This is a genomic window from Arenibacter amylolyticus (assembly GCF_002150785.1).
In the GTDB taxonomy this organism is placed as follows: Bacteria; Bacteroidota; Bacteroidia; order Flavobacteriales; family Flavobacteriaceae; genus Arenibacter; species Arenibacter amylolyticus.
The window spans coordinates 1-43,769 of sequence record NZ_MTAZ01000047.1; the positions used below are offsets into that span (position 1 = coordinate 1).

33 protein-coding genes and 1 pseudogene are annotated in these 43,769 nt (G+C 40.4%); 16 read left to right on the forward strand and 18 right to left on the reverse strand.

Features of this window, described 5'->3' with window-relative positions; translation table 11 throughout:
- Positions 1-252 precede the first annotated feature (252 nt).
- The 6 genes from BV214_RS14200 to BV214_RS14225 form a co-directional block, all read right to left on the reverse strand.
- A complete protein-coding gene (locus BV214_RS14200) occupies positions 253-2,649 on the reverse strand; it encodes a penicillin acylase family protein (protein ID WP_086478175.1) in 2,397 nt (798 codons plus the stop codon).
- Between the two features lie 148 nt (positions 2,650-2,797).
- Complete coding sequence (locus tag BV214_RS14205) at positions 2,798-4,780, reverse strand: protein-disulfide reductase DsbD family protein (RefSeq protein ID WP_086478176.1); 1,983 nt, start codon at positions 4,778-4,780, stop codon at positions 2,798-2,800.
- Positions 4,777-6,084, reverse strand: a complete 1,308-nt coding sequence (gene tilS / locus BV214_RS14210; RefSeq protein WP_086478177.1) for a tRNA lysidine(34) synthetase TilS — start codon at positions 6,082-6,084, stop codon at positions 4,777-4,779. Before tilS ends, BV214_RS14205 begins: the two co-directional genes overlap by 4 nt.
- 59 nt (positions 6,085-6,143) lie before the next feature.
- Positions 6,144-7,013, reverse strand: coding sequence for an alpha/beta hydrolase (locus BV214_RS14215; RefSeq protein ID WP_086478178.1), 870 nt, complete (start codon positions 7,011-7,013; stop codon positions 6,144-6,146).
- 44 nt (positions 7,014-7,057) lie between these two features.
- Positions 7,058-8,383 (reverse strand): anthranilate synthase component I family protein, encoded by a 1,326-nt coding sequence (locus tag BV214_RS14220; protein WP_086478179.1) that lies wholly within the window; start codon positions 8,381-8,383, stop codon positions 7,058-7,060.
- Between the two features lie 6 nt (positions 8,384-8,389).
- Entirely contained in the window at positions 8,390-8,923 is a 534-nt protein-coding gene (locus BV214_RS14225; protein ID WP_086478180.1) for an NADPH-dependent FMN reductase, read from the reverse strand.
- A 128-nt stretch (positions 8,924-9,051) separates the two neighbouring features.
- Here BV214_RS14225 and BV214_RS14230 point away from each other — a divergent pair, with 128 nt between their 5' ends.
- Together BV214_RS14230 and BV214_RS14235 are read left to right on the forward strand one after the other, a co-directional pair.
- On the forward strand, positions 9,052-10,251 hold the full coding sequence (locus BV214_RS14230; RefSeq protein ID WP_086478181.1) for a heparan-alpha-glucosaminide N-acetyltransferase domain-containing protein: 1,200 nt from the start codon (positions 9,052-9,054) through the stop codon (positions 10,249-10,251).
- A gap of 56 nt (positions 10,252-10,307) precedes the next feature.
- The gene (locus BV214_RS14235; protein WP_086478182.1) at positions 10,308-10,547 is read left to right on the forward strand and encodes a CDGSH iron-sulfur domain-containing protein; all 240 of its coding nucleotides are present in this window, start codon (positions 10,308-10,310) and stop codon (positions 10,545-10,547) included.
- 967 nt (positions 10,548-11,514) lie between these two features.
- Here the strand turns inward: BV214_RS14235 and BV214_RS14240 are convergent.
- From BV214_RS14240 to BV214_RS14250, 3 genes and pseudogenes are all read right to left on the reverse strand, one after another.
- Positions 11,515-12,480, reverse strand: a pseudogene (locus BV214_RS14240) (IS481 family transposase); the annotation flags it as partial.
- 369 nt (positions 12,481-12,849) lie between these two features.
- The gene (gene lpdA, locus BV214_RS14245) at positions 12,850-14,256 is read right to left on the reverse strand and encodes a dihydrolipoyl dehydrogenase (protein WP_086478183.1); all 1,407 of its coding nucleotides are present in this window, start codon (positions 14,254-14,256) and stop codon (positions 12,850-12,852) included.
- A 117-nt stretch (positions 14,257-14,373) separates the two neighbouring features.
- Positions 14,374-14,832 (reverse strand): Lrp/AsnC family transcriptional regulator, encoded by a 459-nt coding sequence (locus tag BV214_RS14250; protein ID WP_086478184.1) that lies wholly within the window; start codon positions 14,830-14,832, stop codon positions 14,374-14,376.
- Between the two features lie 156 nt (positions 14,833-14,988).
- On the opposite strand from BV214_RS14250, the gene BV214_RS14255 reads away from it, so the two are divergent.
- The 11 genes from BV214_RS14255 (at position 14,989) to ribB (ending at position 26,516) form a co-directional block, all read left to right on the forward strand.
- Positions 14,989-16,188, forward strand: coding sequence for an aminotransferase class I/II-fold pyridoxal phosphate-dependent enzyme (locus BV214_RS14255; protein ID WP_086478185.1), 1,200 nt, complete (start codon positions 14,989-14,991; stop codon positions 16,186-16,188).
- Between the two features lie 205 nt (positions 16,189-16,393).
- Positions 16,394-17,896, forward strand: a complete 1,503-nt coding sequence (gene nhaC, locus BV214_RS14260) for a Na+/H+ antiporter NhaC (RefSeq protein WP_086478186.1) — start codon at positions 16,394-16,396, stop codon at positions 17,894-17,896.
- Between the two features lie 417 nt (positions 17,897-18,313).
- On the forward strand, positions 18,314-18,958 hold the full coding sequence (locus BV214_RS14265) for a peroxiredoxin (RefSeq protein WP_086478187.1): 645 nt from the start codon (positions 18,314-18,316) through the stop codon (positions 18,956-18,958).
- A 78-nt stretch (positions 18,959-19,036) separates the two neighbouring features.
- On the forward strand, positions 19,037-19,351 hold the full coding sequence (locus BV214_RS14270; RefSeq protein ID WP_086478188.1) for a thioredoxin family protein: 315 nt from the start codon (positions 19,037-19,039) through the stop codon (positions 19,349-19,351).
- Positions 19,332-19,589 (forward strand): DUF6952 family protein, encoded by a 258-nt coding sequence (locus BV214_RS14275; protein ID WP_086478189.1) that lies wholly within the window; start codon positions 19,332-19,334, stop codon positions 19,587-19,589. The genes BV214_RS14270 and BV214_RS14275 overlap by 20 nt, the downstream gene beginning before the upstream one ends.
- 193 nt (positions 19,590-19,782) lie before the next feature.
- Positions 19,783-20,289: a thiol peroxidase gene (gene tpx / locus BV214_RS14280; RefSeq protein WP_086478190.1), complete on the forward strand. Its 507-nt coding sequence runs from the start codon at positions 19,783-19,785 to the stop codon at positions 20,287-20,289.
- Positions 20,282-20,647 carry a diacylglycerol kinase gene (locus BV214_RS14285; protein ID WP_086478191.1) on the forward strand — a complete coding sequence of 122 codons (366 nt, stop codon included), beginning with the start codon at positions 20,282-20,284 and terminating at the stop codon, positions 20,645-20,647. The genes tpx and BV214_RS14285 overlap by 8 nt, the downstream gene beginning before the upstream one ends.
- Before the next feature lie 175 nt (positions 20,648-20,822).
- Complete coding sequence (locus BV214_RS14290) at positions 20,823-23,213, forward strand: FtsK/SpoIIIE family DNA translocase (protein ID WP_086478192.1); 2,391 nt, start codon at positions 20,823-20,825, stop codon at positions 23,211-23,213.
- A gap of 31 nt (positions 23,214-23,244) precedes the next feature.
- A complete protein-coding gene (locus BV214_RS14295; protein ID WP_086478193.1) occupies positions 23,245-23,889 on the forward strand; it encodes a LolA family protein in 645 nt (214 codons plus the stop codon).
- 73 nt (positions 23,890-23,962) lie between these two features.
- Positions 23,963-25,384, forward strand: coding sequence for an LptF/LptG family permease (locus BV214_RS14300; RefSeq protein WP_245806804.1), 1,422 nt, complete (start codon positions 23,963-23,965; stop codon positions 25,382-25,384).
- Complete coding sequence (ribB, locus tag BV214_RS14305) at positions 25,374-26,516, forward strand: 3,4-dihydroxy-2-butanone-4-phosphate synthase (RefSeq protein WP_086478195.1); 1,143 nt, start codon at positions 25,374-25,376, stop codon at positions 26,514-26,516. Before BV214_RS14300 ends, ribB begins: the two co-directional genes overlap by 11 nt.
- Before the next feature lie 111 nt (positions 26,517-26,627).
- Here ribB and BV214_RS14310 read toward each other — a convergent pair whose 3' ends face one another.
- Positions 26,628-27,797, reverse strand: a complete 1,170-nt coding sequence (locus BV214_RS14310) for an AGE family epimerase/isomerase (protein WP_086478196.1) — start codon at positions 27,795-27,797, stop codon at positions 26,628-26,630.
- Between the two features lie 171 nt (positions 27,798-27,968).
- On the opposite strand from BV214_RS14310, the gene BV214_RS14315 reads away from it, so the two are divergent.
- Entirely contained in the window at positions 27,969-28,688 is a 720-nt protein-coding gene (locus BV214_RS14315; RefSeq protein ID WP_086478197.1) for a FadR/GntR family transcriptional regulator, read from the forward strand.
- Between the two features lie 73 nt (positions 28,689-28,761).
- Here BV214_RS14315 and BV214_RS14320 read toward each other — a convergent pair whose 3' ends face one another.
- From BV214_RS14320 to BV214_RS14350, 7 genes are all read right to left on the reverse strand, one after another.
- On the reverse strand, positions 28,762-29,898 hold the full coding sequence (locus tag BV214_RS14320) for a sialidase family protein (RefSeq protein WP_086478198.1): 1,137 nt from the start codon (positions 29,896-29,898) through the stop codon (positions 28,762-28,764).
- A 123-nt stretch (positions 29,899-30,021) separates the two neighbouring features.
- The gene (locus BV214_RS14325) at positions 30,022-30,795 is read right to left on the reverse strand and encodes a creatininase family protein (RefSeq protein ID WP_086478199.1); all 774 of its coding nucleotides are present in this window, start codon (positions 30,793-30,795) and stop codon (positions 30,022-30,024) included.
- A gap of 45 nt (positions 30,796-30,840) precedes the next feature.
- On the reverse strand, positions 30,841-32,418 hold the full coding sequence (locus tag BV214_RS14330; RefSeq protein ID WP_176328524.1) for a sialidase family protein: 1,578 nt from the start codon (positions 32,416-32,418) through the stop codon (positions 30,841-30,843).
- Positions 32,419-32,469: 51 nt separating this feature from the next.
- Positions 32,470-33,123 (reverse strand): SGNH/GDSL hydrolase family protein, encoded by a 654-nt coding sequence (locus BV214_RS14335; RefSeq protein WP_086478200.1) that lies wholly within the window; start codon positions 33,121-33,123, stop codon positions 32,470-32,472.
- Positions 33,124-33,135: 12 nt separating this feature from the next.
- The gene (locus tag BV214_RS14340) at positions 33,136-35,187 is read right to left on the reverse strand and encodes a family 20 glycosylhydrolase (protein ID WP_086478201.1); all 2,052 of its coding nucleotides are present in this window, start codon (positions 35,185-35,187) and stop codon (positions 33,136-33,138) included.
- Between the two features lie 42 nt (positions 35,188-35,229).
- Complete coding sequence (locus BV214_RS14345; protein WP_176328525.1) at positions 35,230-37,257, reverse strand: GDSL-type esterase/lipase family protein; 2,028 nt, start codon at positions 37,255-37,257, stop codon at positions 35,230-35,232.
- A gap of 113 nt (positions 37,258-37,370) precedes the next feature.
- Complete coding sequence (locus BV214_RS14350) at positions 37,371-38,273, reverse strand: dihydrodipicolinate synthase family protein (protein ID WP_086478203.1); 903 nt, start codon at positions 38,271-38,273, stop codon at positions 37,371-37,373.
- 337 nt (positions 38,274-38,610) lie between these two features.
- Between BV214_RS14350 and BV214_RS14355 the strand changes: the two genes are divergently transcribed.
- Together BV214_RS14355 and BV214_RS14360 are read left to right on the forward strand one after the other, a co-directional pair.
- Positions 38,611-41,874 carry a SusC/RagA family TonB-linked outer membrane protein gene (locus BV214_RS14355; RefSeq protein WP_086478204.1) on the forward strand — a complete coding sequence of 1,088 codons (3,264 nt, stop codon included), beginning with the start codon at positions 38,611-38,613 and terminating at the stop codon, positions 41,872-41,874.
- Between the two features lie 11 nt (positions 41,875-41,885).
- Entirely contained in the window at positions 41,886-43,391 is a 1,506-nt protein-coding gene (locus BV214_RS14360) for a RagB/SusD family nutrient uptake outer membrane protein (RefSeq protein WP_086478205.1), read from the forward strand.
- A 126-nt stretch (positions 43,392-43,517) separates the two neighbouring features.
- Here the strand turns inward: BV214_RS14360 and BV214_RS16835 are convergent, their stop codons facing one another.
- On the reverse strand, positions 43,518-43,688 hold the full coding sequence (locus BV214_RS16835) for a hypothetical protein (RefSeq protein WP_176328526.1): 171 nt from the start codon (positions 43,686-43,688) through the stop codon (positions 43,518-43,520).
- Between the last annotated feature and the right edge of the window lie 81 nt (positions 43,689-43,769).

Here is a 43,769-nt window from a genome sequence, read left to right on the forward strand (position 1 = left end):
ATTACTCTTAGGTAAAATAGACCAACTACTGTAATATTAGGCGAATCCAAGGTGTAAGAGACTCTAAGATGTTGGACTAAAGTCCAGATTATCCGTTGCCTAATTACCACCTGGCAGTTCATATTTATAAATCAAGGAGCAGCAGACTTGATTTTTAGGAAGCTTCATTAATGGATTTATTATTCGTTTCACTATAATTAGGTGAACCAGATCAACTTCTATCATTTTCAAATCAGCCCATTTTCAAATAAGCTAATTAACAGGCCTTAGGGTAAGGAGGGATTTCCTGAAGGTAATAATCTCTTCCCTGTTCATCATCATCTTCCTATATTCCCCTTTATTGAACATTTCTGCCTGATCTTTATAGTGTTTACTAAACGGATTCCCGGATTGTCCGGTGGGCAAAATACTGGTACTGTTTTCCACATCGGAAAAATCTATCACCCTCCTTGTGGAAGGTCCGGAGGTCACAGGATATCTCCCCGTTTCGTTGTACTGGAAAGCCATATTATTAATCACCTCCCTTGTGGCGCTCATCGGGAAGGGACCCACGTTTAGAAAACGTCTCAGCGCTTTCACCTTCCCTATGGGGTGCTCGTGCTCCAAGGTATGCACCTTTCCCCAGGTCCATTTTCGTGGATCGTTCCCTAAATCGGCTTTCAATGAATTAATGGCCATCTTAAAGGCATGGTTTACCCTGTTGGTTTTAGTCTCCACTGTATCAGATGTATGAACATCATCGAACCATATGGATTTTTCCTTTTTCGCCATGGGTGCAATCATCCGTTTACTTAAGTGGGTACTTAGCAATTGCTGAAACATTTCTGGCCCCAATTCATCCTCAAAAGTATTTTTAAGGAAGGCGTAAATCCACCGGTGATAAATGGTAGGGGCAATACTATCTATCCCGCTGCCCCCTTGCCAGGCGTTAATTTTATCCAGTTTTTTTATTTCGGTAGCGTCCAGCTGGGAAACATCCATATATTTAGATAAAGCGGCAACTATTTCTGTATTTACGTCAGACACCTCATCTAGTAGCATCTCCTCTACCTCCTCCCTATTCCATTCGTCTTTAGACTCTAGCAATTCTACAATCCGCTTTGCCCTATTTTCGGGCAAGTAGTACCCGGGATATAGTATACCCGCGATGGAATCGGGCTGGTTATTGGCCGAATACACATAATTCCAAGGCGGATTTATGGCCTTTGGATTTTCTGAAAAATCCAAGTATTCCAGTGGTTCGTGCTTTCCACTACTCCCATCCAGAATCAATTTTGTATGGGTATTCTCTGGCATTTTATAGAGTTGCGCCGAGGCAAACCAAGCAATATTACCCGCTGCGTCCCCGTACATAAGGTTAAGGCCGGGAGCATGAATATTGGGGAGTGCCGCTTGGAACTCGGATAAATTTTGAGCTTGGGTAATTCCATAAAGGGCATCCATCACCTTATTTTCCATCTTGGTATAAATCCAGGACATCGCTATGGGGCGTTCCCCACCTACCACATCTATAATTCCGTTTAGAATTGGACCGTGATCTGTTTTTTTATAGGTGAACGGTACGTCTTCTCCGTTTTTCACTTCGATAGTCTTACTCACTACTTCAAATTCTTTCCATCCGTTTGGCGTCTTATAGAGCGTTGAATCGTCTTCCTTTACCTCCTCGTAATAAAAATCGATATCATCATTCTCGAACATCGTCATACCATAGGCCAACTTTCTATCATGACCCAGCAATGGGAAGGGCACACCGGCCAAATGATAGCCATATTTTTCATAATTAGGGGTAGTCACATGTGCCTCGAACCATACGGAAGGCTGAGCAAAACCGATATGTGGATCATTGGCAAAAATAACCTGACCGTTCTTTGTTTTTTGCGGGGCTAGTACCCAACTATTACTACCTTCAAATTGAGGCAAAGGCAATGGTTGTAGCACTTTATGAACCATGCTCGCTATTTGATTCCCTAAAGTATCCTTGGGAATGGGGTTGTAGTTTTTTATCAAGGTGTAAGTGGAATCTACATCCATCTCCAGGTCTATTAAATACTCGGGCCCCAGCTTATTTTTAATATTGGTCAATAGGGGATCTGTCTTATGCGCCATGGCAAAACTAAAGGCCATATACCCCATAGTATTATACACATCCTTTAGGGTAAAGGGTCTTTTTTCTATTCCGGTAAGATAGAACTCTATGGGGGTTGGCCCCACCTCCATAAAATGGTTGACTCCTTCCAAATAAGCTTGAGAGAGCTTTACCATGGGCGAATTAACATCCAATTGTGCCACAGTTTTCTCTGAGGCCTCATTGATCCCCAATGCTAGAAAAAACTTATCGGTATCCACTAATTCCTCGCCGAAGATTGCAGAAAGTTTTCCTGCCCCTATCCTTCGCAATAATTCCATTTGCCAGAGTCGGTCTTGGGCATGCACATACCCTAAACTCCTATAGGCGTCCTCTAGGTGCTCTGCATAGATATGGGGGATCCCATAGTCGTCATAATAAACTTCTACCTGTTCTTTTAAATTTGGCAACGCTTGCTCCCCGGAGTAAGTGGGAGAAAGTAAATATTTTGCCACAAAGGCTAAGATGGCCAGTACAATGATTAAGCTTACAATAGCCCAAAGCAGTTTTTTAAGTATCCTCACCAGTATAGTTTAATAGCTAAAGGTAAATTAAATATGGTGAAAAAAAAAGACACTCCTAAGAGTGCCTTTAAGCGATGTAGCTTTATTCGATAATAGGCAAAAGTTAGGGTTGTACTACTTAAAACAACCCTCGACTCCCCTACTATTTTTATTTGACCATGCTTAGATTTCGGAAATTTGAAACTCCCTTCTTAAGCCATTCCTTATAGGTATCCCTATCGGTATATTGCTTGGCAGAATTTAATATTTCCAAATCTGGTGAGAGCAGTACGTAATAGGGCTGTGATGCCGCATTAAAATTAATCGTTTGGAAGGTACCCCATTTTTCACCTACGGTAGTGATTTCCTTTACCCGCCCCGATTCATATTTGTAATGGAACTGTTCTTCCGTCGGCAACTTCTTTCGATCATCAATATATAAGGATATCAATACATACTCATCTTTCAAAATAGGATAGATATCTGGCTCACTCCAAACGTGCTCCTCCATCTTTCGACAGTTAACACAAGCCCAGCCCGTAAAGTCTAACAAAATAGGTTTGTTTACCTCTTTGGCATAGGCCACTCCCTCGTCAAAATCTTTAAAACAATCTATACCCAATGGGCAATCGCTTTCCTGGGCTACCACACTATAAAAATCTGGCGGTGGAAAGCCACTCAACAATTTTAAATTGGTAACCTTGGTAACTCCCAATATCAGGTAAACAGAGAAAGCAGCAGCTAGTAGTCCGGTAATTTTTCTTCCTGTAGACAACTTTTGCTTAGGCCCTTCATGTGGGAAACGCAATATCCCAAATAGATATAAGGTTAACAGTACAAACAATAGGATCCAGATCCCTAAAAAGATTTCCCTTTTAAAGATTCCCCAGTTCCCCACCAAGTCTGCATTAGACAAGAATTTAAAGGCAAGGGCCAATTCTAAAAAGCCCAGGGTTACTTTTACGGTAGTCATCCATCCACCAGATTTAGGCATAGAATTTAACCATGCTGGGAACAGGGCAAATAAACCAAACGGCAAGGCCAGGGCAAAACCAAATCCGACCATACCAATGGTAAGGTTGGTAGCCACATCCCCGTCTGCCAAAGCAGTACTTCCTAATAATCCGCCTAAAATAGGCCCCGTACAGGAGAAAGAAACAATAGCCAGCGTTATTGCCATAAAGAATATCCCGATTCCCCCGCCCACTTTAGAAGAGGCCGCATCCATCTTATTGGCCCAGGAGCTAGGTAAGGTTAGTTCATAGTATCCAAAAAAGGAAAAGGCAAAGAATATAAATATGATAAAGAAGGCAATGTTTAACCAGATATTAGTAGCAATGGTGTTCAAGATCTGGGAATCTACCGAATCGAAAAGGTGAAACGGAAGGCTTAATAAAAAGTAGATCAGTACAATAAAAAAGCTATACAACAAGGCATTGGCAATGCCTCGGGATTTATGACCCGATTGTTTGGTAAAGAAAGAAACCGTAAGAGGTATCATAGGGAATACACAGGGAGTGAGTAACGCAATAAACCCTCCTAAGAATCCTAGTCCAAAAATGACCCATATTCCGGTCTTTTCGTCCACGTGATCCCTATCCCCTTCTACTAAAAGAGGTTTATTCTTTAGGTCTACAACTAATGCTGCACTTAGTTCCTTGCTTCGTTCGTCTATCTCTTTTTCTACTACAACAGCTTTTTCCCCCGTTAGTGAAATGTAGAAAACCTCATCTTTAGGGATACAAACCTCGTTACATATTTGATAGAATAGACCTACTTCTACCTGCGTAACCGTTGGGTCTAGGAGCTTAATTTTTTGAGTAAAAATGGCCTCATTCCTAAAAAAGGTCTCTTCTACCTCAAAAATTTCGGAATATTCCGTAATGGTAGCACTTTCTGTAGCCTCCCCTATCAATTCATAGTCTTCCCCTGCTTTTACAAAGGTAAACTCACTAGGAAGGGAGCCATTTTCATTGGTATATTGGGAAAATATATACCATCCCTCATAGATATCGGCCTTAATAATTAAATTGTATTCCGTATCCGATATCTTTTCTGCTTTGTAGCTCCATGCAGTAGGATTTTCGTTTGTTTGGGCTTGGCCCCAAAACATCCCGAATATTAATATAAGTACTCCAGTTAATTTCCTCATTGTTCCAAACTAATCTTTACAATATTTTTTGTTGTTTCCGTAATTTTAAATCGATCATCGGCACGTTTTCCTATGATCCATACCACATGATTCCCGGAACACAGTAACCATTGGCTTTCCTTGGAGAAGCTATCCAGTTTTTCATCTTTGAAAAATTTGGACACTTTTTTTTTGCCCCTCATTCCTAAGGGGTAAAAATAGTCCCCTTTTTCCCTTTTCCGAATAATTAAGGGATACTTTAACTTTTCTTTGTCTACATAAAGGATATTTTGGGAAAACTTTTCCATTTGATCAATTTCCTCGATTTTCATGGGAATTGGTTCATTAATTATCGCCTGCCCTTCGGATATTCGATAAACAGTTTCCACCTCAGGGGTGATTCTACGTAACATTAAATATTCCCTATCCTTCAGTAATCTATGGGTGGGAGAATGTACCTCTTTCCCACTATTGGCCGTTAACAGCCCATAAATATCGTCCCATTGGGTAAACCCATACTCCTTAAAGAAATGGAAGAGATAGCTCTTGGTAGGCTGTAAGTTTAACAATGCAGTCGTTGACACTTTCTCTTGGTTTTCCTCCTTAATAAAGAGTTGTTTTCTCAAGTTTTGTATATAATCCTGATTTATTTTTAAGGTATCCAATAAATGCTCTTGGGTCCTTAAAAAATTTTCTAAAAATGTTGGATGCAATTCCTTTAATCTAGGTACAATAGTGTGCCTAATATTATTTCTTAAATACTTAACATCCTCATTACTGGCATCTTCCCGCCATGCCAACTTATTTTCTTTGGCATAGGTGACCACCTCCTCCCTGGAAAATTTGAGTAAGGGTCTAGAAATAGATGCTGTCTTGGCAGGTATACCGGTTAATCCTTCAATTCCCGTACCTCGTGACAGGTTAATGAGAAAGGTCTCCAAATTATCATCGGCATGATGGGCGGTGACCAAGGTTTTTATGGCATGGTCCTGCTTTAATTCCTTAAACCAATTATATCGCAGTTCTCTGGCTGCAATCTGAATGGTAAGTTTGTGTTGTGTTGCGTATTCCCTTGTCTGAAAATGGGTAACATACAAGGTTTTGTCCAAATCCTTTGCCAATTGCCTTACAAAGGCTTCATCCTTGTTACTCTCCTCCTCTCGCAAATGAAAATTACAATGTGCCAGAGCAAAATCCAATTTGGAGGCAGCACATAAATGTGCCAAAACCACGCTGTCTACCCCTCCACTAATCGCCAGTAAAAATACCTCCTTACCTAGGTGGGGGAAGTTTTCCTCTATATGATTTATAAATCGATTTAACACGGCACTAAAATAAGGAAGAATAATGGATTAAAGTCATGCAAAAATGATGGTTTGTCCCCTTAATTCTTACCCTTCCCGTTAGAATCTTTGGGGAGGATGGATTTATAATCGCTTTTCTTCATCCAATTGGATATTATTTGAAGTACCTCCTTGCTACAAAGATCCTTGTGCAATTCGTGATACCCACCTTCCATTAATTGTAAGGTGGTTACAGCAGCGTTTTCATGAAAACCCTGAGTTCCCTTATAATCAATTATACGGTCTCCAGTCCCATGTAGCAAGAGAGTGGGCGTTTTTAAGTGAGCGGCATGGTCAATTGCCCATTGGCCGGCTGCCATCACCGGAAAGGAAAACATAGGGCTTACCCTATCATGAATATATGGGTCTTGCTTATACTGTTCCACTTCTTCGGGAATCCTGGAGATACCGGAGGGATCCAGACCTGCAGAAAGGGTAACATGCGGCAACAACCTCAGCATGGCTTTGCCTAAAGTCATTTTCCATGTAGGGGGTTGAAAGGCTAATTTTAAATAAGGGCTGCTAGCCACCACCCCTTTAAGCTTTACTTTAGATCGCAGGGCATAATTAAGCACCAGGTTTCCTCCCATACTATGGCCGTATAAGAAAATGGGCGTATCGGGGACTAGGGCTTTACCTTTAGCTACTACTGCGTCTAATAACCCCATAAGGGCTCCATAGCTAGGGCAATCCCCTCTTTTTCCTCCCGACTGGCCGTGACCAAAATTATCGTAACTAATTACCGCCATGTTTATATCTAGAAGGGTGGGCACCACCTCGGGGAAATAGCGTCCGGAATGCTCTCCAAAACCGTGTACTAATACCACCAAACCCTTAACTATTGGCGGTGGCACGTACCAGCAGTATATTGTGGTATCCTTATACTTTAACGGAAGGGTTATAGTTTCCATATATCCATTTATCTACTATACTGGTTTGTGATTCACCTAGAAACCTAGCGTTGATCTTCCCTATGGTTATGCACATCTTCCAAAACTTGCTGCATGGCCTTTGCCTTTAGCAGGCATTCCTCATACTCCCTTTCCGGGGAGGCTTTTGCAGTGATGGCACTCCCTACCGAGAAAGAGGCATAGGATTTATTTTTATTATAAAGAATACTCCTGATAACAACATTAAAGTCGAAGTCGCCCTCCGGACTAATATACCCCACACTTCCAGAGTACAGTCCCCTTTTAGTAGCTTCTAAAGCCTCTATTATTTTCATGGCCGAAACTTTTGGCGCCCCGGTCATACTACCCATGGGAAAAGTTTCTTTAATAATATCTATCGGGTTTTTATTGGGAGCCACCTTAGACGTTATAGTAGAGATCATCTGATGCACCTGATCAAAAGAATATACTTTACACAATTCCTCTACCTGCACGGTGCCTTTCAGCGCGCTCTTGGAAAGATCGTTCCGTACTAGATCTACAATCATAATATTTTCTGCCCTTTCTTTAGGATCAGCGGCCAAGGTTGCAGCCAATTCAGAATCCTCCGCAACATCATATGCTCTTTTAGCGGTACCTTTAATAGGTTGTGAAATCACCTTCGTTCCCTGTTTTTTAAGATATCGTTCCGGTGATGCAGACAATAGATAGTGGTGATTTAATTTTAAAAAAGTGGCAAATGGAGCCCTCGAAATAGCATTTAACCCAAAATAGGTTGCTACAGGGTCTATTTCCAATCCCTCTGCATAAAATTCTTGGCAAAAATTAGCCTCGTAGATATCCCCTCTATGAATATGGTTCAGCATGGTTTTTACGTTGGCATAATAATCCTCCTTGGCGATTCTGTGTTTAATGGAAACCGCTGTTTGGGGAAGCCTATTTTGCGAATAAGTGGTACTGGAACTATTAAGGTCTTTAAAATCCTCCTCAATCTCTTCATCCACCATATTTAAATAGTGAAAGCTTACTAGGTTACCTTTAAGAAAAATGATTTTTTTAGGTTGAAAGAAAAATAGGTCTGGAAATTCTAAGCCGTCGTAATTGGAGGACGATAATCGTTCTACATCATTTTTAAGGTCGTAGGACAAATAACCAAAGATCCAATCTTTAGTGCTAGACTGAAAGGTTTTTAAATCCTCAAAGGCATTTTCATAATCGGTCACCATGGAGGTGAGTCCATCCACTGCAAGGATGGCATCAAAGGAATGGTATTCCCCATGATGTCCATTGCTATCTTGCCAGACCACCTCATCAAACTGCTGGGCCCATTGTAGCAAATTGGTTTTAAACCGATTTATATCCTCAACCGTAAACGATGCCTTTTTTCGCAAAAGATTTTAAATTTTAGAAAGGAATTTTCCCAAAGCAGTCTGATGCGCTTGTTTGAGCTCCACGTCTGTAATTCCCTCAGTTGGGGTAAAGGTATAATTAAATGAGGGCAAAGAAAAGGTAGCTACTACTTCTCCCCCAAATCTTGTGAATAGCTTTTGCGTTGCTTCCAGTGAATTTAGAGCTCCTCCCCTCCCTTTGGAAGTTGCCATTAATAGCACTTTTTTATCCTTTAAAAAACTTCTATCTACCCTGGAGAGCCAGTCTAATACATTCTTAAAAAAAGCGGAGGGATACCCATTGTGTTCATTCACGGAGACAATAAGGCCTTCAACTTGACTTATTTCCGTTAACAACTCCTTTATAATTGGAGCATATCCTTCTTCTTTCTCTAAATCCTCACTAAAGACGGGAAGACTTATTTGCGACATGTTTAAGGTGCGCACTTCCTTATCGGTTATCAGGGAAGCAGTATGCTCCACCAATTTGAAATTGATGGACTTGGTGGAATTACTTCCGGCAAATGCTAGTAGTTTCGACATCCTTTTTTTTAATTATTACAACGAAAATACCGCAAAATGGATTGAATTGCGAGCAAATTATCTAATTTTACACCTTCAATCACCAACCCTACTGGTATACAGTCACATACAACTATCATTCACAATTAATGGGGAATTCCAATTTAAGACTATATTTTATAGACGCTATAAGAGCCTGGGCAATCTTAATGATGCTGCAAGGGCATTTTGTAGATGGCTTGTTAGATACTGCCTATAGGGACAATACCAATACTTATTATTCCATTTGGAGGTATTTCAGAGGGATTACCGCGCCAGTTTTCTTTACGGTATCTGGGTTTATATTTACCTACTTACTTATAAAGGCAGATAACGTTGGCTTAAGCAACCCGCGCGTTAAGAAGGGGGTGAAACGAGGGCTACAGCTGATTATAATTGGCTACCTACTAAGATTAAACATATTTGGCCTCTTAAACGGACAGATTTACGACTCTTTTTACTTAGTGGACGTACTTCATTGTATAGGGGTTTCTATTTTGGGGATTATTGGGATCTATCTGTTAACAACCAAAAGGAGCAGGTATTTTTTTCCAGCCCTACTTTTAATCTTTACCCTAGTACTGTTTGTAATGGAACCCTATTACAAACAATACCCACATCATTATATGCCTAGCTTCTTGGCCAATTACCTTACCAAAGCCCATGGTTCTGTATTTACCATTATTCCTTGGTTTGGATATGCAAGTATTGGAGCATTCCTTTCAGTTTGGTTTCATCGATTTAGAAATAGCACTTACTTATACCCTGTAGCCATCCTCAGCTTTTTAGGGATAGGGACATTACTTATTTATTTTTCCTCACCCTTCTTTTTATCCCTATCCAACCTAACAGGAATGGCTTTGTTTTCTAAGATTTACCTTAACAATTATCTATTCATTAGATTGGGTGATGTTTTTATAGTGTTTGCCGTTTTTATGTTTTTCAGAAGGTTTCTGACGCACAATACCTTATTGAATATTGGTAAAAGCACCCTCTCCATATACGTTATTCACTTTATAATCCTATATGGAAGTTTTACCGGTTTGGGCCTATACCGCTATTTCCATCACTCCTTAGCCCCTTCTATTGTGATTCCGTCAGCAGTTGCCTTTATGATCGTGACCACCATACTATCCTTAAAATATGAAGCCAACAAGGCACAGATTAAAATTCATTTTGCCACGGGCGTTAAGGCAGTGTCTAACAAACTAGCCGTATGGCTGGGAATGGAAAGTTTCCCTGGCTTAGGAATCATTTGGTCTAAATCTAAAACAAGTCTGCTACGCTTATTTAGAATGGTAAAGAATTAGTATACCAATACCCCTTATTATGATGGTTTGACTTATGTTCGCGGAAAATATTAATTATGAGCGAACCTATTAAAAAATACTCTCCTGTGGCAATAGCCATGGAGGTAGATAAAAGATATTCTTGGTGTACTTGTGGTCACAGTATTAATCAGCCATTATGCGATGGGTCCCACAGGGCAAAAAAAGCCACCCCTCCCCTAGCATATGTTGCTACGGAAGAGAAAACCGCCTATTTCTGTACTTGTAAACTCACTAAGAACCCTCCTTTTTGTGATGGATCACATAAGGAGATTTAGTATTGAGTACAGAGTAGTGAGCTACTTCAATTACACACTACGCTAGAAATAAAGGAAAGTCCTGTTGGTATTAAGCCTCGGGACTTTTTTTAATTTTATACCTTCCTCATCTATTTATTATTGACGAGCTTGTTCGTTATTTTTTTGCTGGGCGTTCCCCTATCGGGTCGCTCTTTCCGCTATAACTTTTTTGTTTGGTATTTTTATTTCATATCATCCGCTTTCCCTATACAAGCGGTGTTCAAAATACCTACAAGGTTAGGCAAACCTTGCAGGATCAAACGCTAATTGGTCAAAAAAGGTTGCCGCTGCAATAGCTAACGCGAATTAATGTGACAATTTGGAAATGTGTTAGTTTGAAAATGAAGTGATTGATGGAATAAGGTGAATGAGAGTGATTTGGACCTGATTTAATAATACTAAACTAATAGCGGAGTCCAAGCTACGTTTAAAGGATTCAATCGCCAGTGAACGGCAATCAATTAGTTCAGTGAATAGCAATCGGTAATCAGTTTTGCAGTGAACAATTTTCTAGTATTTAGATTTGAGTAGTGAGTAGTGAGATTTGGTGGCTCATAGGTGTAGTGAAATAACGCAAAACTATATTTCTAGCTTTATGAAGCATTATTTGATAATTTCCAACCGCGCCAATTATCAAGTTTGCAACTAATTGCAAAAGCTTAAACAAAAGCTCCTCCCTTTTTGAAAGGAAGGTGGTTTGCCTGAATGTGCAAAGCGGAGGGATATTTTTATAGTAGTAAGTTGTAATAGCTACGATTTCGTCTGACAGTTAATAGTTTTTTTAGGCATTTTGACTCTTGGAATAATTTTGGTTTAGGGGCTCGTTTGGAGCCCCTTGACCATTCCAGTCGTCGGACAGGTTTTTCCTGACAGGTTGATCCCCACCAGAGCCTGTTTCCGCTTTACCTGCCTCTAATAAAGGTACAATTTTATCGGATTGTAAATCCAACATTTTTTCATCAGCCAAATATTTGCTGTCCAGTAGGGTCTGCATCGGTGTTCTTCCAAAACAGTGCTTTCCTGTGTGGGTTCTTTCATTATTGTAATACTACAACCAGCCATCCAGATCTACCTGTATTTCTTCAATGGAAGAATAGATTTTCTTTCTAAATGCTACTGCGTAAAACTCATCTTGGATGGTCCTGTGGAACCGCTCACAGATTCCGTTGGTCTGTGGGCTTTTGGCCTTGGTCCTTGTATGGTCGATATCTTCAATGGCCATGTAAAGTTGGTATTCATGGTGTTCTCTGTTGCCACAGTATTCGGTCCCTCTATCTGTTAATATCCTTAGTAGTCTCAGGTCCTGTTCTTCATAGAAAGGTAGTACCCGGTCATTTAGCATATCCGCAGCCACCAGTGCGTTTTTGCGGTCGTAGAGTTTAGCATGGGCCACCTTGCAATACGTATCAATAAAGGTTTGTTGGTAGATTCTTCCAACCCCTTTGATGGTTCCCACATAATAGGTGTCCTGGGCTCCCAGGTAGCCAGGATGGTGCGTTTCTATCTCCCCATGTGCTTTCTTCTCTTCCTTGGCCTTTTCTAGAGCAGTAAGCTGGGATTCTGTAAGGACCAATCCATCTTGCGCCATTCTGGTTTCCAAATATTTCAGTCTCTTTCTAAAAGTCTCCAGATCGTTGCGAAGCCAAACACATCGCACACCCGCTGGTGAAATGAAGATACCTTTCTTTTTAAGCTCGTTGGAAGCACGGAGTTGTCCATAGGCAGGAAATTCAAAAGCGATTTGCACTACAGCTTTTTCCACTTCTTCCTCAATTCGATTCTTGAGGTTTGGCTTCCTTCTATTGAGTTCCCGAAGTGCTAACTCACCTCCTTGGTCATAGAGCTCTTTGAAACGATAAAAGCTATCTCTGCTATAACCAAAAAGTTTACAAGCCTGGGATACGTTGCCCAATTGTTCTGCTAACTATAATAAACCTACCTTAGATTTAATTACCTTTGTTTCTGTATTCATTCTGACAGTTTTAAGGATTAATATTTGTTGTTTTCACTCTTTAAATATAATTCTTAACTGTCAGATTTTATCGTGGTTACTTCAACTTTTAAACTTGTTCATTTGCAAGTACCGTCTTGGAGCCAGAAACCACCCGCTAAACGTTTGCAGAACCGAATGCCATACCTTTTCCCGTATGTAGTCACATGTTTCCATGAAATATCTGGAAAGCGCTACCTTGAACCTGAAACATTAAACCTTGAACATAAAAAAAACTTGTTGGAGTTCCAACAAGTCTTTTTTATGTGTTAGCTATAATTAAAATGCTGTTTAGATATGCAAAGCGCGATCTTCGGTTGCTGCTAGCGCTGCTTCCTTAATTGCCTCGGCATAGGTAGGGTGCGCGTGACTCATTCTTGAGATATCTTCGGCTGATGCCCTAAATTCCATGGCTGTAACACCTTCAGCAATCAAATCGGCCGCACGAGCCCCAATCATATGTATACCAAGTACTTCATCGGTTTCCTTATCGGCAAGAATTTTTACAAATCCGTCCAAATCCATACTAGCACGGGAACGTCCCAATGCTCTCATTGGAAACTGCCCCACTTTGTACTGAGTTCCTTCCTCCTTCAATTGCTCTTCGGTTTTACCAACAGCCGCTACTTCTGGCCATGTATAAACCACCCCGGGAATAAGGTTATAATCTATATGAGGCTTTTGTCCCGCCAATAATTCGGCTACCATAGTTCCTTCCTCCTCCGCTTTATGCGCCAACATAGCACCACGAACTACATCGCCAATTGCGTATATGTTAGGAACATTGGTTTGTAAATGATCATTAACAGCTATGGTGCCGTTTTTCTCTAATTGTACTCCTGCAGCTTCTAGTTTTAGACCTTCGGTAAAAGGTCTTCTACCTACCGCAACTAAACAATAGTCTCCTTTCAGTTCTACTTCGGCTCCTTTTTTATCATCAGCCTTAATAACTACCTCGTTGCCATTGTTCTCCACGGATTTTACTTTGTGCGATAGCAAGAATTTCACCTTCTGCTTCCGCATCACTTTTGTTAACTCCTTGGATAAGGCTGCATCCATTCCTGGAATGATACGATCCATAAATTCTACTACGGTCACATCTGCACCCAATCGCTTGTATACCTGACCCAGTTCCAATCCGATAGCTCCTCCTCCGATGATTACTAAATGTTTTGGAATTTCTTTCAGTTTCAATGCTTCCGTAGAGGTAATTACACGCTCTTTATCTAGCTTTATAAAAGGAAGACTCGATGGTTTGGAACCAGTAGCTATAATTACATTCTTTACCTCAATGGTTTCTGTTTCCCCATCGGCCTTTGCAATATTAATATGCGTAGCATCCTTAAAACTTCCCAAGCCTTCGTATACAGTAATCTTATTCTTGTCCATCAAGAATTTTACCCCATCACAGGTTTGGTCCACTACAGATTGTTTTCTGGAAATCATCTTTTCCAAATCTACCTTTATTTCACCCGGAATGTCAATACCGTGTGTTTCAAAATGCTTCACTGCATCCTCATAATGATGCGAAGAATCCAACAAAGCTTTGGATGGTATACAACCAACGTTCAGGCAGGTGCCCCCTAAGGTGGAATACTTCTCTATAATTGCGGTTTTCATTCCTAATTGGGCACATCTAATAGCAGCGACATATCCTCCAGGACCGGAGCCAATAATGGCTACATCGTATTGGGTCATATTATTAATGTATTGATAAAGATTAGTTTTAACTTAATTGAAACAAAAATACAAATGTTTTGTGGTTGCACAACCAAGCAAGTTTGCGAAATTAAGATGGTTTTATTTTTTTAGGGCTTAGAGGGGAATTTCCGTGTTGTTTTTCACCTCCTTAATAACAAAGGCGCTTTGGGTACTACCTATATGGTTTAGGGCCGTAAGCTTAGTCACCATAAAGTCGCGATACGCTTCCATATCCCCCACATATATTTTAAGGATATAATCGTAATCGCCACTAATATGATGGCACTCCACCACCTCGTCCAATTGAAGCACTTCCCGCTCAAACTGGGCTATATGATCTTTTGTATGTTGTGTTAGCTTTACGTGGCACAGCACTACAAACGATCTATTCACCTTCTTCTTATCTACCAGGGCTACGTACTTGGTAATCACCCCCGTTTTCTCTAAACGCCTTATACGTTCATAGGTTGCGGTAACTGAAAGCCCCAACAACAAGCCGTACTCTTTAGTGGTTCGCTTGCTATTCTGTTGCAGCAGTCTCAATAACTTTAAATCTGTTGCGTCCAATTTCATGCTGATATATTTTCGGTATTAAAAACCCCAATAAAGGATTGGTAGAAATAAAATCTAAATACAACGTTCATTTAGTTTTATATACTGCAAATTAGCTATTTCATTGATTACATCACTATAAACACATAAATTTATAGATAAATAAAAAGATATATCATGAAGTATAAAGGTGCCGATCATTTACAAGACTTACAATATTTTGGAGAATTTGGTGGAGTTAATCCCTCCATTTCCGATTCTTCCACCTATACATTTTTGTCAGCCAAAACCATGTTCGATACTTTTGAAGGGAACACGGAGGGTTGCTATCTGTATAGCAGACACTCTTCCCCATCCAATTTATATTTAGGAGAAGCTTTAGCAGCCCTGGAAGGTACGGAAACTGCTAATGTAACAGGCAGTGGCATGGGGGCCATCACAGCTGTTATCTTACAATTGTGCAACGCGGGAGACCATATTGTTAGCAGTAGAACAATCTATGGAGGCACCTATGCTTTCATGAAGAACTTTTTGAAGAAATTTGATATCCGCATTTCATTTGTGGACACCACGGATACAAAGGCGGTAACCAAGGCTATTACGCAAAAAACAAAAATGATTTACTGTGAGTCGGTCAGTAATCCCCTGCTAGAGGTAACGGACATTGAAGCGATGTCTCGCATTGCAAAAAAGCACGGTATTCCGTTGGTGGTAGATAACACCTTTTCTCCCCTATCTATTACTCCTGCAAAATTAGGGGCCGATATTGTAATTCATAGCCTCACTAAATTTATTAATGGAACAAGCGACTGTGTTGCTGGAGCCGTTTGTGGTACTAAAGATTTCTGTCTTAGTCTAAAAGATGTAAATTCTGGTGCGGGAATGCTTTTAGGGAGTACGTTAGATAGTTTACGGGCGGCATCTATCTTAAAAAATATGCGAACCCTACATATTAGAATGAAAAAACACAGTGAAAATGCACTGTATTTGGCCCAGAAATTTGAAGAGGACGGACTCAAGGTAGGTTATCCCGGATTGGCATCGCACAAAGACCATAAGACCATGATTCAACAATACAATGCAGCATACGGCTATGGAGGCTTATTAACCCTTGATGTTGGTTCTTTGGAAAAGGCAAACGCACTTATGGAGCTAATGCAAGAGAAAAACCTTGGCTATTTAGCAGTAAGCCTCGGATTTTACAAAACCCTCTTTAGTGCACCAGGCTCTTCTACCTCTTCCGAGATTCCGATGGAAGAACAATTGGAAATGGGACTTTCCAATGGACTGATTCGCTTCTCTATAGGGCTGGATGATAATATTGAGCGTACTTATACCACCATGAAAAGTTGTATTAAGGAGTTGGGTATCCTTTAAACAATTTGTTTGTCTCACCAATAATTACTAGCCACTGGTAAAAAATTATACCATTTCAATTATATGCATAAGAGGTGTTTACCTTAACAATGATATAAAGGGGCATTGTCTAGAAATGGGGGTGCCCAAATTGGAACCTATTTCATTTAGGCTTGCAGAACATTGGGCAAAATCGTAATATTACCCAGGAACTAAGAACAGATAGATGCAAAACCAAAGCCCTACCCCCAGCCAAACTGAAAATGAACATATTACAGAAAACAAGGAATTAAATATTTGGGAAGCTCTCATACCTGTATTTGCACTGGTAGGAATGCTATCCTATAATGTCTTTGTTTTTGGAGACGATGCGCTGGGTGGCTCTAACCAATTTATCCTTCTTATGGGAGGTGCTGTTGCGGCGATTGTAGGGGTGTTAAATAAGGTCCCCTACGGTAAAATGATTGCCGAGGTGGCAGATAATGTGAAATCTACCACGGGTGCCTTACTCATCCTACTTATGGTAGGGGCGCTTTCTGGTACTTGGCTTATCAGTGGAATTATCCCCACCATGATCTATTATGGACTTCAAATTTTAAATCCCACTATTTTTCTAGCTGCCTGTGTTATAATCTGTGCGGTGATTTCCGTGGCCACTGGAAGCTCATGGACCACTTCGGCTACGGTGGGTATTGCTCTGGTAGGTATTGGCACCACCCTGGGAATTCCCTTAGGGATGACTGGAGGCGCCATCTTGTCTGGAGCGTATTTTGGGGATAAAATGTCGCCTTTAAGTGACACCACCAACTTAGCACCTGCCATGGCTGGTAGCGAACTATTTAGCCACATTAAGTATATGGCTCTTACCACAGTTCCTACTATAATTGTTACTATATTGGTATTTGTCATCCTAGGCTTCACCTTGGATACCAGTGGTACGGCAGACACCCAAGGGATAATGAATTCTATAGAGCAAACCTTTAACATTAATGGATGGCTATTTTTGGTGCCGATAGCGGTAGTAGTTCTTATTCTTAAAAAGGCTCCTCCCCTTATGGCTTTGTTAGTAGGTACCTTATTAGGAGCAGTATTCGCCTTAATTTTCCAACCCAATATTGTTATGGAGCTCACTGGAGCCTCATCGCTTACTATAGAATCCGGATATCGGGGAGTAATGAACGCTATCACTATACAGACTAATATTGCCACCGAAAATGCGGTCCTGAGCGATCTATTTTCTTCCAAGGGAATGACAGGAATGCTGGGGACAATCTGGTTAATTATATGCGCCATGGTTTTTGGAGGGGTTATGGATGGCATTGGTGCCCTGGCAAGAATTAGTAGTGCCCTTTTAAGTTTAGCAAAATCCACCTTTAGTTTATTTGCCAGTACGGTTGCCAGTTGTTTGGCATTGAACCTTACCGCCTCGGATCAGTATCTATCCATTGTGGTTGCCGGTAAGATGTTTACAAAAGCGTATCGAGAAAAAGGCTTAGCTCCAGAAAACCTTAGTCGTACCTTGGAAGATTCTGGAACAGTTACCTCTGTGCTTATACCGTGGAATACCTGTGGTGCCTACCATTCCGGAGTATTGGGAATAGGCGTGGCAGAATATTTCGTCTATGCCATATTTAATTGGTTGAGTCCGTTTATGACGTTAATTTTTGCTGCCTTTAATATTAAGATAAAACAGCTGGCCAACAATACGATGGAGTTCGCTAAAAGTTAATGGTCTATCTTTCCAAGGGCAATTACCTCTTTGGTGCGTAATTCACATTGGGAATACTTTTTACAGCATCAGCTATGTTATACATTTAGCCTATAAATGAGCTCCCTTCTAGTTAAATAATCGCTACGGCTTAATATTAAATAAATAGGTGTTTACCATTGAGCCACACTAGCATTAAAACACTAAGGAACATTCATTAAATTCCTGTTCATTACAACCGTACCGATATAGCGGGTTTAGGAGGAAGACAGGTCCTAAAACCCCATATAAACCTCACAAAACCATGATTGACCCCCGTAGTAATAGTGAGCCATCTATTAAAGCTATAACCTTATAAATTTTTTAGATCCAAATTTCTTCCAAAGCTTGATATAAGCTGTAATTTTGTATCAGAAATCAACAATAAAAATTAAACATATGACTTTTGTAGGAAGAAAATTTCCAGATCTTAGTGTAAACGCAATGAATGAAATGGGCGATACTTTTAAACTGAACGTTTTAGAAGAAGCCAAAAAAAACAATAAGAAAGTACTCCTGTTTTGGTACCCAAAGGATTTCACCTTTGTATGTCCAACAGAATTACACGCTTTCCAAAATGCTTTGAGCGAGTTTGAAAGTAGAAATACCATAGTAATCGGTGCTTCTTGTGACACTGCAGAAGTTCACTTCGCTTGGTTAAGCACTTCCAAAGAAAATGGAGGAATTGAAGGTGTTACTTACCCAATATTGGCAGATAGCAACAGAAACCTTGCTTCTACCCTAGGTATCTTAGACATCACCAATGAGCAGTACAACGAAGAGACTGGTGTAGTAACCGTTGAAGGTGACAACGTAACTTACCGTGCCACTTACTTAATTGATGAGGAAGGTACTGTATTCCACGAAGGAATTAACCATATGCCTTTAGGAAGAAACGTAAACGAATACCTTCGTTTAATTGACGCTTATACCCACGTTCAGCAAAAAGGAGAAGTTTGTCCTGCAAACTGGGAAGAAGGCAAAGAAGCAATGACTGCTGATAGAGACGGAGTAGCTAGTTACTTGGCCACTCATTCTAACTAAGAGCTATCAATAAGTATCAGGAGTCCATTAAAGTAATGGACTCCTCTTCTTTAAGTACGAATTTAAAAATTTAGAGATATGATATTAGAATTAGAAAATGATAATCTTAAGGAGATTATCGATCAGAATAAAAAGGTAGTTGTACAGTATTCTGCCACATGGTGTGGTAACTGTAGAATTATGAAGCCTAAGTTTAAAAAAGAAGCTTCCGAAAATGAAGGGATCACCTTTGTACTTGCGGATGCTGAAAAGTTTCCTGAGTCCAGAAAATTGGCCAAGGTAGATAACCTACCTACGTTTGCAGTTTTTGAGAATGGGGAGATCAAGAATCAGGTACAGACTAACAAGCACGATGTGCTAAAAGATTTGATTAGTGAAATTACCAGTAATTAAGCAACTTACCGAGTTCATCGCCGAAAATGACGAGGACTATGTTTTGGAAACCATAGAAACCTTAGAGTCTATCTCGGAGGTATCTTCCTTAAAGGACGAAGAACTGGATGTTATAGGAGAATTGATCTCAAATCTATATGGAGCGTTGGAAGTCAACAAGTCCATTCAAGAAGGCAAATCCCAAAAAGATGCCCTCAATGAGTTTATGCAAAGGGTTTTGGGATCTATTGACCAGTAAGTACTCTAGGCGTACCGGTCTAACAAATAAAATACAAAGCCGTTTATAAATAGGAAATCCTTTTATAAACGGCTTTTTTGATTAAAACACCCCAATTCTTCGCATAAACTGTAGCAACCTACTTTTTTATCCATGATTGCTTACATTTACGCTATATATTTTTTATTTTCACGGCAAATTAAAACTAAGAATCATGGCTACTGTAACACTTAAGGGAAATCCCATCAATACAATAGGAACTTTGCCTGCCACAGGCAGCAATGCTCCGGCATTTACTTTAACTAAAGGAGATCTTTCCTCCGCCACCTTATCCGACTACAAAGGAAAAAAGGTAGTATTAAACATTTTTCCCAGCATAGATACCGGAACCTGCGCTCAATCTGTACGTCAGTTCAACAAAGAAGCGGCCGAATTAGAGAATACCGTAGTATTGTGTATTTCCAAAGACCTTCCATTTGCACAAGGACGTTTTTGTGGTGCAGAAGGAATAGAAAATGTAGAAATGCTTTCCGATTTTAAAGATGGAAATTTTGGCGAAGCTTATAAGGTAGCGTTTACAGACGGTCCGCTTGCCCCACTTCTTTCCAGATCTGTGGTAGTTTTGGATGAAGAAGGGAAAGTTCTCTACACGGAGCAAGTAGCAGAGACCGTAGATGAGCCCAATTACAAAGCAGCATTAGAAGCCTTATTGAATGCCTAAGGAAAGTTTCCTTGTCAATAGGATCCGCAGCATAGGTTTTGCAGTGAAAGGCGCTATATTACTAATAAAGACCGAAGCCAGTTTAAAGGTTCAGGTCTTTATTAGTTTGATAATGACCGCTGCAGGCTTTTATTTTGACATTTCTGGTACAGAATGGAGCCTACAAGTTCTTGCCATCGCCTTGGTGCTCGGAATAGAGGGAATGAATACGGCTATAGAAAAACTATCCGATTTTGTGCAGCCCAATTTCGATCCAAGAATTGGGTTTATAAAGGATATAGCGGCCGGTGCAGTTCTTCTAGTATCGATCGCCGCCTGCGTTGTTGGACTCATTATCTATATTCCAAAGATTTTTTGAGATCCTTATTATTTCTTGCAACTATAAAATATATGTGGATAAATGGAGTTGATTGGTATACAGTCGCTAACAGCCCCACATAGGGATAAGCCATGGCCAACCCCTATAGATTGGCAAAAAGTAGAGTTCCGTATACCAGTAAATTTGTAATTTAGCCCCCAGAATAAAAGATGTAATGACAAAGAAGGCAAGAAAATCTAAGTCGACCCCTACCAAAAAAGGCTTCCCCTTTAAACTATCTAAAAAGAACAAGGTTATTTTGGGTGGTTTGTTGATGTTGCTGGGCGTAGCCCTGTTTTTTTCTTTCCTTTCCTTTTACTTCACTTGGCAAGATGACCAAAGCATCCTAAGTGAGTTTTCTAACAGGAAAGAACAAGCTAAAAACCTTTTAAATAAGTTTGGGGCCAGTATAGGGCATTTAGTCCTCTACCAAGGATTTGGTATCTCGTCCATCATATTCACCTTCCTTATATTTATTTCTGGGACTCATTTATTTTTCAGCCTCTCCAAACAAGGGCTGCTCAGAAAATGGTACTGGGGATTGGTCTTTATCATTTGGATATCCATTGCCTTCGGATTTTTCGCCCCATCCAAACCCCTCTTGGGCGGTATGGTAGGCTTTGAAATAAACGACTTCCTACAAGATTATGGCGGTAAAATAGGGGTATTTCTTTTACTGTTATTTGGACTGATTGTAATATTGGTGCGATTCTTTCAATTTTCACCAGAGGCAGCTGTAGCCTACATAAAAAAGAAGAAAAAATCGGTGGCTTCAGAATTTAAAACAGCTACAGATCCCTCCCCTATTTCATCCGTTGCTGCAGATAAGGAGAATTTGGCGCTAACGGAAGAAGAAGAGGAAGAAGCCGTGGTTTCCATGGATACCTATACCCATAAGAAAGACATTCCCCCAATACAGAAGGAGGAAACAGAAGATGAACTCCAAATTAATGTAGGCCATGAGGAGGAGACCATCGCTATGGAAGTGGAGAAAATAAACGAAGAGACCGAAGAGGTGGATAATATCTCCAGTAAATTGGTGGAAGATTTTGGGGAATTTGATCCCACTCTAGAGTTAGGGAATTACAAATTTCCAACGTTGGATCTCCTAGACCATCACGGTGCTTCGGGCGGAATTACCATTAACCAGGAGGAGCTAGAGGAAAATAAAAACAAGATTGTAGACACCCTAAAGAACTACAAAATTGGCATTGCCCAGATTAAAGCTACTATTGGACCAACGGTAACCTTATATGAGATTGTCCCGGATGCTGGGGTGCGTATTTCCAAAATAAAAAACTTGGAAGACGATATTGCCCTTTCCCTCGCAGCCTTGGGAATCCGTATTATTGCCCCAATTCCAGGGAAGGGAACCATAGGAATTGAGGTGCCCAATAAAAATGCCACTATTGTTTCCATGCGGTCCGTAATTGCCTCCAGCAAATTCCAAAAGGCCGAAATGCAATTACCTATTGCCTTTGGGAAGACTATTAGCAATGAGACCTTTGTAGTAGATTTGGCTAAAATGCCCCACCTACTAATGGCTGGTGCTACAGGACAGGGTAAATCCGTGGGATTAAATGCGGTATTAACATCCTTGCTCTTTAAAAAACATCCTGCCGAGGTAAAGTTTGTGCTAATAGATCCAAAAAAGGTAGAACTAACCCTATTTAACAAAATAGAACGTCATTACTTGGCCAAACTGCCCGATTCTGAGGAAGCCATCATCACGGATAACGCCAAGGTAATTAACACCTTAAATTCACTCTGCATAGAGATGGATAATAGGTACGAGCTATTAAAGGTGGCCATGGTGCGAAACATCAAAGAATACAACGTTAAGTTTAAGGCTCGAAAATTAAATCCCAATGACGGGCATATGTTCCTTCCTTACATCGTTTTGGTCATTGATGAATTTGCCGATCTTATTATGACTGCCGGTAAGGAAGTAGAGACCCCTATTGCCAGATTAGCCCAATTGGCCAGGGCGGTAGGTATACATTTAATAATTGCTACCCAAAGACCGTCGGTAAATGTGATTACGGGTATTATTAAGGCCAACTTCCCGGCTAGAATAGCATTTAGGGTGACTTCCAAAATAGACTCTAGGACCATTCTAGATGCCCAAGGGGCCGATCAGTTAATTGGTCGTGGAGATATGCTCTTTACCCAGGGCAACGAAGTTACTAGAATTCAGTGTGCATTTGTTGACACCCCTGAGGTAGCAAAGATTACGGACTTTATTGGGTCTCAAAGAGCCTATCCAGATGCCCATATGCTTCCAGAATATGTTGGAAACGACGAGTCTGGCACAGGTATTGATTATAATATTTCCGAAAGGGACGCTAAGTTTAGGGAAGCGGCCGAAGTAATTGTTATTGCACAACAAGGGTCTGCCTCGTTAATCCAAAGAAAGCTAAAATTGGGCTATAACCGCGCAGGAAGAATAATAGACCAATTGGAAGCTGCAGGGATCGTAGGTCCGTTTGAAGGCAGTAAGGCGAGACAAGTACTGGTGCAAGATATGATTGCGTTAGATCAGCTCCTGAGCAATGAAACGCCCTAAAGGACATTAACAAATAGATAAAGAAAAGAAGATGAAAAGATTATTTCTCCTAGTACTATTTACCATTAGCAGTACCATGGCCATGGCCCAAGACTCTAATAAGGCCAAATCCCTATTGGATGAAGTTTACAATAAGGTAATGAGCTACGATAATATTTTTGTGGATTTCAAGTACTCCCTTCGGAACGAGGAGGCCAATATTAACACAGATACCCGCGGAGACGTTACTATGCAGGGCGATAAATATGTGTTTAATTATATGGGTGCCAAACAATTGTACGACGGGAAGAAAGTATATACCGTAGTTCCAGAAAATGAAGAGGTTACCGTAGAGGAAAAAATAGACGATGAAAATACCATCACCCCTTCCAAAATGTTGACTTTTTACAAGGAAGGACATCGCTACGATTGGGATATCCTACAAAATGTTCAGGGAAGAAAAATACAGTTTGTAAAGCTAACTCCCATCGATAGTAATTCTGAAACAAAATCGATCCTTTTAGGAGTGGACGTAGAAACCAAGCATATTTACAAGTTAATAGAAACCGGTAAGAACGGGACCAAAACCACAATTACTGTTAATTCTTTTAAAATTGACCAACCTTTGTCCAAAACCTTATTTACTTTTGATGAGGACAAGTACATAGAAAACGGGTACTACATTATAAGAAATTAAAGCATTGAAAATTCTAGACCGATATATATTATCGAGGTTCCTCTTTAATTTTTTCAGTTCGTTTGTAATATTGATGTTCATCTTTATTTTTCAAACGATATGGTTATTTATTGACGACTTGGCTGGGAAGGGGCTAGACCTGCTAATTATTGGCAAGTTTATGTTCTACCTATTGCCCAACCTCATGGAACGGGTAATCCCCTTAACGGTATTACTATCGTCTATCCTTACCTTTGGATCCTTTGCCGAGAACTACGAATTTGCAGCTATGAAAGCATCGGGTATTTCCCTGCAGCGGTCCATGCTGGGTCTTATCATATTTGTAACCTTTTTGGGCGGACTTACTTTCTATTTCGCCAACAACATCATCCCCATCTCAGAACAGAAAATCTATAACTTACGGAGAAATATTGCCAAGGTAAAGCCTGCCGCAATTATTACGGAAGGGGTTTTCAGTGATTTGGAAGGAACGGATATGAATATGAAGGTAGATAGGAAATATGGGGAGAAAGATCGGTTCCTAGACAATGTTATTATTCACAAAAAATCTGGAAGGGGCGTAAATACCACGGTGATTAAAGCAGAATCCGGAGAACTTATTAGTAGTGAGAAGTCGGATATCCTTCAATTGGTGCTCAAGGACGGGAACTATTATGAAGAAATGACCGCCAAAAGCGCTCAGGGCCGACTGAAAAATCCGTTTGCAAAGGCCAATTTTAAAACCTATACCATTAATAAGGATGTTTCCGATTTAAATGATGTAGACCTCAATGAGGAGCGGGACATTAGTACGGAAAAAATGAAAAATATTACGCGCTTGTCCAAAGACATTGACTCTTTGCAAGAAGACAATGTTAAAGCGGTAACGGCCTTTTCCAAGAATATTGTCAATAGAATGGGTGCTTTTATAAAGCTTAACAAACCAGATTCTCTATCGGCCAAAGTAATTGCAGAGAAGAAGCGGGAAAGGGATTCCCTAGGGACCACGGTTTCCACGGACAGTATAGTTTCCCTATACCCGGAGTATCAAAAAATGCAATTGTTGTCCAGTGCAAAAACGGCTACAGCCAATATTTTAACCACTATTAAAGGAAAGCGACAAGAATTACAGATTAAATACAAGATTTACCGTCTGCATATTCTATCGCTGCATAAAAAATATGCCTTGGCCCTATCCTGTATAATCCTCTTTTTTGTGGGAGCTCCCCTAGGAGCCATTATACGAAAAGGCGGACTAGGACTACCCATGGTAATTGCTATTATATTATTTCTTACCTATTACTTTATTGGGGTATTTTCTGGCAACTATGCCAAGGAAGGTAACATCCATCCTATTATTGGGGCATGGCTACCTACCTTTATTATGTTACCTTTAGGTGTTTTTCTAACAAGACGGGCCACCACCGATAAAGGCTTGGTGACCTTTGGAAGTACTATAGATTTTTTTAAAGGATTATTTAAAAAGTTTAATAAAACTGCTACGCATGACAACTAAAGTGGATGACACCATTACACTAAATACCATAGAAGAAGCCATTGAAGATATTAGGCAAGGGAAGGTTATTATTGTAGTGGACGATGAGAACAGGGAAAATGAGGGCGATTTTATTGCAGCTGCTGAACTAGCTACCCCTGAGATGATCAACTTTATGGCCACTCACGGAAAGGGACTTATCTGTGCCCCCCTGACGGAACAAAGGTGTAAGGAATTGGGTTTACATATGATGGTTCATAACAATACGGATCCTATGGAAACCGCCTTTACGGTTTCGGTAGACTTACGGGGAGAAGGAGTTACCACAGGTATCTCTGCCTCAGATAGAGCCAAGACCGTGCTCGCTATGACCAAACAAGACCTAAAACCGCACGATTTGGCAAGGCCAGGACATATTTTTCCGCTGGTAGCCAAAGATGGAGGGGTTTTACGGAGAACCGGACACACGGAGGCGGCCATAGACTTTGCCCGTTTAGCCGGACTACAGCCAGCTGGGGTTATTGTTGAGATTATGAACGATGATGGCACCATGGCCAGACTACCTCAGTTATACCAGGTGGCCAAGAAGTTTGATTTAAAGATTGTCTCTATAGAAGATTTGGTGGCCTACCGAATGGAGCACGATAGCTTAATCCAAAAAAAGGAGGATTTTGATATAATGACCAGGTTTGGCAAGTTTAGACTCAGGGCCTACCAACAGACCACCAACAATCAGGTGCATATAGCGTTGACAAAAGGAGGCTGGAAAAAAGATGAAAAGGTACTTACACGTATAAACTCTACCTTAATTAACAACGATATCCTAGGAACGCTGACCAATAATCCCGATAAGAAGTTGGAAGACATGTTCAATGCCATTAACACCGAGGGCAAAGGAGCTATCGTTTTTATCAATCAAGAAAGCAAATCACTGAACCTCTTGGGTAGATTGGGCGAATTAAAAAAGTTACAAAAAGAAGGAATTTACAAGGCCCCTAAAGTAGATATGGACGCCAAAGATTTTGGAGTTGGGGCACAGATTCTGCACGATCTGGATATCGCCAAAATTAGATTGCTAACCAATTCGTCCCATATTAAACGAGTAGGAATTGTAGGATACGGGCTAGATATTGTAGAATACGTCACCTATTAATACATCAGTACAGCTCACTTCAAATTTATAAAGGAGTACAGTATAAAAAAAAGGCCGGTAATTAAAATTATCGGCCTTTTCATTTTTATAAGCTTCAAAGTACTGACTACCTTATAAACTTTGCCCTTTGGCCTCAATATTTTCGAAACTCTTCCAACATTGGAACATAGCTCTTGGAACGTGGAAACAGCCTTTCCACTTACCACCTTTTAAAGTTAATAACGGCTTTCCTTCCCTGTTAAGATACCCAAACCATTCGCCATTCTCTGGATCTGAAAAATGGCTCCACGCATAGTCGTGTACTTTTTGGTACCACTCCCCTATATTCTTATTCCCCGTATGTTCAAAAGATTTGGACAAAGCTACTAGGGTTTCTAAATGCACCCACCATAATTTCTGGTCCCATTCTAACTGCTGTGGGGGTTTCCCCTTGGCATCCAAGAAATAGAATATTCCCCCATGCTCTTCATCCCAGCTATACTCCAGAATATTTAGGATAACCTGGGTAGCCTTTTCTATTAGGTCTTTATCATTTTTTCTTACCCCTATATCAATCATAAACCACATGGCCTCAATCCCGTGTCCTGGATTTAACAAACGGCCATTAAAGCTGTCGCATAGTTTTCCTTCTGGAGTAACAAATTCGTAAATAATCCCAGAATCTTTCTGTAAAAACACCTCCATTACTTCGCTAACACTAAAGTCGATGGTTTTTTCTATTTCTTCAGCGTCTAGTACATCTTCTAACTCCAATACTAAATTTGAGAGGATCATGGGAAGCGAAAACCCCTTTAATGGTCTTGCATCCGTGTTTTTCTCATAAACACCTTTAGAATTGTCCTTTTTCTTTAAAATATTGTAATAGGTCTGTTTAGCCAACTCCCTTATGGATTCGTCGCCGGTAGCCTTTGCGTACTGACTAAAAGCCATTGCTGCAAAACAGTCCGAGAAAATATTATAAGGTTGTACCAAGGGTTTCCCCTCTTTAGTAAGGGAAAAGTAGAAATTCCCATCCTTATCCATGGCGTGTTCACGAAGGAAATCGATACCCGATTTTGCTATTTCAAGCCATTTTGGATTTTTCTCCACCTGATTGTACAGCATGGAAAACGTCCAAGCCTGTCGCCCCTGTAGCCACACAAATTTATCGGTATCAAACACCTCTCCAGTTTGATCTAGACAGGTAAAGTACCCTCCATTTTCCGTATCTAAGGAATGATTTTCCCAAAAAGGAATGACATCGTTCAGCAGGGTATTTCTATAAAGCTCAGAATTTTTCATAATAATCTTATGTTAGACATAATACAAATTTAAAAATATTTCTTATATTAGACAGTAGTTTCCTTTAATAGTTAAGAGCAGAATTATTTTTTTATTTATGATACAATACTATTTTTACAAGTTGTGCAATTTACCTCTTTGTTAATTGCAGAATAAACCTACCAAAAAATTATGGATAAATCGTTGAAATTAGAGCCGTTAGAGACCTTATCACTTGCAGATAAGGTGGAGGCGCGCTTATTGCAGTTTATAAAAGAGAATAAGTTAAAGGCGGGCGATTCCATTCCAAAGGAAATGGATTTTGCAGAATCCCTAGGGGTGAGTCGCACTGTAGTAAGGGAAGCTATTTCCCGATTACGCACCTTGGGCATTATTGAATCTAAAAAGCATCGCGGGATGATCTTGACCAATCCGGATATTATGCATAATCTGGAGCGTATGTTAGATCCCACCCTATTAGCAACAGGCACCTTAAAAAACCTGTTTGAATTACGGATGATAATGGAAATGGGGATGGCCGACTTCCTTTTTGAGTATAAAACCCAAAGCGATCTTGAAGAATTGGAAGAAATTGTTCAGTTAGAAGAAGAGGCCGCTTACAACCAGAGTGTATTTTCTCTGGACAAGGAAATTGCATTTCATGGAAAACTTTATGAAATGTCTAAAAACACTACGCTTCAAAAATTTCAGGATCTCCTCTTACCTGTATTTGAATTTGTACACCTAAACGATACCAATTTAAAGGACTATAAATATTCTAGCGGAGAATTTGTAAATCATAGAATGTTATTAGACAATCTTAAAGTGGGCACCCCGGAAACTTTTAGGGTAGCCATGCGCAGACATTTAGAACCCCATTTTGATAGAGTATTTAACAAAGAAAAAAAATAGCGGGCATTGCCCGCTATTTTTTTTCCAATTGGTTTAGCTCAATTTCATCTCTATGAGCTATCGGTCTAAAAAATTACTTTCTCTTTCTTCTAGAAGGCTTCTTGTACTTATCTTTTCCATCGGTAGCCCATTTTAAAGAAAAGCTTACAAATGGATTTTTAGAGTAGCCGTCTTGCTCAAAGAACAATCCTATATCCCCATTTTCCAATACGGTCATAGAAGAATACGCAGAACTACCGGTGTAAATAGTTTTTCCTTCCGTCCAAGTCTCTCCTTCGTCATAACTTACACGTACGGTCATATTCATTCTCCCTTTTTCCATTTTAGCATTGGAAAAAAGAAGTCTGTTTTTCTTGTAACCATCCTCTATAGCGGTATACCTAATGATACTGGCATTACAACCTGGATCTATTAACTGTGGCTCTTCTGTAGTTGTCCATGTTTTCCCTTGATCCGTAGAACGGTGCACATAACGCATCCCCGCATTATTCACTCGCGCATTAATCATCCAAGTACCATCTGCCAATTCTATTACCTTAGATTCATCTGCAGGCTGAATTGGAGTATCTATCAAATACCAAGATTTACCATGGTCGTCACTTGCAAATAAGTGTAGTCCGCTGTTAAGGTTCACCATAGTATGCAATAATTTCCCATCTCTGGTCTGGATTCCACGTCCGGAAGTGATAAATTTAAAATCATTATGCCATTCTTCCTTGGCAATCTGACTGGTAATATCCTCGGGCTTCGTCCAAGTTTTTCCATTATCAGCACTTTTCACAACATGGAAGTAGTATACATCTCTTTCCTTGTCCAAATCCATATAGTTGTAAAACATAAATATTTCATTGGTTTTTGCATCCACAATCATAGAAGGATCCGAAGCAGACTGTCCATAAGGGAAGTCTACCACCGTTTCTATATCACCCCAAGTTTTTCCATTGTCGCTACTTCTTCTTATCACAATATTGATATCCTTACTCCATTTAAGGTCGCCACATCCAGGAACTCTCTCGTCAATAGCAGCTATTAAATCACCATTGGGCGCTGTAATGATAGCAGGAATCCTAAAACAGGCTACTCCATCTACTTCCTCTGCATTAAATAGGTCTTTGTACACCTTTACCCCATCGGCAATTTGATGGTTTTCCGTTTGTCCTGTAAGGACCATGCTGCTACATAACAACAGCCCGATAAATAACTTTCTCATTTTCTGTTTATTAATTTATAGTTGTTCAATTTTACTCATGCTTCATTTTGGAAGAAAGCCCAAGCTTTAATTACCTGAACCATTAGCTCCTAGGGAATTCCTTAGGGATCCTCCTCCATTTACTTACTCGTACATATCCTCAAGATCTGCTTTGGAGAGGGCTTCCATAAACGCTCCAATATTCTTTGCAGAAACATCAAAGAATTTCTTTCCTTTTTCAGCAGTGGAGAATTGAGGGTTTCCAACACCTGTATCTTCAGTCACTTGCGTCCATTGCCTTTGGGAGCTTACCCATCCTTCCTTTAATCCTTTTATTTTAAAAGTTTTTCCTTTCCCAGATCCCGCTTGGTCCAAAGACAAAACCCATTCTGGGGTTAGGTGCATAACCACGGAGGTTTCCAATTCTCCGGCATGATCTCCGGGTTCCTCAAAATATGGTTGGGGATCTGTGTTGTTCCACCAATTTAACGCGCAAACAAATACCTTGGGAAATTCCAAACTCAACTCACGTATAAATTGTTTAAAGTTATTTCCACCATGCCCATTCACTATCACCAACTTCCGTATGTCATGAGCATCCAATACCTGAACCACGTCCTTTAAGACGGCATATTGGGTACTAGGACTCATATTCATACATAGTTTTACGTCCATTTGGCCTGTATTTACGCCAAAGGGGATAGTAGGTAGCACCACTACTTTTGCTCCGTTTTCCCAAGCTTGCCTCGCCGCCGCAACTGCTACATTTTCGGCCAAAATATTATCCGTCGCATAAGGAAGGTGATAATTATGTGCTTCCGTAGCTCCCCACGGAAGAACGGCCACCTCGTAATCCATTTCCTTTACGGATTTCCAATTGTTTTCTGCTAATACATAGGGTCTTGGCTTGCTTTTCATTGGTATGGATTTTTAACTATTTAATTTCCTAGACAACCTATCATGCTAGAACAATTCGTTCAGATTTACTTTTTCAAAAAACAACTCCTTGTTCCCTTCGTATAAAATACCAATATGATTTTCATCGATCACCGTCATACACGAATACCCGTAGCAGTCGTCCTCGTGAAGCTCCAATTGATTTTCAGTTGGCCAGGTAACTCCTTGGTCAAAACTGGTCTTGATGGTCATATTGGTTCTTCGCTTTTCATTATTTGGGTTGAAAAAGAAAAGGATTCTTCCCTTCTCTGCATGATCAAAACTGATTAAACTAGCCATGCAAACAGGTTCTATTAGCGCTTTTCTTGAAGAAACATGTTCTTCCCAGGTTTTTCCTAAGTCCTTGGTGATGGCCACCGCCCTTGCTCCACCTCGATTGTCGCGCATATTGAGCATTAGACTTCCATCATCTAACTGTACCACCTGTGCCTCGGTAGTATTGGGTCTTGCACCTGTACCTATTTTCCAGGTAGTACCTTGGTCCTTACTATAGATTATTGTAGAATGAGGCATTCTATCCTTATCCTTAAATTGGGCAGGGAAAACCAAGGTACCATCCTTCAGGCTAATACCCTTTCCGGGCCCTTGTAGTAATAATTGCCACTCTGGCTTTTTAACCTGAGAAGTAATATTTATTGGATCGGACCATGTTAGGCCGTCGTCTTCGCTCTTAACTAATATAAACTGACTTGTTTCTTCGGGGGTCATACCTGGATTGGAAGCATGCCAATTACGTTTTCCAGGATGTCCATGTGCCCATACCGCAGCAACCCAAATGGTCCCTGTATTGCGATCTACTAGGATGGCGGGATCGCCAATTCCATTTTCCTCCTCAGGTTTACCACCGTATTCACCCATATCCATAATTACCTTCATGGGTTCCCAAGTAGTTCCTCCATCCGTACTGCGACTCATCCCTACATCTACATCGGCCTGAAGGTCTACAGGCCCGTTATAGCGATTGTCATATACGGCAATTAAAGTACCCTTATTAGTAGTTACCAAACCGGGAATACGATAGGTATCCACATTGTCTTGATTATGCTGCCTTAAAGCTATCCCTACTCTTTGCGAAGTAGTAGACTTCTCTAAGGTTGGCTTAAGTACCTGCCCATTAGACAAGGTAATGGATACACTTTTGGCACTTATTTTATTGGATAAATCTACCGTATCCCGTAATGCCATGGACAACCAAAAATAATTATCTCCAGCCTGTAATGGTTGATGACCTTTAATCCGTATTTGAGATTTTATTTGATTACTTCCTCCAAACTTGGTACCTGTTTCAAAACGAGGTTCCTTAAAGGAAGCATATACTTCCATCGCAGTAATATCGCTCAGGTCCGTAGTACCTTCCAAGTTAAAGTCCATAGCGGTTATTGCCAGGTCCGAACCTTGCTCGGGAATAGACAATTTAACTTCCACCACCTTATTCTTTTGCTTGAAAGTGAGCACTGGAAGTACGGGTTGACCAGTTTCGTAGGTAAACCCACTTATCGGCTCCTTATTGGAGGTGTTGCCACAAGACCCTAATACCAAAGCCATTATGGCAATAATTGCATAATATTTATTCTTTCTCATCATCTCTTTAAGGTAGTTATTTATAGGTTCTTAGCCTATTAACCGATTAATTTTTTAGTTGACATAAGGTCTTAGGACCCGTTTCCATTTTTTATACCCCTGCTTGCTCAAATGCAAGCCATCATAGGTAAACTTTGGTTTTAACGCTCCTTTAGCGTTCCTAAATCTTTTATGAAGGTCTATAAAAGAAACATTATTCCTTTTAGCGAGCTCCTCTAGGGACCGGTTTACCGACATAATTAGTTGCTGATTACTTTTATGCCCGGAAAATTTGTCGCCTACCTTCGGATTCACTGGCAGGATACTCTGTAAGAATATCTCCGTATTTTCTGAATCTTTTTGTATCTCATGCAAAATGGATGCCACATGATCTACCACATAGGATTTGGATTTTCCCCTAGCCAGATCATTGGTTCCAATCAACAGAAATATCTTTTTGGGTTGTGAAGAAGTCACTTCGGAAAGCCGATTGAGGATACCCGCTGTTACATCCCCACTTATTCCCCTATTCACCGCGTTTACATTGGGAAACAAAGCTTTCCAATCCCCTCCTTCGGTAATACTATTTCCCAAAAAAATTATTTCATTCTCCGTATCTGGGGTCGATTCAAACAAGGCCTTTCGCTGATAATAATGATCGGAAAAGGTTTGTGCATTTACACTCGTAACCAAGATTCCTACCGACAATAGAAATAAAAACTGCTTCATAACTATTCTAAATTAAAATGAAGGGTCGTATTTAAGGTCTTGTACCTCTCTAACGTTGTTCCCATCCAAGGATACGGGTATAAACGTATACATCCATTTCCAAGAACGACCTCCATGGGGTATCTTCAAAAGTACCGTATTCCAACCTTTTTTCAATTTTACCTTGGCGGGTTCCCTATAAAAATAATCCTCATCTATAAAAGGAATCTCATCGGTTGCTACTGCCAACTCTGGCTGTTGCCATACTGGGGGTGCAACTTCCTCATTGTTCACCCAAATCTTTGGTTCTGTAAAATGCCATTGACCTTGACTGGGCGCAGGTCCTCCCCTTCTACCTCCAGACCTGGACCAACCGTAAAACCCTATCCAAAAAGTCTGTTCCCTCGCCTCTGAAGAATAAATTTTGGTATGCGCATAATAGGTTCCAGATTTGGCTTCCGTTATTGCTGGGAATCCAAAGTAATGTTTAAGATGTATGGTTGCCCCTACCGGAGTATCATCCCATTTATAGGTGGTCCCATCTACCGTATAACTAGATTGCAACTCCTTCTCTACAGGAAATGAGGCTGTAAAGTCGCCCTTATGATCAAAGGGACCTATAATCTTCCATAAAGCTTCCGTCTGGGCCACATATGGAAACTCTTTATCTTTAAAGAAATGGTCTCTATGTACCAATACTTTTTGTTCAAAATCCATAAACCTTTTCAGCTCTTCGGATCCTTTCGGTGGAAGTTTGGCCCAATACTCTAAATAGTTTTTCTCCCTACCCTTCCAAATGGCATCGGAATAAAAAACAATAGAAGGATAAATGGGGTTCTGTTTTAATATATCGCGTTCATTAGCCACATTGTTGTCTGGCCATGCACACAATATTCCTCCCAAGGCCAGGGAATCTCCAGCAGGCTGTCTACAGGGTTGTTGGAAAAACAAACGAGCCATTCCCGCAAAGGGATCCAAGTGATTAATGTAATTGGCCCTAGAGTCTATAAATCGGTGTCCCTTACGTACCTCGTGTTGTGCCCAAAGTTGATTAATAGAGGTACTATCCCCTTCAATTTCAATACCTTCTTTCCATACTATTAGCTCACGGCCCTTACCTTTTATGTGGTTCATTAAGGTAAGAATCATCTCGTCTTCCACATATTCTGGCTCATTCCTAACTTCATCGGTCCCTATGTGGATATAGGGCATTTCTTCGGCATCGGCAAGTGACATCAACTCGTCAAAAAGATCTATTAGAATGGGGAGCACCCTTTCCTCTTTCATCGTCTTTATTCCAAAAGCTTTTCTAAAGGCCCTGGTGTGCCCAGGTATATCAAATTCTGGAATCACCGTTATTTGACGTTCCTTACTGTAGGCAAGTATTTCTTTAAAATCTTCTTGAGTATAATATTTGCCCACATGTCTACTAAAGGATGAATCCGCTTTTAATTCTGGGTATAATTTACTTTCTAAACGCCATCCTGGATCATCTGTTAAATGCCAATGAAATATATTGTACTTGTATTTAGCCAGAACATCTATTTGTTCTTTTAGCTGTGCCACACTTTGGTAGTTTCTACCCGTGTCGTGCATAAACCCCCTAATTTTAAAAGCGGGCCAATCCTTAATGTCCAATTGTGGCAAGCTCCAACTCCTTCCCTTTTCCCTTATCACCTGGGCCAAGGACTGCAGACCATAATAAGCTCCCTTTTCCGTAGGGGCAGTAATGGTTATTTTTTTATCGATTTTTAAGGTATAGGCTTCTTGGTTGGTGAGATTGGAATTTTGTAAAATTTCTACTTCCAGTCCTTTTTTATCGGTCCACAGACCTTCGGTACGCAATACCTTTTCAGGAGCTAACTCCGCTGTTTTAAAGTCGTTGTTTACAAGACGTAATCCAGAAAAAGTTACCTCTTTCTTCCCATAAGTTAGTTCCTGTGGCGTGGGAATAAGCGGATATTTATCTGCAAGCTGCGTCGGCTTTCCTTGAGCACAGGCACTTAAAGCAAATAATAGCACCACACCCATATTTAACCCAGCGTTGCAGGAGTACCACCTTATTTTATCAACTATTTTCTTCATATTTCACGGTAAAACGTTGGTATCTAAATATTTATTAAATTTTCAATCTATCAAATTGGAAAACGTGGACGCTGGAATCCCATGGGCATTGGTCAAATTCCCATCGGAATAGGAACTATAACCGTACCTCACATATCTAGGTTTTTTCACCTGTTTGCTCCAAACCCGTAACACCCCGCTATCTATTTGGGTCTTTGCCTTTACAAATACCTTATCATCACCGGCGATTTCAATATCCGTTACCGATTTTCCATTGGTAGTCTGCAATCCTTCCCCGTGGAGAAAGTGTACTTCCAATTCCTTATCCTGTACATTTACAAAATCTAACAAGGGTCCGGAAAAAGGAATATCCAATCCGTAATTTTTTGCCAGGGCAATCTTAGACAAACGTTTGCCTACCACCCATTTTTTTTTGGGGTGCACATTTGTGGGGTGCCCCACATCCATGCTCACGGCCATTCCGGTATTGGGAATGGACAGAAGTTTTCGTTGCGAATCCCTAAACTTCCCCCAATTAGGCCTGTTGATGCTACTTAATTGAACATAATTAAATGCCATAGCGGGATTATTCCAATGCTTACGCCAATCTGCCACCAACATTTTAAACAGCTTGGTATGTAATATTTCCCGTTCTGCATTAGACTCTCCCTGGTACCAGATAACTCCTTTAATGGGGAAATCTTTTATAGGATAAATCCCCGCGTCGAACAACATGGTAGGATCAAAGGGATGCCTAGCTTTAATGCGATATTGGCTCATAGCAACCATGTTTTTCTCCTTGCGTTGATTTACCCACGGCTGCACCAAGGGATGACGATGGGTATCGTTTAGCAAACTAATAGTTTCATGGGTGGTCTCCATGGCCTCCCTACTAATCCAACTTTGAGTGGTAGATCCTCCTACCGCATTGGAAATGATGCCTACTGGCACCTTTAATTCTTTTTGAAGATTATAGGCAAATGCGTAGGCAACTGCAGAAAAATTTTCCATGCTAGACCCTAAAGCCGTGTTCCAGCCCGAAGGTTTAAAAAAGCCTTCCGCATTGCAGTATGCCAACTCCTCCTTGGTATAAGCGCGATTGGAAGTGTGCGCTTTTGGATCCATAGAAAAAAGAAAGATATTGGAGCTTATGGAATCCTTTAGGATGGAGGCTCCCTGCTTTTCCTCGGCCAGTTTAAAAGCCATATTGGATTGCCCGGATGCCAACCAAACCTCTCCTACATAGGTTTCGGAAATATGGATTTCCCCCGATTGCTTGGAAGAAATCGTCAATTGGTACGGACCGCCCGCTTTCTGTGCAGGATAGGTAACTTGCCATTGACCATGGCGAGAAACTTTGGTGCGCTTGATTTTACCATTAAACTGTATGGTAATCTCGTCCGTGGCATTTGCCACCCCCTTGATGACCAAGGGTATATTTCTTTGAAAAACCATTTGCTCCCCGTAAAGCATGGGAAGTGCTAATCCTCCATAGTCACCACTAATAAATTGAGCTATTTTCTTGGCTATTATGGTAGCCCCTTCTTTGGCAGGGTGAAGATCATCTGCATAGTATTCCGGGAATCGGTACAAGGGCTCTTGAAGATTAATCACAGGAACTCCAGCTTGTTGGCCTATGAGATCTATCTTAGACTGAATCTCTAAATAATTCTCCCGCATCCCTTCTTCAAACCAATGGTGGCCAGAAAAGGAGGGAGACATTTGACAGATGATAACTTCTGGGGAAGAAGGCAATTCTCTATATTCCTGAATCATCGCTAGATAATCGGAAACAAAGCTATCCTTATGATCGGGCCAATTATTATTCCCTTGATCGTTAAGCCCTAAATGAATTACGACCAAATTTGGCAAGAAAGCCTTAGAAGCATCAAATTGAGGGGTATCCCAATAAGGTTTATGCCCCTTTTTTAGCATAGTAGCTCCGGGATGTCCAAAGTTCGCTACCTTGTAGACATCCCCGAGCATTTGCTGCAATTGAACTGGATAAGCATTACGCTCCCTATTCTCAATTGCAGTTCCATAGGTAACGCTGTTCCCTACGCAGGCCACCTTTATTTGCTGTGCATGCATGGAAAAAGTCATTAAAAAAATAAGCAAATAAAAATTTCTCAACTCAATTCCATTAAACACCAAACAACCTTATAGTTAAGCCCTTATTAAAGAACAGTGTATTGTAGAACTATTTATACCTTACCTAGATATGGAGTAATTCCCAAAGCATCCAATTCTGACTTCGCCTCTTCAATTTGAGCCTCCGTTAGCGTGGTATGCGGGAACCTACTAGGACCTAAATCCAATCCTAATGCCTTCATAAAGGATTTTGCAGCACCGTTAAAACCACCTTTTGCATTTAAGACATCTACAAACTTCATGGATTTCTGCTGAAGATCTGCAGCCAATGTATGATTATTATTATTAAACGCTTCCTCTATAGCTAAGTACAATGGAGCCAAGTGGTTATAGGTACTCCCTACCCAGCCATCGGCACCAAAGGGAAGACTAGCAAGGAAAATCTCATCAAATCCAAATAAAATATTAGCAGACCCTCCATTAAACTCCTTAGAGTATTTATAATCTATAAGATTGTTGTTGGTAAACTTAATTCCGGCTAGATTGGGAATCTGCGGTGTTGCCAACGCTAAGAATTCTGCCATATTAAAATTGGCTCCAGTCAATACAGGGATATGGTAATAATAAAAAGGAATATTAGGTGCACAGGCGGCAATTTCCTTACAATATTCTACTAACTTATTAATATCGGATAATCTAAAGTAATAAGGAGCCAATGCAGCAATCCCGTCTACCTTATCAGCAGCATAGGCAGCCAACTCCTTAGCTTCCTGCAAGCTAGTATGCCCTACATGATCTATTACAAATAGGTCGCTCGACTTATTTTGACCCCAAGCCTTCGTAATTTCCTTCCTTTCGGCTACGGACAAAGAGGTAAAGTCTCCAGTAGACCCATTTATAAAAACCCCTTTCACCCCATTTCCTTTTAAGAAATCCGCATATTGCGGTACTATCTCTACATTAAGCGAAGAATCCTGGTGCATGGGTGCATAGGTCGCTGCTATAAGTCCTTTCATTTTTCAAATGCTGTTATGTTATACATAATACAAATCTAGGTAAACAAATTGAGGTGCACAAAAGGAATTTTAGAAGAATTATTAAATAACACCTCAAACAAAACCCAAGCAATCTACACCTAAGCCATATTTTACTAGTGCTAATATAACTTTTCAATTTATTGATCCGAATAAGTTTTTAACAATATTTCATTCATTTATATGTAGGAATATCACATTGTCAGGGGTAAACATCATAAAATCACAATTTATAATTCACCAAAAAAAACTGCAAATATTTTGTTAAGAAACCATTATTTAATATCATTGCATTATGTAATACATAAGAACTAACAAAATGATACACAAAAACAAACTCTTAAAGCATGTGCTAGCACTAACGGCCTTTCTATTTATGGGAGGTTTGTACGCACAACAGAAAACAGTCAGCGGAACTATTTCCGACGACACAGGACAACCCCTTCCTGGGGCCAACGTATTAGTACAAGGTACTACCACGGGGACACAATCGGATTTTGATGGAAACTATACCATTCAAGCAAGTGACGATGACATTTTGGTATTTAGCTACATTGGTTTTACCACCAAAAACATTCCAGTTGGAAACCAAACTACTATTAATGTAACCTTATCAGAGGATGCTGCCTTGTTAGACGAGGTGGTTGTAACCGGGTACGGTTCTCAGACCAGGGCAACACTTACCACTTCTGTATCTAAATTGGATACAAAAATTTTGGAAACTTCTACAAGATCCAATGCCGCAACAGCCCTACAGGGTACGATTGCAGGTTTACGTGTAACCAACACTACCGGACAACCAGGTTCTACCCCACAAATCGTATTGCGTGGTGGTACTAATTTTGATGGCACCGGTTCCCCTCTGATCTTAATAGACGGGATCCCTGGATCTTTTTACGCACTTAACTCGGACGACATTGAGTCTATAGAAGTACTGAAAGATGCAGCTGCTACCGCTATTTATGGTGCAAGATCCGCCAACGGGGTTATCTTGGTAACCACCAAAACAGGAAAAGCTGGAAAATCCTCTATCAACTACAAGTACAAATACAGTATGAACGAGGAGCGCAACGATCAAAAGTATATTGGTGCAGAAGACTTCATTAATTACAACAGACAGTCCATTGCTTGGTATAGGGAAGCTATTAACAACCCTGGATCTTTTGGTGCCTTTTTAGATGGAGCCAATTCTATGGGAACCGGTGGAAACACTACCAACTCTCCATTTACTACCCAGTTGTTAACTGCGGATAACCAGTACCTATTAAATCAGCCTGGTTGGAATGCGATTCCCGATGTTCTAAACCCTAATCAGCAAATTTTATTCTTTGACAACAAGAGTGTAGGAGATCGCATTTATCAGAACAGCGCCTCCAAGGATCACTACCTATCTTTTGATGGTGGTAACGAAAAAGGAACTTACTACTTAGGTTTAGGCTTATTGGATAACGATGGATTGATTTTAGGATCTGGTTTTAAAAGATACTCTGGAAAGTTTTCAGGATCTTATAGGATTACAGACAATTTTAAGATTAATTCCAACGTGCTTTATTCGCACTCTAACCTAAACCGTAGCCCACTAGGTGGTGATGACACGGTGTTTAGAAGATTCCAAGGTCAGGCACCTACTTCTAGAACCTATGACAACAATCCTGATGGAACTTGGTCCGATATTTATGCCGTGGGACAAAACCAAGGCTTTGGTAACCCATTATATTATCAAGATAAGTTTATCAGAAAAAATCTAGAGCAGCGTTTGTCTGCATCCGTAGGATTTGACTGGAACATCCTAGATAATTTAATCTTTGCTGTGAATGGTAGTCACTTTGCCATTAACAACCACAACGAGAACTTTAATAAAGCCTTTAGGGTAGGAAGCACTACTGGTCCCATTAGAGCCGAAAGAGCTGCCTCTGTTAGCTTAGGAAGAACTCTAAGAAACCAGTTGACGGGTACCCTTAACTACACCAAAAGAGTTGGTGATCACAATTTTAACGCTTTGGTGGGAGCTGAGTATTATAAAGACAATTTCTTTAGCACTTCTGCAGGAACCAGAAACTCGCCTACAGATTTAATCCCGACCTTGAATGCAGGTGCAGAAGCAGACGGAATACCGTCCAGCTTTGAAACCGAGTATGTACTAACATCGACCTTTGGACGTTTATTGTACGATTACGACAACAGATACTTGATCAGTGGTACCTTTAGACGTGATGGATCCTCTAGATTGGGTAACGAGAAATTTGGCTTCTTCCCAGGAGTATCCGTAGGATGGAACTTACACAACGAGAGCTTCTTTATGGATTCTAACATTAGCAATACCATTTCTAGGGTAAAACCAAGATTGAGTTACGGTGTTAATGGTAACCAAGATGTTTTAAGTAATTACGGAGTATTTGGTGCTTACGGAAGTCAAGGTATCTACGACGGTCAAACCGGATATGCCAACTCCTTACTACCAACTTTGGATTTGAAATGGGAGAAATCTACCACCTTTAATGCTGGTTTGGATATCTCATTTTTCAACAACAACCTTACTTTCATTGCCGATGTGTATTCTAGGGATATCAAGGATAAATTGGCAGACCTAACCTTACCCTTCTACACTGGGTTCAGCAGTATTTTAACCAATAACGGAACCATTAGAAACAAAGGTTTTGAACTTCAAGTAAACGGGAACGTTATTAATAGCGAGGACCTAACTTGGAATGTGGGAGCTACTTTTACTTCCAACAAAAACTACGTGGTTAAACTTCCTGAGAATGCCAACGATCTAAACAGACAGGCAGGACAGTTAATTTGGAATGCCAAAACTGGTCAAGAAGAGTGGATCGGTGGATACCAGGAAGGTAAACGAGCAGGTAACGATCTAGTAATTGCCTATGAGCAAGAGCGTATCTATAGGGATCAAGCCGATGCTGATGCAGACGCTTCTATTGAGGATACTTTCTTACCTGGCGATAAGTTTAAGCACTTTGCTGGAGATGTTAAGTGGAAAGACCAAAATGGTGATGGTGTTATCAACAGCCTAGACAGAAAGGTGATTGGTAGAACTACTCCAGATTTCATTGGTGGACTTACTACTAGCTTAAGATATAAGAACTTTAATCTATTTGTGAAGACCGATTTTGCAACAGGACATTTGGTATGGAACCATATTAGAAATAAAGGATATGGACAAACCCAAGGTAACTTAAACCAGCCTATAGAGGTATTGGATTCTTGGACACCTAATAATATGGATACAGAGTGGCCACGCTTCGTTTTTGTAAACGGTACCAAGAACGTATGGAGAGGAAACGAAGGAGCATCCTTTGGGGATAGCTCTAGCTTAATGAACGCCGCTAACGACCAGTTCTGGGAAAAAGGAGATTACTTAGCCTTGCGTGAAGTAACCCTAAGCTATGACGTACCTGCAGCATACTTCAATGACGCTATTAAGCGATTGAGCCTGTTTGTTACTGGTAGCAACTTACACTACTTTAAGAGCTTCTCTGGTGACACACCTGAAATTGGTGGAGTACAGTACGGTGCCTTCCCGGTTCCTAAAACTGTTACTATTGGATTAAACTTAACATTTTAAAAATTAAGAAGATGAAGAAATATATATATCTATTAATCGCTGTAGTTACTTTCACGGCCTGTGAAAGTGAGCTGGAACTAAACAGTCCCAGTGAATTGACAGCACAAGGTTTCTGGGATTCCGAAACTGGTGCTAGAACTGCGCATACAGGATTGTATGCCAACCTAAGAAGTTCTGCAGGAACTTTATGGTTGCTGGGAGAGATTAGAAGTGATATTTGGGGGGGAAGAACTTTTGAATCTCCTTCTAATGAATCTTTGATTCGTTCCGACATCACGGTTGCCACTGCTCCTTTTGGAGGGTGGGCTGGACTTTATACAAGAATTCATAGGTTGAACGACTTTTTGGTAAATGTTCCCAATATTGAATTTGTGAATGAGGATGACAAGCAGCACCTACTGGGACAGGCGTATGGATTACGTGCATTGTACTACTATACGCTATTGAAAACATGGGGAGATGTGCCTATTATTCTAGAGCCATTAACCGATGTAGATCCCAATGTCTTGGCCAAGGAGCGTTCTCCGCAAAGCGAGGTGATGGAATTAATAAAGTCTGACATAGCTGCCTCCTTAAGCGCTTTTGGATCTGACGACAGCTTCTTTGAGGGCAAAAAAATCTACTGGTCCAAAGCAGCTACCCTTACCCTTAAAGGGGACGTATACATCTGGTCTGGTAACCTAATGGGTGGTGGTACTGCCGATTTTACCGAGGCTAAAAACGCCCTTGAGCAAATTGCATCTTTAGGTGTAAGCTTAGAGCCTAGCATTGATGATCTATGGGGAGTAGCCAATGAAAATAACAACGAGTTTATTTTCGCATTGGATTACAAGCAAGATGAAGCTGAAAACTTTTACAACAGTTTAACTGGAAGAAGCACGGAAGTAAACCCAACCTTCAATGACAATGGTGAGTCCATGTCCGACTTCGTAATTGCAGGTGCTAATAGATATGGACAGTCTGAAAAGACCATTTTATTACTGGACGATAATGACGATGCACGTAAAGATGCAACCTTCATTAGACTGTATGTGGATGACAATGGCGGATTGGGGTACCCTACCTATAACGAAGATGCCTATTTTGGTTCTGTCTTCAACAAGTTCTTAGGAAGAGTATTTGGTACTGAAAGAATTTTTGAAAACAACGTACCAGTTTACCGTTATGCCGATGTAGTTCTTTTATTGGCCGAAGCCAAGAACTATTTAGGTGAGGATCCTTCTGCAGAAATCAACCAGATTCGCGAAAGAGCTTATGGGGATAATTATAACCCATTGTTTCATGCGTATGTGAACGGATCTCAAACCGAAAACACCAACGCCATCCTAAATGAACGATACAAGGAGTTTATCGGTGAAGGTAAAAGATGGTGGGATCTAAGAAGAGCAGGAGCCAGCTTTGTATTCGACAATATTGAGTTCCTAAGCCCTGGAGATGAGTTTAAATTGATTTTACCGATTACTACAGATATGATCGGTAGAAACCCATTATTAGAGCAATCTCCAGGATATAACTAAACACATAATTAGTTGTTATTTAGTTGAGTTAGTTTATTTATTAAGGAGGGGGTGGTTCCCCTCCTTTTTTTGTTTTATACTTTCCTTAGTCAGCACAATCCGCGCACTTACTACCACTCCCCTACGCTAGTCATTAGTGCGTTTATCCCCAAAGTATTCGAATTTCCTTTTCAACAAGATTGATAGGGTCTCCACCTCCCTTGGAAGGGTAACTCTACCAAACTGATTACGCACTACTATCATATGAATAAACTTAAACTGTCCAGAATTTTTGATAGAATTAGTTATACTTTTCATTGGATTTATTTATAAAAAGGATTAGTTCTGTTCTAATAACTAATTCTGTTCATTTTTTCCATTGATGAAATGCGCAGCATT

Coding starts and splice junctions, on each gene's coding strand:
- BV214_RS14205 (WP_086478176.1), bottom strand. CDS start 4,780: ATGAGGAAATTAACTGGAGTACTTATATTAATATTCGGGATGTTTTGG.
- BV214_RS14215 (WP_086478178.1), bottom strand. CDS start 7,013: ATGGAAACTATAACCCTTCCGTTAAAGTATAAGGATACCACAATATAC.
- BV214_RS14225 (WP_086478180.1), bottom strand. CDS start 8,923: ATGTCGAAACTACTAGCATTTGCCGGAAGTAATTCCACCAAGTCCATC.
- BV214_RS14230 (WP_086478181.1), top strand. CDS start 9,052: ATGGGGAATTCCAATTTAAGACTATATTTTATAGACGCTATAAGAGCC.
- BV214_RS14235 (WP_086478182.1), top strand. CDS start 10,308: ATGAGCGAACCTATTAAAAAATACTCTCCTGTGGCAATAGCCATGGAG.
- lpdA (WP_086478183.1), bottom strand. CDS start 14,256: ATGACCCAATACGATGTAGCCATTATTGGCTCCGGTCCTGGAGGATAT.
- BV214_RS14250 (WP_086478184.1), bottom strand. CDS start 14,832: ATGAAATTGGACGCAACAGATTTAAAGTTATTGAGACTGCTGCAACAG.
- BV214_RS14255 (WP_086478185.1), top strand. CDS start 14,989: ATGAAGTATAAAGGTGCCGATCATTTACAAGACTTACAATATTTTGGA.
- nhaC (WP_086478186.1), top strand. CDS start 16,394: ATGCAAAACCAAAGCCCTACCCCCAGCCAAACTGAAAATGAACATATT.
- BV214_RS14265 (WP_086478187.1), top strand. CDS start 18,314: ATGACTTTTGTAGGAAGAAAATTTCCAGATCTTAGTGTAAACGCAATG.
- BV214_RS14270 (WP_086478188.1), top strand. CDS start 19,037: ATGATATTAGAATTAGAAAATGATAATCTTAAGGAGATTATCGATCAG.
- tpx (WP_086478190.1), top strand. CDS start 19,783: ATGGCTACTGTAACACTTAAGGGAAATCCCATCAATACAATAGGAACT.
- BV214_RS14285 (WP_086478191.1), top strand. CDS start 20,282: ATGCCTAAGGAAAGTTTCCTTGTCAATAGGATCCGCAGCATAGGTTTT.
- BV214_RS14290 (WP_086478192.1), top strand. CDS start 20,823: ATGACAAAGAAGGCAAGAAAATCTAAGTCGACCCCTACCAAAAAAGGC.
- BV214_RS14295 (WP_086478193.1), top strand. CDS start 23,245: ATGAAAAGATTATTTCTCCTAGTACTATTTACCATTAGCAGTACCATG.
- BV214_RS14300 (WP_245806804.1), top strand. CDS start 23,963: ATGTTCATCTTTATTTTTCAAACGATATGGTTATTTATTGACGACTTG.
- ribB (WP_086478195.1), top strand. CDS start 25,374: ATGACAACTAAAGTGGATGACACCATTACACTAAATACCATAGAAGAA.
- BV214_RS14310 (WP_086478196.1), bottom strand. CDS start 27,797: ATGAAAAATTCTGAGCTTTATAGAAATACCCTGCTGAACGATGTCATT.
- BV214_RS14315 (WP_086478197.1), top strand. CDS start 27,969: ATGGATAAATCGTTGAAATTAGAGCCGTTAGAGACCTTATCACTTGCA.
- BV214_RS14320 (WP_086478198.1), bottom strand. CDS start 29,898: ATGAGAAAGTTATTTATCGGGCTGTTGTTATGTAGCAGCATGGTCCTT.
- BV214_RS14325 (WP_086478199.1), bottom strand. CDS start 30,795: ATGAAAAGCAAGCCAAGACCCTATGTATTAGCAGAAAACAATTGGAAA.
- BV214_RS14330 (WP_176328524.1), bottom strand. CDS start 32,418: ATGATGAGAAAGAATAAATATTATGCAATTATTGCCATAATGGCTTTG.
- BV214_RS14335 (WP_086478200.1), bottom strand. CDS start 33,123: ATGAAGCAGTTTTTATTTCTATTGTCGGTAGGAATCTTGGTTACGAGT.
- BV214_RS14340 (WP_086478201.1), bottom strand. CDS start 35,187: ATGAAGAAAATAGTTGATAAAATAAGGTGGTACTCCTGCAACGCTGGG.
- BV214_RS14345 (WP_176328525.1), bottom strand. CDS start 37,257: ATGCATGCACAGCAAATAAAGGTGGCCTGCGTAGGGAACAGCGTTACC.
- BV214_RS14350 (WP_086478203.1), bottom strand. CDS start 38,273: ATGAAAGGACTTATAGCAGCGACCTATGCACCCATGCACCAGGATTCT.
- BV214_RS14355 (WP_086478204.1), top strand. CDS start 38,611: ATGATACACAAAAACAAACTCTTAAAGCATGTGCTAGCACTAACGGCC.
- BV214_RS14360 (WP_086478205.1), top strand. CDS start 41,886: ATGAAGAAATATATATATCTATTAATCGCTGTAGTTACTTTCACGGCC.
- BV214_RS16835 (WP_176328526.1), bottom strand. CDS start 43,688: ATGAAAAGTATAACTAATTCTATCAAAAATTCTGGACAGTTTAAGTTT.